Genomic DNA, 57,671 nt, shown 5'->3' on the forward strand with positions numbered 1-57,671 from the left:
ATAAAATATTATGCGATGTATGAATCGAGGAAAGATCGCATAAATGCTATGGAAACAATCTATTTTAACATCTCTTAAGTTGACGCCTATGCGCTTTTTAGCGGGATCTTTGGCTTTTATTTCCCGATGCTCTGCGTCGAAACAAAAAAAAATCTAATTGATACCTCGTCCCCTTGGGTTGAAGTTGTTCATTAAACTCATATTATGAAAATAAATTTACTGTCTTGTGATGCTCCGAGACCCGATAGAAGAGCTATATCCAAATGTCTTATAGAGATTTCCTCAAGCATTGATGAATCCTTATCGAATGAACTTACTGATATACTTTTGGAGGGAGATGCCGTAGCTATCGAGGTGGAAGATAAAGAAGCGGGATCTGTTTTAAGAGCTTTGCGAAAATTGTCCATTGACTACGAAATTATAGAATAAAACAAATTATCACTTCCGAATAATTTAAAAACAGCTGGGAATGATTTATAGACTTATATTATTTTTAATACTAAACTTTGCTTCTGTCGGACTTGGACGTTTCATAGGAGGGGAGGGGCCAAAGTCTGAATGGTATGTTGGGATGAACACGGCGCCTTGGACTCCCCCAGGATTCGTCATTGGCCTATCCTGGACTCTAATACTGATTTGATTTAGTATTTATCTGTCATATTTGTGGCCTACGGTGGAGAATAAAAAACTACTTCTTGGCCTATTAATACTATATTATATATTGAGCCTTGTCTGGAACCCTATCTTCTTTCAATACCAACAGATTTTAGCGGGTTTGTTTCTAATAATTGGGCTTGCTGTAGTTGTTGGTTTCATCATGTTTTATTATTGGACAAATGTGAAGCTTAAATCGCTTTTAGTAGTTCCCTATTTTCTTTGGTTAATCTTTGCCACATCGCTAAATGCTTATATCCTAATAAAAAACTAATCGGATAATTCATTTAAATCACATTAATTTCGATTTCATGAAACCTCATTGATTTATGATTGACACCAGGTTCAATAAATTTAAACTAAAAATTACTTCCTATGATTTCTTTTGATAATTCTAAAGAACTGGTTTTTATCGCAATAGAAATATAGACTTCTGAAGCAATTTTTAAAATTTCTAAACCAAAAATGTAGCATTTTAAAATTCTTTCCTTAGTGGGATAGCGTTAGCTTTAAATTTGGACAATCCGTCCTGAATGACATCTAAGATAGGCTCCACTGCGGTTTTAGTGTCATCTGTATTACATGAATCAAAATTTAACAAACACCAAATTATGCTCCTCCTTAGAACCTAAAGCATATGCTTATTATGTGATCCGTTTTAGCGCGCTATGATATAACATTGATTTAAATTTAATTTCTACCTTTAAAAACATTCTGTAAAGACATGTAGCTCTTGATGCTGAAACGCGAATGAATCTGCAAGATTTAGTGAAAAACATTCATCAAAAGCTGAATACTACTTTTGTGATGGTCACTCATGATATCGACGAAGCCGAAAGATTGTCCACCCGAATCATTCACATGGATGCAGGAAATATTAAGACAACACTTAACGAATTTCCATCGAATTCATAAGAACATTGACAAATCCGAAAATGTAATCGGGAGTGATAGTCGGAATATCCCTGAAAAATGGAATTTCCTTGATATACGTGGAGTCTCCATTCAGTGGGGTTTGAACCATTGATTTTATATCCGTTCGAAAATTCACACAAAAAAACCTACAATTAATTGATTATTAGTGTTTTATTTGACAAAGAGGGGCGACACAAAAAGTTGTGGAGTTTTGAAAAATAAATGAACTATAATATAATATTAAACCTGCTTCAAAGGGTATATAGTTGTTCTAAGAAATCTAATAACCTGTATAGTTATTTTAAGACAGGTCCAATACATAGATACTCCATAGATACTCCATGGATACTCCATGGATACTCCATGGATAGTGTATGGAATGGATAACGTCGAACGGTAAATCCCACAACTTTTTGACTTGATCCCCTTTCAAGCCGAAGGGGCTTGAGTCGTTCTAATAAGTAAAAAACCCACGACTAAAAAAAGTCGTGGGTTCCTTTTGCGGAGAATGAGAAATTAATGCTATTGATCCCAATACTCGTCGCACCTTACAATAAAGCTGAGAATTGCTAAGGCAATTTTTGGACTTTTGTTTTTATCCACTTAAGATAACGGTCTGTTTTCAAGGCTCGTAAAAAAGAAAAGGTCGTCTAAATGGTTTTTAGACGACCTTTTCTTTACAAATATTTCTTAAGGCTTGCTCTGTTTGAGACCCCTCTCAGATAAAAAAACTTATTCTAGTAAACTTAAATCCGCAATGCCGGCAACCTCGGTAGAAAGCTCACCCAACCAGCCCATATTGGCCTGGATTCCAGTTTGGATCTTTATAAAATCAATCCCGCTTAAATGCACTGGGTTTCCTTCTGTATCAATGGCATCTGCAATATTTATTTTATCTCCGCCTGGCGTATTGTCTGCATAGCCATAGTCGAAAGGTGCACTGGTAATCACTGACGGATTGCTCATATCGATACGACTATTTGACAACAATGTTCCAGTAAGCGTATAAGAGTCTTCTGTAATCCATTCTGGATAATAAGCTTGTTTGTGAAATGCGTTTTTTAAGACAAAACCAGTATTTCCTCGATTGTCCTCCCAGGCCACATCGTCTTCTGCCGTTTCAGGTCTGAAATACGTCACTTTATAAGTTCTAAGAGTTCCTTCTTGAGCATGCGCACTTCCATTAATCTCGTACCAAGTGTCGTCAGGCAATCCATTCCCGTTGTCGTCCTGCATCACATACACAACACCAGGCTCAGCAAAAGTTGGCATGGCATTTCCATAAATGATAAGATCATCTTCATCTTCGCGATTAATAACGGTATGATCAAAAGCATAACTTACGGAACCGCCCCAAGCTCCCAAGGTTACTAACCCACGTTTCCCGATAAGTCCTTCTGCACTTTCTAAATTTCCAACACCCTTATTGATAAACTGACCTGGGGCTGGAAGGTATTCCAAAAGTTCAGTTATATAGGCGTTGCTCTCATCTGTTATAGGTCTTATTTTAGCCGCAACCTCAATAGTATAGTCATAATTAAATGTCCCCGTTATATTTGAGGCTTCATAAGATAGGGTATAAGTTCCGGAATTGGTCGGTTCAAAAACATAGGTATCCACAGTGGCAACAATACTGTCACCTAAAGTCCAATGTTCAGTATATTCTGAATTGTTTAGATTGACGGCTGCAAATTTTAAGGTGTCTCCAACCGTAATCTGAAGTTCTTTTTCTAATTTGGACATAGAAATTTCCGGTGCTAAAACCTGTACATCATCGTCATTAGAACATGAGGTGAAAAGTAGGGCAAGGGCAAAAAAGGCAAGAAGTAATTGTTTGTAATTGGTTAACATTGTATTCATTATTTAAGGTTTAAATTATTCGTAATTAAAAGTGATATGTGCCGGAATATCTCCTGTTTGAACGGACCATTTGAGCGCTCCATCAGGTGTAAAACAATAGAGGTTTCCAGGGGTGACATAATCTTTGGCGTCGGTAATCAGTACCTCATCGGTTTCAGGATTGACCGCAATCCCATAGGGCATCTCAATCAGGCTCTTGTCCTTTTCGGAAATATAGGTCTGGTCTAAAATCGTTTCTGTTTTAGTGTCCAACATGAGGTATGATATCTCATAGTCGCCAGTGATAAAGCTGAACTCCGAATTGTACATATAGGCAATATCTTTGTGTATGGTCAAATTGCTGACGCCAATATCAAAACTCTTTTTAACCGTTTCTGTGTTGGTATCAACCACAAACAATTTGGAAGGTATCTCGTAATAATCACCTCTTGAAGTCACGTATAAATCTCCTTCACCATCTATTTTAAGACGATGGAGGTTGATACCTACTTCAATGCGATTGACCTCTATAAAAGTATTGACATCAATTACTGAAACGGTGGACTCGTATTCTGGCGGACTATAGCCTCCGGAATTGGCGACGTAGATTTTGCCGTTGTAGGCCACCAGTTCTTCCGGTTGACGTCCAACCTCCACCCGACGTGTAATGTTCAGACTGGTGGTATCAATTTCGGCCACGATACCGTTGGGAGCCTTCGGATCGCCGATAGTTCCCAAGTAACTGCTCAAATACGCCTTTCCGTTATAAAATGTAAGATATCGGGGATTATCAATATCAATTTGCTTAATGCGTTTGCCCGAATTCACATCGAGCACTTCCACTTTGTTGGAGCCATTCACTACCACATATAACTTTGAACCATAAATTCCTATATCGTTACCAACATCTCCGAGCCCGCCAACAAGATCAGGATTGGCTTGACTGAATACAGTGCGTTTATAGTCGCCCGTTTCATAATCCATATAATCCAATGAGGCTTTATTCATTGACATATTGCCTTCATTTAAAAGATAGAAACCGGCTACGGAAGTTGGATTTTGACCTCCAGGGTTTTGAACATCATCATCTGGGATGGGATCATCGCTTTGGCAAGCGTATAATCCGAAGAAAATTAAAATTAATGCACTAATTTTTTTCATAGTTGTTTGTTTAAAATATTAGAATTGATAATTAAGATTTAGCCGGAAAGACCTTCCGGGCATTGGAAAATTTTTGATAACGGCATAATGTTGATCAAATAGGTTGTTGACTTCTAGGCCAAACTCTAATGGGTTTTCCTCAAAAATGGGAAGCTCATAATTGACCGATATATCGTGGGTATACCAAGGTTGTAGATAATTGGACGCGATGTTTGCTTTTTGGCTATAGCGTTCACCGGTATAGATGAAGCTGTAGTTGAGGGCGATATTTTTATAATCCATCATCAAGGTGGCACTACCACTATGCTTGGGCACATAAGGGATTTGTTGACCAAAACTGTTACCGCCAGGCGTCTTGTCTAAAGACTCTTGGAAAGTATAGGTGAGGCGTGCACTGTAATTAATATCAGCACTGATCTTCCCAGAAGTGGTTACGCTGGTTTCTATCCCCTTGGTTTCCACTTCGCCCAAATTATACATGGTCCATCTAAACAGATTCGTCCCCGGAATGGCAACAATTTTATCCGTAATCCATATATTATAAATATCGCTGGTGACATTTAAAAGGGTAGAACCTAGATTCTTTTGCCAAGAAAAGCCCAGGTTGATCTGTTCTGAATACTCCGGATCCAAAAAAGTATTACCAACAAAAGTGTAATACAGATCATTGAAAGTGGGCATCCTGAACATCTTTTTATAAAATCCGCGAAGCCTAAAATCGGCCGATTTAAAAGGCTGTACGTTAAAAAGAAGACTTGGTGAAAATTCCTGAAAATCATCCGCAGCCTCATAGTACTTTACAGATTCATAAACTCCGGTACTTAAAAGACTTGCTTGGATAGTGAGTCTCTTAAAATTAAAATCGGAGGCCAATACATTGAGTAGGGTGGTTCTTTTTGGATAGGCAAAACGATACATATTGGACTGCATGGCGTTGTGCTGAACGTCGGTGGCCAGACTCAATGTCCAATACGGCTTGACTTTGTACGTGTGCACCAACGACAGGTAATACTCTTGCTGATCGTAGGTGTTTTCCAGAAATCCGGTGGTCGTGACGATTTCGGGATCTAAATACCGCGAATAATCGTCACCATATTTACCGCGGACTTTAATAGCATACGTTTCTCCAAATTGATGTTTATAATCGGCTTGTAGAAAGTTATTCCGATCCCACAAACGTTGCGGTCGTGCAAACCTATTGGCCACAATAGCCCCAGGCAGACCTCGTTCTGAATTGTAATGGTAATATTTTACGTTCCAAATGTCTTTGTTTTTGTGATTACCGTGTATCGAAGCTTCCACGCGATAGGATTTGATGTCTGCATTATTTCGTACCGCCGTGGTATCATAAATACCATTGGAATATTGAAATTTATAGCGACCGTGAGCGTTGACCAGCTCGGTACTGAGCCGGGCTGAAATAGCATCGTTGATTTTATAATTGAGATTCAGAGACGGATTAAAAAGTCCGAAGGACCCTGACCGCACGCCTACAGCTAATTGATAGGTTTCGTCAGGTTCAAATTTTGGCGTTTTAGTTTGCAGATAAATGGTATTGGAAGATGCATAAGCTTTTGCCGATTGTTGCATCTCACTGCGCTGTCCTTGATACAGACTGACCTGCTGCATATTATCGAGCGAGAACTTCCCGAGATCGACCTGCCCATTTTGTGCATTCCCGAGTTGAATCCCGTCAAAAAACACCCCCGTATGTTGTGATCCCATACTACGAACATTAACTGTTTTGATGCCGCCGATGCCCCCGTAATCTTTGAGTTGAATGCCGCTAAAATAGCGTAGTGCATCCGCAACACTTAAACTGTTCAGTTTTTTTAATTGTTCTCCAGAGAGGGATTGCACCGGGGCTGGCGAGGTGTGAGATTCGAATCGGTTTTTATCATGACGCAAGAAAATTTCTGGCAACGCTACCGGTGTCAGCGTATCCTGCGTTTGGGCCCAAAGTGCGGTCGGACAAAAGAGCAGTCCAAAAATAAATATTGTAATACGTTTTAAATAGGTCCTCATAATGACAGTGCGCCAACGAGGACTAACAAGAAAGGTAAGCCGCTTCGTAAGAACCAAAGCGTCTATACAACCATTCCAAGCTTCAATCCCCGAAAGCCTTATAGAATTACATGAAATGGCAGGTATTCTGACTTGCTTTATCCACCCGGCCTTCCCATCTAAACAGACAGTGACCATAATTGGGTTTCATCAAAAAGCTTACAGCTGCGGGACAGTTCTGGAATTACACCAGATTCCCATTTAATGTCTGCCTAAGCAGACAACCGTTTCTTGAAAATTTTTAATAATTGGCAAATATAGATATTCTTTTTGAGGAGGCAACATATATTCGCTGCTTGGATGATTCAGGGTTTTTGGGAGACTATGATATATTTTATTAGCTATGGAGTAGGGGTTATGTAGGGGTCTGAAGCTTTGTTTGCTTAAAATTCTTGATCAAAAGATTGAAGAGTAATGCTGTAATTCTATATGGATTAAAATTGAGGCTTTTAATTTAGGTATCGGATATTAATAGTCCCCATCACAATTTGGGAATAGAGAGCATATTGTGTAGCGTTTTAAAACTAAAAAGTTTAGAAGAATGTTAAATTTTGACTTTGAAAGAAACAGTGCTTGACAAATGAAGTTTTCGATGTTGATAGTGTATGATTGTATCAGGTTACATATCTGAAGATGTAAGAGAGCTTTGTTAATAAAATTGCAAAAGTTCTTGATTGTTGATGCTATGTGAATATCTAAAGTATTAAAGACGAGTTAATTTTCCTATTTTAGAGGCTTCCTAACACTCTATAATAGATTATGCCATTATTTCAAACCTCCGTACTTAAATGATGAGATTGCTATTGTAGAAAATAGTTAGTAATGAAGTTTCAGAGTTTAAACAAACTCATTCTTTTCAAACAATTCAGGTTATGATTGACATAATAGAAATAGAAAATGCTTTGGATAGGATTAATGGGGACATCTTCCAAGAGTTTTGTATTCATTTTTGTATTTGAAACTAAATCCAAATACAATTACTCCGATTGGTAGTGTTATCGGTAAAGAAAAATCAAGAAAGGGTTTTCCGGATTCATATTTCACTAGTGATGATAATAAATTAATTTTTGCCGAATATACTACAAGAAAAAGAATAGAAAAGGGACAAAGTTTTTTCAATAAACTAAAGTCTGATATTGAAGACTGTTTTGATACTTCAAAAACAGGATTAAAAAAAATCTATCTATTTATAAACAAAATCAACAATATTCACATAAAAAAACACCCAATTCAAACATGACTGGGTGTAATTTTGGGTGTCAAACTCATAACCAGCTGATTACCAGATAGATTCTTGGTGAAAGAGGGACTATTAAAAAATGATCCCAATAGATTATCCTGTGCAAGCATAGAAACCCACGCATCGCCAGAAAAAGGCGATGCTGTGTTTTTTATTTAGTTCCACTCCTTTCAAGCCGAAGGGGCTTGAGTGGTTGCACTAAATAAAAAACCCACAACTTTCGTCGTGGGTTTCCTTTTGCGGAGAAAGAGGAACATTTTTTATCTTTTAGATATATTTAAAATCAATTAGTTATAGCTAATTTAATAGATTTACTCACCGAATTACGCACCTACATTGATTTGTTATATTTCATCTAAAAATGCATCAAAATTTTCGAATCATCATACTCACTTAATCTCTTTTACTTGGTAACATTGTTTTTATACAAAAATAAAAAATAGTTTGTGTATCCAAGGTTGTTATTTAAATTTGTATCCTTTTCCTATTCAATTTTTGCAAATGCTTTATAAGTACATTTTTGTGCAAATGGTAAAAAATGTTTTGCCAACTGATTTAATTAGGGGATCCTTATTTTACCTCTGACGTGTTATTACATGTGGTTCGATTGTTGCTAATTTTTAAGTACTAAGATCAACGTGAGTAAGATTTTTACTTAATCTATAGGTCGAAGCTGATAATGGTCAAACTTCAAAATACTTCAATGTTTTTCAAATTTTAAATATGGTAGATGATTTATGTGGAAATATTAGAGATCAAATAAACCTGGTAACCACAAGCTTAATTCAGGAATATAGGTGACCAATAATAATGCAATAATCATCGCTAGGAAAAGAGGCAGCAGGGGCCTGAATACTTTTTCGATGGTGGTATTTGCAATTCCAACGCCCACAAAAAGTACGGAACCAACGGGTGGTGTACATAGCCCGATACATAAATTCAAGATCATCACAATACCAAAATGCACAGGATCCATTCCTAATTTCATGATAATAGGCAAGAAAATGGGGGTAAATATCAATACTGCGGGGGTCATGTCCATAAATATACCGACCAGTAACAATAGGATATTGATGATAAGTAAAATCACAATTGGGTTATCACTCAATCCTAGCAATAAGTTGCTCATGTCTTGAGGGATATTCTCATAGGACATAACCCAGGACATGCTCATAGAGGCACCAATCAACAACATGACGATGGCTGTTGTACCAACAGACTCCAAAAGAATTTGTGGTAATTTTTTGGTTTTGATCTCTTTGTAGTAATACCCTAAAATGAGCGTATAGAGTACTGCGATCGCAGAAGCTTCAGTTGCTGTGAATATACCAGCCACAATGCCCCCAATAACCACAACCAAGAGCATCAAACTTGGAAAAGCTCTTACAAATGTTTTGGCGACTGCTTTCAAGGAACTTCTTTCACCTAATTTATATTTCTTCTTTTTTGCATATAACGATGCCACAATCATTAAAAAAAGACCTGTTAAGATTCCAGGAATATAACCTGCCAAAAATAAAGCGGCAATAGAGACACCGCCACTGGCCAATGAATAAACAATGAGCACATTACTTGGGGGAATAATCAATCCGAGGGTTGATGAAGTCACATTTACTGCCGCACCAAATTCTTTGGAATAGCCTTCTTTTTCCATTTCTGGGCCTAAAATACTGCCCATAGCGGAAGCAGATGCCATCGCTGATCCGGCAATGGCGCCCATCAGCATGGCGGCCACTACGTTAATAAGTGCCAATCCACCTGGCAAGGCACCAACCAGGGTTTTGGCAAAATCAATGAGGCGATGCGCAATGCCGCCTTTGTTCATTAATTGTCCCGAAAGCACAAAAAACGGAATGGCCAATAGTGCAAAACTATCCAATCCGGTAGCGATGCGCTGGGACACAGTGGTCAATGCCGGAAGCATTGAAATACTGGTCATCATGGTCAATAAAGACGAGATGGCAATGCTCCATGCCACTGGAACGCCAATGAGCAATAATCCGATAAAACTAAATATTAGAACGTAGATAGGTAGATACTCCATTAGAATTGTTTAAGATAAATGTCCGATATTTTATAGTAGATAATAAGGATGCCACTGATAGGTATAATTAAATATACCAGAGCTAAAGGAATTTGTAGTGCTGGCGAATGCTGGTCAAGAATATAGGTAATATAGACCAATCTTAAACCGCCGACTACCAAAGCCCCAAAGCAAAAAAGTATGATGATAAAGTTCACAAACTTCTTGAGCTGCACTTGTTTTTCCTTACTCAAACGGTTAGGTAATATATCTATGGCAACGTGCATTCTTTTTCCGGAAATGTAGGCGGCGCCCAGGACCCCAACCCAAATCATGAGGTATCGGGCAAGCTCATCAGTAAACGAACTTGGAGCGCCCATAACAAATCTTGTAAACACCTGCCAAAGAACGTTTATAACCATAATACCCATAATAAGGGCAAGAATATAACCTAAATACAGGTCTATTTTTCTTCGAATTTCCATATTGTTTGATTATCGATTATTAAAAGAATTACTGTTTTATATTATAGGGTTGAAAATTGTTCTAATTGGTCTCTTGAATTCTCTTAATGAGACTGTATATTTCAGTATTGTCCCTATAAGAATCATAGACCGAGGTTACTTTTTCCATAAATGGCGTCTTGTCAGGTCTTGAAATGGTGACACCAGCTTTTTCCACTGCCGCAAGAGCTTCCTCTTCAGCATTAGCCCAAAGTTTTCTTTGATATTGAACTGAAGCGTCAGCCGCCTCTTGCACCCAACCTTGCTCTTCTTTATTAAGTGAATTCCAAAGATGCGTACTCATAATAAGGACGTCAGGAATGGTGGTGTGTTCATCTAACGAGAAATACTTACAAACTTCATATTCCCTGGTCAAGTAAAATGTAGGGGGATTGTTTTCAGCACCGTCCACAACGCCTTGCTGTAACGCCGTATATAACTCTCCAGAAGAAATTGGAGTTGGCGCGCCTCCCATGCTCTTGATCATATTCATGGCGGTGACACTTTCCATGACTCGAATTTTCAATCCTTTCAGATCATCCGGTTTCTCAATAGGTGACTTCACGGTATAAAAACTTCTGCTCCCAGCATCATAATAGCCCAAACCTTTTAACCAATATTTTTCACCACCATCCAAAAGCTCTTTTCCAATCGGGCCATCTAGAACCCTAAAGGTTTGTGCACGATTCTTGAACAAATACGGTAATCCAAACACTTTCATATTTGGTGAAAAGTTTTCCATAACGGCGGCGGACACCTTGGTCATTCCCAAACTTCCAATTTGCAGAAGTTCCAGACATTGACGCTCTGAACCTAATTGTTGATTTGGATACACGTGGATTTTTAAAGTACCTTCAGATTTCTTCTCCAGTTCCTGGCCCATAAATACCATAGCTCTGTGTACAGGATGTGTTTCATCCAGACCGTGAGCCAACTTGATTGTTTTGGCTTCTTCAACCGATTGGCAGGACACGAGTCCAAAAAACAGAGCAATCGCAAAAAACGTATATATATATTCCTTCATATTCAAACAGTAATTAATGTTTTAGGGATTTGATGGTCTCTATTGTCCAACGGACCTGTTCTTCCAGCTTTTTAAAATTCTGTTGATCCACTATGTCCTTAGTAATCAGTTGAGAACCCATGCCAACACATGTCGCTCCGGCATCAAACCATTCCTTAAGATTTTCTTTATTTGGAGATACACCTCCAGTAGGCATGATGTTGGTCCATGGCTGCGGACCTTTGATGTTCTTTATGAATTTTGCACCAAAACTATCGCCAGGGAAAAGCTTGACAATTTCACAGCCCATCTCTTCGGCCTGTGCAATTTCTGTTAACGAACCACATCCAGGAGACCATAAGACTTTGCGTCTATTGCAAACAATAGCAATGTCTTTACGAAATACGGGCGTTACGATAAAGTTGGCGCCCAATGCCATGTATAAAGAGGCAGATGCCGCATCTGTTATGGAACCAACACCCATGACCATTCCTGGTAATTCACTAATGGCATATTTGGTCATTTGGCCAAAGATCTCATGGGCAAAATCCCCGCGTGCCGTAAATTCCAGCAGACGTGCACCACCATCATAACAGGCTTTAAGAATGTGCTTGCTCAATTCTAAATCTTGGCTAAAGAATAAGGGTACCAATCCCGTTTCTTTCATGATGTTCACCACTTCTATTCTTGAAAATTGTGCCATAAACTATTTTTTTACACGGTTTTATATAAATTATCTTGAGACCAAACCTGAGGCATTTCCTTTGACCATCGCTTCTACTTCTTCAAGGGTAGCTAAATTAAAATCGCCCGAAATAGTATGTTTCAGGCAACAGGCTGCAACTGCAAAATTGATTGTGTATTGAGGATCAAAAGGGGTTTTCAACAATCCATAAATAAGGCCTCCCATGAAGGCATCACCACTTCCAACACGATCAACTACAGGAGTGACCTCACTAACGGCAGCGGTATATACTTTCGCTCTATTATAAAAAACACCGCCTATCTGTTGATGGGACGCACTTATGGAATAGCGCATGGTAGTAGCCATATATTTCAAATCGGGATACTGCTCAAAAAACAAATTATAATACTGAGGCAAACTGTCTGTATTTTTATAATCAAGGTTGAGCTTATCCTTTCCGGTCATCATAAATGCCGTGTCAAGATCACCCAAGATGACATGGCTATAATTTAAAAGCTCTGGCATAATGTCTTTCGGTGCCTTACCGTATTGCCAAAGCTTTGATCTATAATTTAAGTCAGTGGTAATTAGAACTCCCATACCTTTGGCAACTTTAACCGCTTCCAAACACACATCAGCTGCATTTTGGGATATAGCCGGTGTAATGCCGCTCCAATGGAAGACACTTGTATCTTGAAAGACCTTTTTCCAATCGATCATACCAACCTCAATATTAGAAATAGCCGAATGATTCCGATCGTAGACCACTTTACTGCCACGTGTTCCTGCACCAGTTTCTAAAAAGTAAATTCCCAAACGTTCGCCACCGTACACAATGTTTTCTGAAGATACATTTTGTTTGCGTATTTCCATCAATGCTGATTGCCCAATATCGTTATAAGGAAGTCTGGTTACGAATTCAGTGGGAACACCATAGTTGGACAGTGAGACAGCGACGTTAAACTCGCCGCCCCCATAATTGGCCATGAAAGAATTGGCTTGGGAAAATCTTAAATGATGCTCCGTAGATAGGCGTAACATGATTTCTCCAAAGGTGACTACTTTTTGCATTTATTGAATATTGTTTAATTAGAACTTGATATAAAGTCTTGCTCTTTTCTTGTTTCTATCCATAACTTTTTTTGGGTGCGGGTCTTTAAGGTTATTGGACAGTTAAGAGCACTAATCTAAAGTAACAGTCATTGGGCTTTTTATTTGTTTTGAAAAGCGGTCCAAATAGGCTTCCCATAATTCCTTTGTTGGATACTGCCCTGATTTTTTCCAAGCAAAACCGGCATAATAGATGACTCTTTCATCTAAAACCTCAAGATGGGCATAAGCATTGCTTAAATCGGTAACTTCGGTGTCATACGTTTCGTAATCGATAAAGTACTTTTTAGGTGCAACAATGGCAGTTCCTATTTCAGTATCCGCAATAGGTTGCCAATAGCTTACCCATCCCTGATCTTTATCGCCACTGACCACACCGTCATTTTCGTGCAGGGTCAATCCAGCCGAAATTTTGTCCACACCTTTAATACTGGTGTCATACTTTGAGAGATTTTGACCCAGGTCCAAACTAATTACTTTGGATTCGGTGATTTCATTTCCCGCAGCATCCCAATTAGCGTATTCCAAATAAAAACTTGTTCTGAGTGGACCAGTAGTAATGGTACGCCATTGGGTAAAGTTTTTTGAAATATAGTATGCTGTATCCACTTTTACGGCAATGCCACCAACGCCACGGCTAGGCCCGACATGAAAGTTGTCAAGACCTTCACCGGTATCTTCATGATAGCTTCCTGTACCGTCTGTAGCTTTTTGGTACCACTTGTTGATAATTGGATACTCGACTCGTTTTAACCAAGCATCAACACCGCTGGATAGAGTGCCACCGGGAATATTCTGCTCAATCATTTGTTGTGCTACAGGGCCATAGACCCTAAAAGCGACTTTGTCATTTTCCCACGCATAATCATCGGTACGTTCCGGTACAAAGCGCGAGTAGCACAATTCCGGTGCTTCAGGGCGCTCTGCCTCGGTAACAGTCACAATTTCAAAAGATTGTTCACTATTGGCTTTGATTTCCGGTTGAAAGATGATGAGGTCTAAAATCCCATCTCCATCAGTGTCAATGGTCTGTGTAACCAACAATGTCTGGGTATCGATATTTTTGATACCCACATTAGAAAGATCATCCACTTTTAAAAAGTCTTTGGTCAATTCAACCGTTTCGAAAGAGCGATCCATGTCCAAACTGTTTTTTACTGTAAATGTTTTCGCTTTTTCTTGATCAGCACATGAAGCCATCAATGCGAATAAAGTAATAAACAAGGCGTATTTACGAAGGTGCAACATCATTTTTTATTTTTCGTTAGAAGGTTTTCCGATGGTCGCCAAAATTCCGCCATCTACATAAACGACATGGCCATTGACAAAATCACTGGCTTGGGAGGCTAAGAATATAGCAGTTCCTTGTAGGTCTTCCGGATTTCCCCAACGCCCGGCAGGAGTTCTCCCAATGATGAAATCATTAAAAGGATGTCCATCAACGCGAATTGGTGCGGTTTGGCTTGTCGCAAAATATCCAGGACCGATGCCGTTGGTTTGGATATTATAGCGCGCCCATTCTGTAGCCATGCTTTTGGTCAGCATTTTTAAGCCACCTTTTGCAGCGGCATAGGCACTTACAGAATCTCTGCCCAACTCACTCATCATTGAGCAAATGTTTATGATTTTTCCGCCACCTCTGTTGATCATACTTTTGGCAACGAATTTTGAAACGATAAATGGGCCCACAAGATCCACTTTTATGACTTCTTCAAAATCGACAGTTTCCATTTCTATAATTGGTGTTCTTTTGATAATCCCGGCATTGTTGACCAAAATGTCAATTGGTCCAACTTCGGTTTCAATTTTCGTGATGGCGGCTTCGACCGCTTCCGTATCCGTCACGTCAAAGACGTAACCATGAGCGTTTAAGCCTGAATTCTTATATTCCTTAACCGCAGCTTCCAAAGAATCTCCAGAATGGTTGTTCACTACAATGGTGGCGCCTGCATTTCCGAGGCCTTTGGCCATAGCCATGCCAAGACCGTGAACAGCACCTGTTACCAATGCTACTTTTCCTGTTAAATCAAATAATTTAGTTGACATAATATAGTGTTTTATGAGTTTATCTTAATTCGTTTATTTTGCAATGGTCCATGTCGCCATAGTCTAAGTTTTCTCCTGCCATCCCCCATATAAAGGTATAGCTGCTGGTTCCGGAGCCAGAGTGAATTGACCAAGGAGGGGAGATGACCGCTTGGTCATTGGCCATCCAAATATGCCTTGTTTCGTGTGGTTGACCCATAAAATGACAGACTGCTTGATCTTCCGGAACTTCAAAGTAGAAATAGACTTCCATGCGTCGGTCATGTACGTGGGCAGGCATCGTGTTCCACGAACTACCTGGTTTTAGTGTAGTCATTCCCATTTGTAATTGGCACACGTCTACCACAGTATTGACTATGTACTTTCTTAGTGTTCTTGCGTTGGCAGTTTCTGGTGCTCCCAATTCAATAACTTCAACATCATCAGTACCTATTTTTTTGGTAGGGAATGCTTTATGGGCAGGAGTGGAGTTCAAATAGAACTTAGCAGGTTTATTGGCAGATGTACTTGAAAAAGTGACATCCTTGTTGCCTTGTCCTATATAGAGGGCTTCTTTATGGTTCAACACATAGTCTGTGCCATCAACCGATACCGTACCTTGCTCGCCAACATTGATAATACCTAATTCTCTTCGTTCCAAGAAGAACTCGGATTTTAGAGCATCAACAGTCTCTAACTTTAAGGGTGTGCTTGTTGGTACTGCACTACCTGCCATGTACCTATCATAATGTGTATAAACAAAATGGATTGTATCTGGCTTCATTAGTGAGTCGATCAAGAATTCATCACGTAATTTCTGGGTGTCGTAGGATTTTACATCATTCGGAGACGCCGCATATCTTACTTCATAGGTCGTTTTCATAACTTCAGTATTATTTATTAATAAAATTTTAGTTGTTCTAATAATTAGAATTGTAAATGTAACAAAATAAAAATACAATCGATTGTATTTTTATACTTATCTTTGCTATAGGAGTTTTATCTTTAGTAAAAGAAGCTTCTGACATTGAAAGCGATCATATAAGTTGAATTTTGATTAATTTAGAATTTTTCAAAACACACTATATTACCTTAAATTTTGTTCCATTTACGCTATGAGCCCCGATAAAATAACCATACACGATATTGCTCGGATTCTAAATGTTGATAGTTCTACCGTTTCACGGGCACTTAACGACAGTCCCAGGGTAACTGAAAAAACTAAAAACAGAATTATTGCCAAGGCCCATGAATTGGGGTATCAGCGGAATGATTTGGCCTCAAACTTGCGCAAAAATAAAACCAATACCCTGGGTGTTATTGTGCCTCGTATTTCAAGGCATTTCTTTTCTTCTGCCATTGCGGGAATTGAAGAGACGTCTTATAATCTTGGGTATAATGTTATTATTTGTCAATCCTTGGAACAATTGGAACGCGAGCATAATAATATCAATACCTTAGTGGCGAATAGGGTAGATGGTGTTTTGGTATCCATATCTATGGAGACGAAAAACTACGAGCATTTTGAAGGCCTAAGAAAGCGAAAGATCCCATTTGTTTTTTTTGACAGGCATCTCGATATACCCGATACGAGCAGTGTCCTTATTGATGATTTCCAAGCTGGTTTTGATGCTACAGAGCATCTTATAATAAAAGGATGTGAAAAAATCGCCCATTTTTCTGGGCCCATGCATTTGGAAATCTATAAAAACCGTTGTGAAGGCTATAAAGCGGCACTTCTAAAACATGATATGGAGTTTAGTGAAGAACTGATTTTTAGTTCCCGCCTAATGGAACAAGACGGTGTGGACAATGTCAATAAAATTATAGAGTTACCTTATAAGGTAGATGGTATCTTTTCAGCAAATGATGTTGCCGCCATTAGTGCCTTGCAACAGCTCAAAAGAAATGGATATAAAATACCTGAGGATATTGCCATTGTAGGTTTTAGTAATGAAGGTATATCTGCCGTGATTGAGCCGTCGTTGACGACTATCAATCAGCCTGGGTTTGATATTGGAAAACGGGCTGCTGAACTTTTAATTTCTCAGATCACTAATTCTAATAAAAACTTCATCAATGAGAAAATTGTTATTCAGGCGAGTCTTGTAGAACGAGATTCTTCCCAGCATAATATGGCCTTTTAAGAAAGGAGACTAAATAGACTTAAAATAAAAAGGCTTACCCGAAATTTCGAGTAAGCCTAATTGAGGGTTTCTATTAATTCAAACTATTTTACAACAAACTTTACGGTTGCTATTTGATTGGTTGTTCTTTCAAATACTTTCAAAAAGTATATTCCAGATGACAATCCTGCAGTATTTATTACTGTTCCTTTTGCTTTTTGGTGACAGGTTCCTAAAATATCGTAAACTTCAAAAACGACATCATCCGAAAATCCTGACAACTTGAAATTTAGATGATCACCTGAATTCACAGGGTTTGGATAGACAAATACAGAGAACTCTGATGGATTGTAATTAACTGGAAGATCTTCCAATCCGAGAGTGGTATTGTTCAAGTTTCCTACATTGAACTCTGACACTTGAATGGTACTTCCTGAGTTAACATCCCATCCGGTAATAACTAATTTAATATAACGATAGCTCACTTCAGGGAAGGATACTTTAACTTCTGGTACATCGGTTGCAATAGGCACATCTTCAACTATTGGGTTGAAGGGGCCATTTTCTGAATTACTACCATAGAAGGATACTGAAGTCGCCCGTAGAATGCTTAAACTATTGTCCGAACGGTGTCTATAGGTAAAGAAGCTAATATTTTGAAGAGCTTGCATGTCTATGGTAAAGGACGGTTCATATTCTGGATCAGCCGTAATTCCTCCAAAGGTCTTTCCTGGCTTTACAAACAAAAAGGCGGTTTGTGTATTGTCATCTATGATATACTCTGGCTCTGAACCTCCCACAACCGTATCCGTAGGCCCTTCTATTGAAGTTTTAATGATCCAGCCTGATTTATCCAACAAAGTTTCTTTGCCTGGGTAAAGAGGCGAGTCTTGGTTAATATTAAATCTTAAGGACTGTCCTAAATGAGGACTGGAAGCGCTATAAGTGATTAATCTTGGCTCTCTAACTTCAGAGGTTACCACACCCAAATTAATCGGAATTGTTTCATTTTGTGGATCTGCAACATAGATGATCGCTTCGGCTTGATCTACATCTTTGGCCAGTACTACACAACCTGCATCTGCTTCTATCGCAAAATCATTATGAACGAATTTCGAGGCTTTATGAAACACCAAGCCGTAACTTTTTTGTGCTTTATGGTAAACGGCTTGTAAAGAATCAGAATTTACCAAGATTTCAATATCTGAAATCATATAAGTATCTACTTCTGCCTCAGAAACTCCTGGAACAATTACGTAGGCGTAGGTGTCTTCCGTAGGATCGACACCATGGTCAAAGGCTAATGTGAAAACGTCTTTTACAACCGTAGGCTCATTTGCATAATTGGTGTTTATACTTGACCATAAACCAGTTTTTTGCTGCGCCGATAGATTGATGTTGCCATGCTCTGGAAAGTAATAGGCTACTTTATCGTGATATACCCAATCTAAGTTGTTGTAATCATAATCGCCTGAGATTATGGAAGATTTTGTACCACCGGAAGACACGGTGATATTCCCCTCAAGAAGGTTCTGATTGACGGTTGTATTTACTTTTAGACCTGAAGTGGATTGAATGCTGTTTCCTAAACAAACAATTTCATTATCAAAAAAGAACCATGCTTTATTCGCAGAAGTATTGATTCCACTGTAAGTGTCGTTATATTGATAGGCGGAAACGGTATTTAAATTATCGGTTACTCCACCAACAAAGTCTGATGTTCCTTTCTGAAGATAACTTGATGCTTGGGGAATAGAAGTGTATTCTGGAGAAGTAACGCCAGGGATTTTAGACCAGTCCCACACTGGGAAAATATTATAATACTCATCGCCATCAACAAAAATTCCAGTAGCACCATCGGACAAAAAGTATTGTTTGATGCCCTCTCCGTTATCGCTTAGGTATTCATTGCGAACCGTTCTATTGGAAACCATGCGTAAATCTACTGTATAGGCTGGTTTGTTGTGTAATGTATAATCGGAATGGTAATAATGAACGCTCGAAGGTGTGATGCCATAGTTTGGATCTTCGGCTCCTGTTAATCGAGAAATTACATTATCGTAAATTGCCGCATTTGCAGGATCAAGACTTTTCATTCGTTCAAAGATACTTGTATCCCCTGTCTTTTTTGTGGCGTTAGGTCGGGTAGAAGCCCGTCCTAAAGGGTTGAAAAGCATATATTCACCTCTAAATATAGTTGCATAGGAATCCTTTACCAAATTACTTAGAATTTGCAATCTATCAGATGGAATGGCATATTCTGTGTCTACAGCATACATGCTTGCCTTGGTAATTCCTGTTAGAAAAACATTTCCATAGGAACCAGTATACAACTGGCGTCCGTGTTGTGTGTAAGAATTATCATATTGTATCCCTTCACTTCCTGTTGTTAGCTCAATAGGCGAATAGATATAGGTCATTGTCTCGTTCAGTAAATCGGAATCTTTGATAAGACAAGCTCTATACATATGGTGCAAAGCCACATCAATGCGGTTGGCGCCAGTTTGAGACGAAGGGTTTCCTCCATTATTGCTTAAGCGTGCAATAGCTGTGTTCAATAAGACTTCCGGAATTCTTTCACTCCCTAAATAATCCATTAGGATAAGATACTGTCCCATTAGTTTTGGTTCTCCAATTTGGTTATAATACCAATTGTTTGAGCTTGGTTGCTCGGTTTGCCAATATTGAAGCATTGTATCCATCTTTGCTTTTAAGGAAGTATCTTCATAGTAGGTGCTTCTCTCATCAGTGTAGGCCAGCCCCATATCCATTAAACGGTCTAAATGCACTAGTGGAGGCCAGTCTGTTCTGGCGGTTGATGAATAATCGACATCCGGAAATGCACCATCTGATTGCAATTGAGCCAAGTAAGAAGCAACATCTGCATCTCTTTGACTAACATCTTTTGATTTCTCTTGTATGAGGTCAGCAACAATACGCTCTTTAAACAAGTCAAATACCAACCTGTCCAAGACCGTTACTTGACAAGTTGCTGTAATCGATGGGTCATTTATGGCTATAGCCGTTATAGTCACGGTACCTAGAGCGAGACCTTTAATTTTATTGTCTGAAGTAATTTCTACGATAGACCCATCACTAGATTCCAACGTAAATTCCTTATTGGCTACAAAAATTGGAGAGAAGTAAACGTTTAAAGTTTCAATATCATTTATCACAAGGTTGTACTCCTCATTTTCGAAGGCTATTGCCGTTGGAGTTACTGCATTGCCTATTGCCATTATTTTGGTGTCAAAATCTACGGGACTTGAGTACTCGCCCTGCATCCAGACGATATCTAAAGGAGCGTTTTCAGGCAGATTTTTTACTCGCCTTGGACGTATGTTCACTTGGCTGGAACTTGTTCCTGAAGTTAAAGTTTCTGCCTCATGCCACGTACTTCCTGAATCTGAGGTGGTATATTTGTAGATCTCGAAAACACCTTGCTCACTTCTTTTAGATAAATAAACTGTTGATAAGTCGTTGGCAGCAAAGTTAAGACCTCCTGAAGAAAAAGAATGTGAAGGAAACCGCGATTGGTTTGCAGAATAGGCAGCAGTATGCAGACCATCACCTGCATCGGCTATTTCTGTGGTTACCCATTGGTTGCTGACACTGTCCCAACGAGCCTGATGGTAAACATGTTCTGTACCATCAGGGTTAAAAGTGTCAAACAACACAACAGGTTGATCATTGGCATCTAATTGAATATCGTAAGCCCAAGCCTTTTTGCCACCCTCTTGTTCATTAAAAATCACATCTGGTGGACTTCCGGCATCAATGGTTGACTTGACTATGAGTGTTCCATCTGCTTTAAACAAGTCAAAACTTAATCCTGTGGTAGGTGTTGAAGTTCCTACCAATTTCATATAATGTATTGAACCTTGGTTATAAGCGTAGAAATTATCTGATTCACCACCACTGGCCAGCTGGGTAAAAACTATATGTATTGCGCCATCACTACCTTGGTAAGCCTTCATGTACGGGATATCTAATTTTACCCTATAATCATTGCCATTTTGGATGGGAAATAATCCTGCACGCCTAGTACCACTGGCTAAATCTGCATTTACAGTTTGATCTGTTGCCGAATTTAATCCTGCTCCATAAGTTATACCAACACTATTTTTTCCACGATATAATACATATATATCGTCTCCCACGGCAAATGGAAGAGTCCCACCGGCACCATATGCTATAGCTGTTTTTGGAACGGACCAATCCGAAATATCTTCAGGATTGGTAGAAACCCAAATGAAATAATGGGCCTCTCCTTCATTTCTCGAAGCAAACAATAGAATTTGACCATTCTCCCTTACTAACAACGCCGGCGAGGCAAAATCGCCCCTATAGCTGGAAGCGACGATAGTCTCTTGATAATCACCTGTTGAATGATCATACGACGCTGCCACTAGGGACTTATTACTGTTTACCCATGAAAAATAAGACTTCCCGTTATGGTAAACGGCACTTGGCTGCGAATTCACAGACCAAGCACCGTCTTCAGTTAAAGGAACTGTAATCTTTTCCTGAGCACTTAAAATGTTGTTTCCTAAAAGGAAAACAACAAGTAATGCAAAGAGTAATTTGTTTTTCATAACAACTATTTAAGAATTAATAAATTTTTGTTGATAAAGCTTGTAATTCAGTTGCTTTAGGTTGGAACAAATTATTATTATATCTTAAGTTACAGTTGTCTTATTTGCTTTAGTATTTGCCGTTTCTGGTTGTATTTTCAAGTATTTATGCCAAGATGTCTACGGGTGTCACTGTTTTATGTAAATCTCCTCGATTTTTAGGATGAAACTTAAAGTTACTCTAAACTGGAGGTTCGTAATCTTTCTTGTTATTGAAGAAACTGCATCTCCGGGATATGCTAAGCGATGGGATTTATATTATGATTTTGCTATTTCAGGAGATAATCTATCAAGAATTATTTGAGTTTCTGTTGTTAATCATTAAAATGGAAGGTTACTTAAAGTAAATATTCTTAAATGTTTTAGCGATGCTTTGGCGAATTGTGATAAAAAAAGGAAGCTTATGCATGATACAAGAGCTTCCTTTTTTATGGGCCTTTATTTAAGATTATCAATATTTTACATGATAATCTTTCTTAAACGCAGCGCCGTTCCAGGCCTTTTGGGAGGTCCATTCTTCTGCAGGATCACTCCAAAAAGGATTGTCGGCTGGGAGGCCTAAAGGTAAAAAACTTAAGGATGCCATGTATAAACTTCCGGTGGAGGTATAATAATCGGCTATTTCCGGAGTGTGTCCCGTAAATCCAAGTTTTAACCAGCCATTTTTATCAAACGCCTCGCCGCCAAGCATATTTTCAGTGACTTTAGTGAGTGCACATCGTACTTGTGCAGGACTGACACCTTCAGGAAGGTTTTCTTCCAATGCTACTTGTGCCAACGCTTGCATTGCACCGGTCCGATAGGTTATTGACCGTCCTATGACGGGAAATGTACCCACTGGCGAGATCATTCGTTCCAACTGATCGGCGTAGCGCACCATGCGTTTTAGCGCAAGATCGTAGTCAGCTTGCGGTTTTATGTTATGTTTGACCAAGATTTCCAAAGTATCCACCAACATGGGGTGAATTACAAACGAGTTGTAATAATCAAGCGCAAAGGTTGGTCCGTCACTGTACCATCCATCACCCACGTACCATTCGTCAAACTTATCGAGTGCTTTATCCACTGCTTTCTTATCCCAATCTTTTTCACCTATTGATAGCAAAAAAGATTCTGTTAACGCGGTGAAAAGTAACCAATTGCTATCGAATGCTTTTCGCGTTCTCAGTGCTTTAAGTTCTGTAATCACTCGTGTTTTAGTTTGTGCATCGAGTGGTTCCCATAATGCTTTTCTTGCTCTAACAAAACCATGGACCATATAAGCGGCATCCACAATGGGTTGATGCTCGTTTCTGAAATTCAAATAATCTGGACTTGATGGGTTCACTCCGTTAGCTATTCCTTTGAGTACATTCGCTCTTAGGGTGGCTCTCAATTTTCCTTCTTCAGAAGAATCATCAGGTAATGCCAACCACGGCGCTATTCCTGCCAAACATCGCCCAACGGCTTCCAAATAGGTGACGTTCTTTCGGCTATCGTAAAAAGGCGATTTTTCCACCAGCATGTTTTTTCGTAAAGTTCCCTTGGCCAGATTGGAAAAAATGGGATCGGCCATTTTATAAATAATATGTACCCATAAATCTCTATCATTCCCTGAAACAGGAAGGGGATGGGACAACTTAGTGTCGCTAGCCACCATTCCAAAGGGTGTGATGGCGGAAAGCATCACGGCTCCAGAAACTGATCCTAAAAATTTTCTTCGTTCCATTTTGTTTTTAAAATATATAAAATTATTAATCTGATTTTACAGATGTTTTATAATTGCTAACAATAATAAAGAAAAACGAGGTGACCAAAAGCTTCGTCACCTCGTCATTCCAGACTAAAACAAATTATTGCGGGGTATTCGCTTTAAAATTCTTTGAATCGACTTCAAAAGCTTTTATCCTTTATAATTGTCTCAATTAAAGCTCTTCATATCCAAGTTTGATGATATTAAAATCGGATATCTGAACCGTATTCCCTGTGGCATGCCACTTGTCATAAGTTAACTTGAAATAACGGTAACTGACCGTTTTAGGTAGATCGACGATGACTTCATTTTCTTCAACATTAATACTTAAGCCTTCAGCCACAGACTCAAAATCTACACCGTTGTTGCTTCCATACACACTTGCTTCCGCTAATCTTAAAAAAGCTGAAGCATTCTTGAGACGATGACGTAAGTAAAAGGCATCAAAATCTTCTTCCTTTTTCATATCAATAATAAAATACACTTCCTCATCGTTTCCAACGGTTATTCCTCCTAATGACTTTCCTGGTTTTACCAAAACCAAACAAGTAGGCTCTCCTTCCATAGTGCCGTAAGCATCTGGGTCATCGATTAAACTTTCTGGAGTCCCAACTACAGTACCATCAGCGAAATACGGGTGAGAGGTTGTGACTTCCCAACCATCGCGATCTAAATTTTGATAGGTTGTGTTTCTAACCTTAATTTTTATGGTTTTTTCTATATTACTGCCATCATCCGATTTAATGGAGATGTTAACATCACCAAGACCCACCGTGGTAAGAACCCCTCTACGGGTTATCGTTGCAACTGAAGTATCATCTGAAGCAAAGATTAGATCCTTGTTGGTAGCGAACTCTGGGTTAATACTAATGATTTCTGATAAATTAATGGATTTATCGATACCCATATAAAAATCTTGATATGCTGGATCTATATCCAAAGATTCAATCAAAAACAATTTACTATTCACTTTAACTGTTATGGAGGTCCATAAATCGGTATTGTTCACTGGATCTATCCTTAATGCCGCTTCACCAACTCCAATAGCGGTAATAACACCATCTTCGTTTACTTTAAAGACCTCTTCATTTGCGCTAGAGTACTCATAGCTGTACGCGTCTTTATCTTCAGCGTCATCTGGCAATAACTTCACATTGACCTTGTATGTATCGGCCACTTCCAATACGACAATGTCATCAGTTATGCCCTCCACTTCTATACGCGTTACTTTTATGACGTTTTCCTGTACGTCGTCATCTGAATTACAGGAAACAGTCATTATGGTAAGGGAAAGTAATACTATCCAAACAAACCCAATACTTTTCACTAATCTCATATTTTTATAGTTTATTCTCATGATTAAAATAACTTTACTAATTACTTATATAGATTGATATTATCATCTTGAATATCCTCCACATTGGCATGGGGCATTTCATAGCCAGCGGCATTGACTTCAGTAATTAGGGCATCTATTTGTTCTTGTGTGATTTTAAACGGTTTATTACCGTAATCGTTTATGGTTTTATCTATAGGAGTAAGGAAGCCCCACTTCTGGAAAAAGTCAATCATATTTAATCCTGAGATTTTACAAACCTGTCGGACAAAATCTAACTGCAATACAGCCTCTGTATTTGCACTAGTATTTAAATTATTGGTGATACGATAGTGCTCATAAAGATCCTTATAGAAATCTTCTTTGCCCAAAGCGTCAACCATATATAGTTTCAGTTGCCAGAAAGGTACAAGTTTTACCATAAATTCATTGGATGCATTGTCCAATGCGTGAGGTGCTCCTGCGTCTATAATTTGAGTCTTCGCCTCAGCATAAGTTCCATCAACAAGTAGTTTCGAAGGCTCTCCAAATTCGGTCTGTACATACATAGACATAATGTTATTGGTAACTTCAGTTGTTCCAGCCCATTTTAATGCTGGCCTAAGTTGATTGACATGGCCTACTTCATGAGCAGGACCCCATAGACGGGCTTCAAAACGATCCGCATTACAAAATATCTCTGCATAACTAGAGGTGTACGCAGTTCGGTAATTTGTAGCATATGGGCTAGCTCCATTGTAGTCTATGTGAAAATACATTCTGTTCTTAAACATTTTGTCATATTTTTCCAATCCAGCAAATTCCGATTCCAAATAGACCAAACGGTCGTATTTTTCAAGAACACTCACAATATCCGTGTTGAATGATCGGAAATTTTCGGTTGTCCAGGTTATATGGGAACGCAAGCCGAGTACATCTATATCTTGATATGATGCGTTGTTGAGTATCGATGACCAGTCCTCACTAGTGTGTTTTGCTAAATCAAAATAGCCGTTGACTTTAGCATTGACAAAATGAATATCTACTGATTTGGCTGTAGCGGCAGCCTTATCTGCTTCGGATTCCAAAATGAGTGGAATGTCATCTGCGGTAAGGTTTTGGACATAGATGAGCCCTCCAGCATCCATATTCAATCGGTTTTCTCCTTCTTGGAGTGGATAGCTTTTGGCGTTGCCAAACCCAACATTTAAATCCTGAACAATTAATGATATGTTCTGCTTGTAAGCCCCTCCAACAATCACGACCAATTCCTCTCCTTCTTCTACATAAATTCCTGTTGGATTATCTCTTAAACTATATGGTGAAGTTTTGTTAATTGCACTTTGAATCGATGGATTTTGATACGGGCGGAAAGATGCCACTCTAAACTCACGATCGTATTCTCCAACAAATAGGTCTAAAGCTAAATTGCGTAACTCATCATCTGGAATGGCTTTCAATTGAGCTTCGGTGACGACATCCTTCAAAACTGAGAAGACATCATCTTCAAAAATGGATGAATAATCGTAGCCTGTGTTGCCATCTTGATAAAACTCCATTTCTGCACAACTGATTCGATTTTGATAGGCTGAATAAATATCAAAACGCACTTTCGCGGCATTTACAATCGGAGTTTCCAATTTCATTATGGTTGGATTATGGTTGCCATCCCCGCGTTCGTATTCGCCCACCTTTGTAAAGGTGTCTGGTGCATCTTTTGTTGATACCCATACTTCATATTCGTTAAACGATCCCCATTTGTTTCCTGAATCCGATCGCGGATAATAAATAATCCTATTTAACGTATGGCCTTCCTCAAGTGTATATTCTATTTGGAAAGGCCATTCCGTAATAGCGCCAAATTTCGAATTGAAATAAGTTTCATAATCGCCATCATATGACTTTTCAAGACCGCGGTCTTCATTTACAGTTTCTTCGGAAGTTGCCTTGCCACTAATAACCTCAATAAGTTGATCACCAACGGCAGCATCTTGACTAATAGGCACCTTACGACTATAATCTCCATAGTCTATAGTTAAAATAGTGTTTCGTGGAGATTCATAATAGTTGGGCATGGTAGTTACATGCAAATAGTTGCCTTCTAAATTAAGTGTACACCAATCCTTTCCATTATCAGAGACCCGGTAGGTAACATCCTGTGGATCGATATCGTTTGTGAGTACTAAATACACATCTTTAGTTCCACCGCTAGCATTAAAATCTAATTCCAGGGGCAAGACCTTTAGCCATCCATCATTTTCGGAGTCTATGACATTATCTTTATCACAAGAATGAACTCCAACGACAAAAATCATAAGTAAGGCATAAATCCAGACTTTTCTTTTATAAATTAGTTTCGTTATCATCTTTTTATCTTATTTGATTATGTTATTTAATTGGCATGATCAATAGGTTCAATATTACTTTCAGAACCAGCATATCCTTCATTTTGATTGATATGACCTTGAACGTTTACACTTATGGCTGACTCAGAGATCGGCCATAGTACATGCCATGGCGCAAGGGTATATTCATTTCCAATTTGATTGGTAACACCTAGATTATAAAAGTTTGTCACCGATGAAATATGATCAAAAAAGAAGTTGTTTTCAGAAAAATTGGTTAAGGAATAACTTTTGCCATTATCGGCTGCGATTCCTGTTTTTGCGTAGATATAAGAAATTCGTGTGAGCTCTGTTTTTCTTGGTTCTTCATAGAACAATTCACGAGCACGCTCATCAATCAATTGGCGCATATTTATTTCTGCAGTAGTCAATGGTCTGGCACCCGCTCTTTCTCTTACCGCATTGATGTCAATCATGGCATTGGATAAATCACCTTTCCAGATATGAGCTTCTGCCCGGAGCAAATAGGTTTCTGCTAAACGGAAAATGTACCAAGCAGCGCTACCACCTCTCCAGTTGGCAGTTTTTTGATCCGGAACATTTGATTTGTAGTTTGGCCAACCTCCCCAACCTCGAATGGTATCCTTACAAATTGCACTCACATCACCACCTACCGATGCCAACGCCTCTTTAATAGGTCTTCCAAACCATTCGCTTTTACCTTCTAAATTTGGACTGTTATAATTGAACTCTTCAACATGCATCCAATTCTTAGATTCACGATCGTGACGTAAATCGGTATTGTCCAATTTCCAGATTAAATCTTGCTGGTAACTAGTGGAGCGTAAGGTGAAAATACCTCGTCCGTACTCAGCCAAATATGGATTTTTAACTTCGTCATTATCCACAAATGCATTTTCTCCATTTGGCGTAGATATCATTCCTGGATAAGAATACCATGGAATGACCTGACGTTTAATTTCCAACCCTGTAGGCGTTGCAGATTCATCTTCATACTCGTCGGTCACAACATATAATGCTTCCCTGTTTTCTGAAGATGTTTTGTTTTTATTTTGATGTAGGTCCCAGGTCACGTTTTTTGTGGGATCATCAGAGCCAACGGCATTACCAAAACGTTGTGTCATTAACGAATGTGATCCTCCGTCAATTACAGCGGAGGCTGATGCGATAGCATCATCAAATTCGGCAAGTGCCAGATTGATTTTAGTAAGCAAATGATAGGCTGCGCCTTGAGTAACCATTCCTATGTGGACGTTTTTTGGCATAAATTCTACGGTCAGGTCGAGATCTTCTTTCATTTGTCTTAAAATCACCTCCCTTTTTGTAGTATAGAAGTCATAACGCGGACCGGTAACTTCTTCCGCAATAAATGGGACATCACCAAACTGGTTTACTAATCTATAATATCGGTAAGCACGATGAAAGTAGGCCAATGCTAAAACTTCTTTCTTTTGATTTTCGTTATCAAATTCTGCAAATTCGGACCGGGAAATTATAGTATTTGCGTCCTTAATACCTTTATACAGTGCTTGCCAATAAAAATGGACTCGTGCTCTATTTCCGCCACTTAGGTTTGCGCTTGGCGTAATTTGACGCACCAAATCCTGAGGAGCACTTGCATCATCCACACGACCGTTTACACCGATATCTGAAAAGAAGGCCTCGGTTAAATAGGCAGGATCTTGTGAAAATCCTGTTGGATAAAACTCTAAATAACGCACATCACGATTCAACATATCCGTTCCGGTTTTCAACCCTTGATAATCTTGAAATGCATTTTCTGGCGTATAAAAGGATAAGGGTTTTGGATCTAACCAATCATCGCTACAGCCTACAGCCATCATTAGAGCTGTAAACAAAACGAAATATCCTACGATTTTATTTATATTTTTCATAATCTTCATTTTTTAAAAGGTTACATTAAATCCTAATAATATACTGATGGGCACGTTACTGCCGGAAAGCTCAGGGTCTTCTCCTGGCCAATTGCTCCAATAGGCGATATTTTTACCGGTTAGGTTTAAATTCATATCTGAAATTTTTAATTGCTTCAAAAGTGAATCAGGGAGTGTGTACCCGATAGATACATTATCCAATCGAATAAAATCCGCCTTTCTCCAAACCGAATAGCCAATACCGCTAGGTGCCTTAGAACTTAATCTTGCATAATCATTGGTTGGGTTATCCTCACTCCAATATTCCGTTATAATTTGGTTGGTGGTGTTTATTAATGCACCATCATTTTTAGCACGGTTGAACGCTTTTTTCTGACCTAAATAAGAATATAGGTTGAACGAGAAGTTGAAGTTTTTATAGGTAAAGGTATTTCGCATGCTCAATCGGGTGGTAGGCACCTTAGATCCTTGAAATTCCTTGTCGTCGTTGTTGTATTTTTGGTTGCCATCTTTGTCCAAGAATTTGAAATCTCCAGGTGATTGGCCATAGACTGCAGCTTCATCTTTTTCGTCTATTTGCCATACGCCCAGAATATTATAATCCCAAATCTCATCAATGGACTTTCCTATGAACCATCCGTTGCCGATGTCGTCTGCTTCTTTTTGCCCGATAACATTTCCATTATCATCTAAAATATTCTGCATCAAGCCGTGCAATGAATTAATTCTGTTTTTGTTATATGAATACCCCAAAAAGGTTTCCCATTTGAAATTATCGTTTCTTATGTTGGTTGAATTTATAGATAGTTCTATTCCTTTGTTTTCTACCTCACCAATATTACCCCATACACTTGAAAAGCCTATGATGTCCGGCAAGTCACGTTGGATAAGCAAGTCGTTGGTTTTCTTTTGGTAGACATCTACACTTCCCGTGATTCTATTATTTATAAAACCAAAATCGAATCCAATATTATATGATTCTGTGCTTTCCCATTTTAAGTTGGAGTTTGCCATTCTATAGGCATAATATGCATTGATGCTGATTGGTTCGCCAGAAGCATCATAGTATAAATATTTCCGAGCGTCAAGGTTCATTAAAGCTTGATACATTCCAATGTCTCTGTTGCCATTTAACCCCCAAGACAATCGGAGTTTTCCATAGTTGAACGCATCGGATTTTGGAAAAAAGGATTCGTTTGTAAATACCCAACCTGCCGCAATGGAAGGGAAGGTCGCTCGAGGTTGGTCCTGACCAAAAGCTGAATACCCATCACGGCGAACTGTCCCTGTCAACATATATCGGTCGTCATAACTGTAATGTAATCGCGCCATAAGTGCGTCACCTGTGCTATAGGTATCATTGCTGGAAATTTTCGGATTGGTTCCCCATTCAATACCGTGTGCTCCTAATATATCACTCGGTTGAAAGCCGCTATTGGTCATGGAATCTGACCATGTTTGTAACTTCTCCAAGTTAGCTAAGAATGTGAAATCGAAATCATGCTTTCCAAACTCTCTTTTCCATTTCAAAGTGTTGTCCAATTGCCAGTTATAGGTTCTGGAATTCGATCGTGATGCTGTATTTGTGGCATCAGCCCATAGTGGGTGTGAGGTTGAATTATGATTTAGATAGTTACGCCACTGGAAACGCGGCGAGAATGTAGACTGCACAGAAAAACCATGTGGTAAACTAATCTTTAAATATATTGCGGAGTTTAAAATACTATAATTGTCCATTCTATCGATATACTCTCTATCTAAAAATGGATTGTAGCCGTTTAAATTGTCATTAGGATAATACTTGTAGGTTTCACCGTCAGTTTCGTAGAGACTTCCGTATGGAGAAAGTGGTTGATACCCCCCGACGCTTATGGCACTTTCATCGCGGTTAATAAATTGGGTGTTGACCCCAAATGTTAAGAAGTCCGTCACCTTCGATTCCAAGTTTAATCGTGCTCGGACTGCAGAATATCCAGATCCTACTTGATTGGCTTCGTTATCAATATAGTTGAACGACGTATAATAGGAGGTGTTCTCCGTTCTGCCAGATAGGCTCAAAGAATAATCCTTGCTAATGGCTGTGCGATAGGTCATATCTTTCCAATTGAGCACCCGGCCCGCCATATAGTTTTCTCTCTCAATGTCTGAAAACCCTAATCTTGTAAACCACACGCCGGTAGGGTCGCCACTTGAGTTTGTCATAGCCATCCAGTCCACCAGATCCCTATTTGATAAATTCTTAGGATTGTCATAATAGCCTTGCTGTCTGCCTTTGTTCTGTGCTTTCATCACTTCTTGTCTGTAAGCAATAAACTCCTCACCTTGGTAAACTTCTGGTAAGGAATTGGTAAACGCGGAGGTCAAAATTGATGAAAAGCGAATGACCGGTTTTCCGGCTTTTCCTTTTTTGGTGGTGATCAAAATGACACCATTCGCGGCCTTGGCACCATAAACAGCAGCCGAACTGGCATCTTTTAAAACATCAACTCGCTCAATATCCTGTGGGTTGATGTCTGTAAGTTCTCCGTCATAGATAACGCCATCCAAAACAAATAATGGAGTAGTACTGCCACGTAAATTGTTTTTACCACGGATAAGAATATTCCCTGCATTTCCTTTCGCGCTATTGGATATTCCCATGGATAATCCAGGAACATTGGTTCGCAATAGATCTTGTACTGTTGCAGGTTGTTCTTTTTTAAGTTGGTCGGCATTAACGGTGCCCAATGCACCCGTTAAATCTCTTTTCTTCATCGTTCCATAACCAACAACTACCACTTCATCAAGCTGGGCAATATCTTCTTGGAGGATGACCGTAATAAAGTCTTGGTTTTCAACCTTAATTTCATTGGTCTGATAACCCATGAAGGAAAATACAAGGACTTCTCCTTCTTTGGCATTAATACTAAAGTTTCCATCGAAATCGGTGATCACACCTCGCGTTGTATTCTTGACAAGAACGTTGGCACCTAAGATGGGTAAGCGATTTTGATCTAAAACTTCTCCTTTTATTTCTTGGGCGTTAACCCATGAAACTGAAAGGAAATAAAAGGCTAACACGGGTAAGATTCTTATAAGTGGTGTTTTTACGAATAAGAATGGTTTCAAAAAATGTTTCATAATGTTGGTCTAATTAATAATTATAATCTCGTGAAAGGTTCACACTCGGCACTGTTACTGTAGTCAATAATGTCAATAAATCTTTTAATTCCATGGTTACATTTGTGTTTTATGCCCTTGTCCCAACGTGTAAGCATTTGTGTATGCCTTAAAAACGAATCCACTTCAAATGGAAACTTAAAGGTGGAACTTGATGGGCATTTTATAGTTTGTAAATTTCACTTCCGGCCAACAAAAAAGCACCCACTCCATAAGGGGCAGTCATGTCTGCGGTCACTTTTTTGGGATCAGCTCCAATTGGTTGCACCCAACCTAACTTTCCTTCCTCCTCTACAATAGACAGTAGTGACTCCCAAGCTTTATCTGTAATTGGACAATAAAATGTCCTATCTAATAATCCGTTATTAATTCCATAAGCAATGGCATAGGTTATTAATGCCGTTGCACTTGTTTCCGGTGCAGGATAGCTATCAGGATCCAGGAGGCTTGCATGCCAAAAACCGGATTCACTCTGTAGCGATGCAAGTCTTGGAATAAACTCCTTAAACAAGTTTTCATAAAAAGGTCGGTATTGGGAGTCTTTTGACAATTGCTTTAATATGCTGACCAATCCAGCTGCCACCCAACCGTTTCCTCTTCCCCAGAACACTTTTTCTCCATTGTTTTCTGTTTTATTGAAATAGCTATCATCCCTGAAAAACAACTTATCATCGGGACTATATAGATGGTTGTATGTGCGTTTAAATTCCGCATCCATAAAAGCCAGATACTTTTCATCATTCTCTATCTCGGCTAAATGCGCATACACCGGAGGTGCCATAAAAAGCGCATCGCACCAGGTCCAAGATTGTTTGTTTCTGTAATTCATGTTCGAGTTCCCTGGATTGCTCAGAACCCAATCCGCACGCTCACGGACCGATGTAAGCATTTCCGGATCGCCGTAGGTGTCATAGGCATTTAAATACAACTGGCCAATACAGAACTCATCAGCATGATAAAGTTGATAGTGTGCATTATTTTTAAAATTACTTGGCATTATCCAAGAGGTTTTTTCACCAATTCCCTTAAGCCACTTTATAAAGGTTGGGTTATTATTATCAGTTTTGGCCCACTCGTTTAAACCCAAATAAAAGGTTGCATTGGTCCATGAGTCAATACCTTGGTCATGTAGGTTTCCAGTTGTACTATAAGAGAAATTATCAATCTGCCAATTGACAATTTTGGTTAATTCCTCTTTTATCTCGTTCTTACTAACACAAGGTTTTTCTGTCTTCTCTATTTCATTAGGTTTGCTATCTTCTTTTTTGTCATTACACCCAAAATTGAGCAGTGAAAAGAGAAGAAATGTGACACACAAGATGTAGTAATTATTTTTTTTCATTAAAAGTGATTTATGGTGATTACAAATGTATTTTCATCAGGCTGTTAAACTCTTGTCCTATTTGGTTTATGTTTTGCTGCTTTTGCTTTTTGTTATATAAATCGATACTTTTTAGCGAATTGAAATTGTATATTCGGACAAAATCATATGGTCACCATTATTATAATCTTCTATTAAAAATGAAGTTGATTTTCAATTTGCTCAAATTTTTATTTTTCTTCTTGATTGGAACGGTCGCTTTATCACAAGAAAAAGGAGACTACCAATTTCAGACCTTTTCTCCCGAAGGCGGTTTTAATTATGACGGGGTCAAAAAAATTCAACAAGATTCAAATGGCTTTATATGGATATTAATGGACAATGACCTGTTTCGTTTTGATGGTTACGAGCATAAGTCTTATCAAAGTCATTTTAATCAAAATGATGTGCAGTTGGAAAAAACCTTTAGAGATATTGTTGCGGACCAAAATGGGCAATTATATGTCTCGGTGACGGATGGGTTATATGCTTATGACATATTGCAGAACACCTTCACCAGAATACGTGAAGATGATTTTCTTTATTTATGGTCCACTGCGGACAAGACTTTATTGACCACCAAATCAAACCACCTGGGTAAATATGATAGGGAAACCGACCAGTTTACTGAACTTTCATATAAAGGAAAACCACTCACTAGGGTTCAGTCTATTGTCCCCGAAGAAAATGGATTCTTTTTTTTGTCCTGGGGTAGAAATATTTTTAGATACAATAATGATACAGAAGAGGTAACACTGTTTTATGCGTTTAAAAATGATAATTCTATAAAAGGCTTTTGCAAGATCAACAATACAATTTGGTGTCTTTCCACGGATAACATATTGAATGCCATTGATATTCCGACAGGAGAATTTATGGATAGTTTCGAATTTATATCAGATGCGGAAAATGTTTATTCTAAAATGATTCTTGCCGATAAGAATGAAAATATTTGGGTTGCTAGTCAAAATGGATTGTATGTGTACAATACAAAAACCAACTCATATCAACATTATGTGCATCATAAAATGGATCCTTTTAGCTTACCGAACAACTCTATTTGGACTATAGAAGAAGATGCACAACGAAATCTCTGGATAGGAACATATTCTGGTGGACTAAGCTATGTCAATCTTGATAAAAAAAATCATTTTGAATCTTATTCCACCATTAATAGTCCCTTAAACCAAAATCTTGTCAGTGGTTTTGCCGAGGACAAAGAAAATTTTTGGATCGCTACCGAAGGTGGTGGTATTAACCAAGTTGATAAAGAAACAAACGCTTATACATTTCATGAGTCTGACGTTAATTCCAATAGTATATCTTCAAACAATGTCAAATCGTTAATAATAGATCATAATGAGAACCTATGGTTTGCTACATTTAGGGGAGGTTTGGGCTTCTACAATACTAAAACCAAAAAGTTTAAAAATTACAGACACAGTTTTAATGACCCCAATTCTATCTTAAATGATGATTTAAGAAAACTAAGCTTAAATTCTGATTCTGGCTTTTGGATAATCTATCAGACCAAAAGTTTGGATTTGTCATACTATAGCATTGAAGAAGGTCTTTTTACCCATTATAAAATAAGCACAGAGGATCCTAATTATTATATTTTTGATATATGCCAAGGTAGTGATGGGTTGGTATGGGTTCTTACCCACAATAAGCTGTATGCTTTAAATAGAGAAACTGGAGAAACAAAAAAAATAAGACTACCTGATTCTTCGTTACTCTACGGACAAACGCTTGCTATGGATGGCAACGAGAATTTATGGATTGGAACGGTTGGAAAGGGCCTTTATAGATATAATACAAAAACCGGGGTTTTTAAAAATTTTGACGAAATTTTAAAATTTGGCGTTTCCACTATTTTCAGTATTATTCTCGATGCTAAAAATGATTTATGGTTAGGAACAGACAATGGGTTGTTCTATTACAATACATCAACAAATGAAATTTTCAGATTTGATAAAGATGATGGCGTTCAAGGACAAGTCTTTTATCCTTTAGCCACATATCGGGATAAATCAGGGAAGTTATATTTTGGCGGAACAGAAGGTTTTACAATTATAAAACCTACCGAAATTGTCCAAGACACTACCAAGGCGAAGGTCAATATTTCCAGTTTTTTTATAGATAATATTCCTACAAACCCACCAGTCGATGATGGTGATAAATTGGGGGATACCATACGTTTCCCAGAAACGATCGAACTGAACCATAAGCAATCGAACTTTGGATTTACGTTCACATCCAACAGTTATTTGACACCAAAAAACAACCGTTTCAAATATCGGTTAAAAGGATATGATAACCGTTGGATTGAGGTAGATGCTTCTAACCGCAATGTTTTCTATTCGAAGGTGCCTCCAGGAACATATACTTTTGAAGTCGTCGCTGCCAATAGCGATGGCGTATGGGGATGGCCATTAGATATAACAATAAAACGAATCCCCGCACCTTGGTTTAGCTGGTGGGCCTATACTATTTATTTCTCGATTGCATCATCGGTGATTTTTGTGCTCGTTCGGTATTATTACAATCAAAAGAAACTAAAAATGCAACTTTATCTTGATAAACTAAATCAAGAAAAAAAAGAAGAAATCCATCAATCTCAGTTAACCTTCTTTACGAGTATCTCTCATGATTTTCGAACGCCACTCTCATTGATTAGCGCCGCTGTTGATAAGTTAAGGGAAGAAGGTTTAAAAGAATATTATTATCGGATTTTAAGTGGGAACACAAAGCGTTTATTGGGGCTTGTTACTGAATTGATGGATTTTAGGAAGATTGAAAGTGATAAAATGCCACTTCAGGTAACGAAATCGGATATCAATAATTTAGTGAACATCTTTGCCTTTGATTTTAAAGATTACGCACTTCAGCATAGTATAAATTTTAAGATTGATCTCGATCCCAAAATACCGAAAGATATATATATCGATAAACACATCTTGGAAAAGGTAATTATGAACCTCTTAAATAATGCATTTAAGTTTACTAAGAATGATGGAACTATTTCGTTAAGCACCCATAGCAACAGAAGTGATTTCTATTCGGACTATTCTAACGCCGTTACCATAGGAGAGTCCAATCTGGAAGAGAATTGTTTTTGCATTGTTATAAGAGATACAGGTATCGGTATTTCTAACGAAGCGCTTCCACTGATTTTTGACTCTTATTATAAGGCAAAAACAGAGGATTTCACATCTGTTTTTGGAACGGGCATCGGATTGTTCATAATAAAAAACCTGGTTTTATTGCATAAAGGTGAAATAACCGTGTTTAGTGAGCAAGGAAAGGGCTCAGATATTATTGTCTGTTTTCCTTTGGATCCCAGTATATATGGTCCCGAAGACTTCCTAAGGATAGAGGCCTTGGAAGAAACCTCCTCTCCTGCGGTTTTGACTGAAGAATCTGCAACTAACGGACTTGAGTCTGAGGGATTTGTTGTTGAAAATTTTATCAAAGACAAAAAACGCATTCTTTTGGCTGAGGACAATGATGATCTACGACAAATGATTGCTGATTATTTATCTTCGGATTTTGAAATTATTGAAGCCGAAAATGGGCTGATAGCTTCAAACATTCTTAAAAAGACCCATGTAGATCTTATTGTTAGCGATATTATGATGCCCATAAAAGATGGGATCACATTTTGTAAAGAAGTAAAGGAGAACATGGAACATTCTCATATTCCATTTATTCTATTGACCGCAAAAGCCGGATTGGATAGTAAGTTGGAAGGCGCCGATTCTGGAGCCGATATCTATTTGGAAAAACCAATCGATTTCAATTTATTGCGATTATCCCTTCGAAATGTGTTTAACCAACAGCAGCAAATGCGCGAATATTATGCAAAGAACTTCTTTGCTGAAACGCATGAACTTACGACCAATAAAAGAGAAAGTGATTTTATGAGGAAGTTCATTGCTATTTTAGATGAAAATCTGGATAAGCCACAGATGGATGTTAATAAAATTGCTTCTGAACTTTCTATGAGTAGGAGTAAGCTCTACAATAAAATAAAGAGTATCACTGGCAATTCAATTATTGAGTTCATAAAAAGTTATCGCTTGCGCAAGGCCGCCAATTTAATTATTGATACTAACTTATCGATGCGGGAAATAATGATTATGATAGGAATCGAGAGTCAATCGTATTTTTCACGATCGTTTAAAAAAGAATTTGGCGAAACACCAACCAGTTTTGGAGCAAAGCACAAAAATTGAATTTAAAATGATGATCGGCTTGTTTCCATAAAATGATGATTATAGTGTTTCATTATTTCGTTAATTTCTTATAAACCTAGTATATATTATAGAAATACTCCTCCTTTTAGCCTAAATGATACCCACTTCAATTATATTAAATGGGTTTTCTTTGTTAAAATGAGTACCTGACCACGAAGGTTAAATTAGTTCTGAATAAATTTAAAGATAGAAAATTGAATAGGGAATATGATGCCATTGTTATCGGCACTGGAATTTCAGGTGGCTGGGCAGCTAAAGAATTGTGTGAGCAAGGACTTAAAACTTTGGTGCTTGAGCGCGGCAGAATGGTGAGCCACGGAGATTACCCCACCGCCACTAAAGACGTCTGGGAATTTGATTATCGTGGTAAGCCAAGTGCCGATTCCAATTCTAAGCAAAAAACTCAAAGTCGGACTGGTTTTGTTACCCAGGAAACAACGGCCCATTGGTTTGTAAACGATATCGAACACCCCTATAACGAAACCAAACGTTTTGATTGGATAAGAGGCTATCATGTTGGCGGCCGGTCACTAACCTGGGGTAGACAGGCATTGAGAATGAGTGACCTCGATTTTGAGGCCAATAAATTGGAAGGGATTGCCGTGGATTGGCCCATTCGTTATAGGGACATAGAACCTTGGTATACAAAAGTGGAGAAATTCATCGGTGTCTGCGGTGAGAATTTAGGATTGCCTCATTTGCCGGATGGTCATTTTTCGCCCGCCATGCCCTTAAATGAGGTGGAAAAGGACTTTCGGTATCAAATTTCCAAACATTATAAAGATAGATATTTAACTATGGGACGATTTGCCAATCTTACTGGTAATACACATCATATAGGGAGGTCAAATTGTGTATACAGAAATAGGTGTATGCGCGGCTGTCCGTTAGGTGCCTATTTTAGCAGCAACTCGTCCACTTTGCCCGCTGCGGAACGTACGGGCAATATGACAATAAGACCTTATTCGATAGTCTCTGAGATTCTATATGACGATACCAGCAAAAAAGCAACCGGAGTCAAAATAATTGATGCCGAAACTTACGAAACTCTGGAGTTTTCTGCTAAAGTCATTTTTTGTTGTGCGTCTACGGTGGGGACAACCAGCATTTTATTGCAATCAAAATCTGATAGATTTCCTAACGGATTGGGTAATGATAGTGGAGAATTGGGTCATAATTTAATGGACCACCATTTTCGAGTTGGGGCGTCTGGCACCACCACAAAATTTAAAAATGTACCCTATTCCAATAATCGTCCAGCAAGTTTTCACATTCCGCGATTTAGAAATTTAAATAGGAGTGAACCCCAATCCAATTTTTTAAGAGGCTATTCCTTTCAGGGTAGTGCCAGCAGAACTGATTGGCGAAGAGCCATCAAAGAACTGAGCTATGGCAAAGACTTTAAGGATGATCTCTTAAAACCTGGACCATGGCGTATAGGACTCACCGGTTTTGGTGAATGTTTGCCATATCATGAGAACAAAATGGCCTTAGATTATGACAAGAAAGACCAATGGGGCTTGCCAACCGTTACTTTTGATGCTGAATTTAAAGATAATGAATTGGAGATGCGAAAAGACATGCAAGAGGAAGCCATTAGAATGTTAAGGCTCGCTGGTTTTGAAGATGTCAAAGGATTTGATACGACGGCCTATTTAGGACATGCCATCCATGAGATGGGAACGGCCAGAATGGGACATGACCCTAAAACTTCGGTGTTGAACAGATTCAACCAAATTCACGCCGTCCCAAACGTATATGTCACTGATGGTTCCTGTATGACCTCTTCAGGAAACCAGAACCCCTCATTGACTTATATGGCTCTCACTGCAAGGGCAGTTGATCATGCGGTGAAACAGTTTAAAGATAACTTATGGTAATTATGGATAGAAGAACAGCCGTCAAAAACATTGCACTTTCATTGGGTTTGGTCGTTTCAGGTTCAACCATTTTAAGTGTTTTTAATGCTTGTACCACTGACAAAACTGTGGTATTGCCAGAATTTTTTAAGAAGTCTGATATATATGGTATTGAGGGATTGGTAGATATAATACTGCCTAAAACGTCAAGTATTGGAGCGAACGATTTAAATACTTCCCAATTTATTGATAAAATGTGCTATCATGTACTGTTGAAAAAGCAACAGGACGAAATTCGAATGGGGATTCAGGAGTTTTCAAAACGATTTGAAGAAATCACAAATAAACTCCCATCAAATGGAAATAGGGAAGATTATCAGCAGATGGTCGCCACGTATTTTGACGTTTCAGAAGAAAGAGAAAATGCTGTTTTTGAAATGTTGGAAAATGGTAGTGATAAGCTCGCAGAAAATGTCAAACCAGATTATTATTTATATGCGTTCCTAACCACTATTCGCGATTTGGGAATGCTCGGTTATTTTACCTCCCAAGTTGTTATGGAAGGTGACATAGAGGTTTAAAAATAGTACGCTGTGGTGTGTAAAATTTCCTTGAGTACAAAATAGCTTTCCAGTACGCCTATATTATCAATTTTTGAGAGTTTTGACCGAATAAATTCGTGATAGGCATCTAAACTTTCAAGGTTGATTTTTAAAAAGAAATCCACTTTCCCAGCCATATGATAACACTCCTGAACTTCTTTCAGTTCTTTGATCTGTTGATCAAATTTATCAATAAAACCTTCATTATGATAACGAAGAGACACCATGCAGATCGCGGTGATTGGTCTGCCTATCAACTTTTTATCAAGAAGTGCCACATTTCTTTTGATGTAGCCCTTTTTTTCCAATCTACGAATACGTTCGTAGACGGGCGACGCTGATAAGTGCAGCGTATCGGCAATTTCTTTTGTTGTTTTTTTGGAATCATGTTGGAGAATTCTCAAAATTTTCAAATCAGTTTCATCAAGCTTTTCCATAAAAGAAGATTTGGTTGTTTTTCAATAGCCTATTGGTTGTAAAAAGTGTTTTTGCCTTTAAATAAAGGTTTGAAAGATAAAATTACTTATTATTTATACAATCTAAGATAATTAAACTGACTTTGTGCAATTTTATATAGATTTGATCTGTTGTTAATTTTATTTGATTATGCATACCGAAAAAATCTTGATTATAGGGGCAAACGGCCAACTGGGAACCGTGCTTACTCAGCGTCTACAAGAAAAGTGGGGTTTAAAAAATGTAATAGCCTCAGATATATATCCAAGTGATCAGCTTAATGGGAAATTCGAAATTCTTGATGCGACAAATTTTGATGGAGTACAAAAGATTGTAAAGCATTATAGGATTACACAAATCTATCATTTAGCGGCAGTTTTATCTGCTAATGGTGAAAAGGATCCTTTAAAAACCTGGAATATAAATATGACAACGCTTTTTAATGTGTTGGAGACTTCAAGATTAAATTCTGTTGGGAAAGTGTTTTTTCCAAGTTCTATTGCTGTATTTGGTGACAATGTACAAAAAGAGCTAACGCCGCAATATAGCATTCTAACACCTTCTACCGTTTATGGAATGAGTAAAGTTGCGGGTGAGAACTGGGTAAGTTATTATCATGAAAAGTATGGCTTAGATGTTCGGTCCATACGTTATCCAGGAGTCATTGGGTATCAATCCTTACCAGGAGGGGGAACTACTGATTATGCGGTGGAGATATATCATAAGGCAATGAACAATGAGCCCTTTGAATGTTTCCTGAAAAACACTGCGACCTTACCAATGATCTACATGGAGGACGCTATTAGGGCAACTATAGAACTTATGGATGCGCCCAAGACAAATATTACCGTAAGATCGTCCTACAATCTTGCAGGAATGAGTTTTAGCCCAATGCAAATTGCAAAAACGATTCAAAAATTATATCCAGATTTTAAAATTGCCTATAAACCAGATTTTAGACAGGAGATTGCCGATTCATGGCCGCAAAGTATTGATGATTCTTGCGCTAGAAAGGATTGGAATTGGATGCCCAATTATAACTTGGAATCAATGACGGAAGACATGATTAGAAATTTAAAGCTAAGGGAAGAATGTTTTGTTTAGTAGGGCATTTGAGAACAAAGTAATGTAACGACCATTGAATCCAATATTCACCCTTAGAAAATCTAAGTCTTGTTGACTGAACAAATCAATAAGATTTTATTTTTGGATTTTACCTTGTATAGATATTCATTGATGGTTATCAAAAATGATGTCAATACAGGAAATGGTTATGTATGGATATCAATGTCCAAAAGTCAAATAGATTGCCATGTTCTAAAATGTCCTTACCATAAGCTTGTAATAATTCAATTAGGTTTTAATGTTATTCACCATTATGCTGAACCTAATTTATTTTACTAAGTCAATATGCGATCGATTATTACTTGATTAATATTGGGCATGACTCGGTGAGTAAATCCATCTAATAATTTACGCACCTAATCCCTCACCGAATATTTGAAATTAACTAAATTTGATTGATTTTGAGAAAAAAGTTAACAACCCGAAAATATAACGGTATTTGGTGTCATTTAATGCAAACGTTGTGGAGTCAACGGGTTCAGAACCATTGATATTATCTCTATTCAGTAATATATACAAAAAAACCCTGCAATCAATTGATTATCAGGGTTTTAGCGGAGAAAGAGGGATTCGAACCCCCGGAGGTATGACCCTCAACAGTTTTCAAGACTGCCGCATTCGACCGCTCTGCCATTTCTCCAGTGTCGCTGCGCTTGCCCGAATAAGCAAATTATGTTTGCTTAGGTGGGTGCAAATATAGAACCCTTTTTTAATTCTTTCAAGTAAAATCACAACTTTTTAAAAAATAAAATCGGCCATAGAATTAATTTATCGAAATGGCTTAAAATTGACGTCGGCAACCCTTATTTTTGCAGCAATCTGAAACCAATACTAATGAGCATTATAGAGAGTTTAAAATGGCGCTATGCCACCAAAAAATTTGATCCCAATAAGGTTCTGACCACAGATAAACTGCATACACTCAAGCAGGCCTTTAATCTGACGGCGACATCGTTCGGGTTGCAGACCATTTCTTTGCTTATCGTTAAAGACGAAGTTTTGAGAAATCAATTGTTGGAAGCGGCCTATAACCAACGCCAAATCGTCGATGCTTCGCATTTATTGGTGCTTTGTGTCAGAAAAACAATCAAGGACGATGATGTGGACGATTTGTTTGATAATGTCAGCCAATTAAGGAACACCCCAGAAACCATTCTTGAGCCATATCGAAACAATCTGAAATCCATTATGGAAAATATGACTTTGGAAGAACAGCAGGAATGGTCCATTAGACAAGTTTATATAGCCATTGGCAACCTAATGACGGTCTGTGCTGTAGAGCGCATCGATTCCTGTCCTATGGAAGGTTTTGACCGTGCACGCTTTGATGAGATTTTAAAACTTGATGAGAAACATCTCACATCGACTTTGTTGCTACCTGTGGGATATCGCGCAGAGGATGATATGTTTTCAGGCTTTAAAAAAGTGAGAAAAGAGTTGAAACATAGTATCATCGAAATGTAAAACACTCACTGAAGATGGTTTTAAACGATGTTCTTAGTCGGGAATTTTATTTCCATTCGCCTGATAATCTTCTCCCATTCCTGAGACATACCCCTTAAAAAGCTGATTTTCAAAATTACCAATAATATCAAACTCAGCCCCCTGAACCAAAAAACCCGCTGAAAGTTTACTGTCCATAATTTTTACATCATAAAGATCAAATGTGCCCACGTCAGAATTGACACGTCCAGAATATGCACCTTCCGTGTTTTTTGTAATTGTCATTGTGGCTGAAACATTGCCTTGTGGTGTATCTTCAATCAACAAGCTCCAAGCACCGATATAAGGATCAACCTTTACGGCACTTTTACTAGAACCACAATTGGTTATGAGTAGAGAAGAAAATAAAACGAATAATACATACGATTTTTTCATGGCAAGAATGGATTTTATAATCTAAATTATTAGTGTCCGGTAAAAATACAAAAGCTAATAAACCCATTTAAAACAAAGGGTTTCACGAGATTTTTAAAATAACACCTTACTTTTTAGAAACTATTTCTATAGAGAATGATTGGACAATTTTAATTAAACACTAGGTATTGGTCAATTAGTTACAATCAAGTCTATATTCTTTATTCTATAAGCGCAGCGGTCTTGATTCATTATCAGACAACAATGAATATAAATATACAAAATCTCAATGTTCCCGATTGATTTTTATGTTTAAATCGCGATTATTAATTCATATCATTCACTTTTTGCTTGAACATATATATTGTAAATTTGAATTCTCAATTTATTAATGAATAGATAATTATGCCAGGATTTGAATTATTTGGAAATGCGGAACGCAAAGAAGTCAATGATGTTTTGGAAAACGGTGTGTTGATGCGTTACGGATTTGACGGAATGCGCAACGGACATTGGAAAGCAAAGGAATTGGAATCCGAATTGCAATCGGCCTTCAAATCAAAACATGTACAATTGGTATCCAGTGGAACCGCAGCAGTATCGGTTGCTTTGGCGGTAGCAGGAATTGGAGCAGGGGATGAGGTCATTATGCCATCGTTTACCTTCGTAGCCAGTTTTGAAGCTATTATGATGATGGGAGCCATCCCCGTTTTGGTGGATATTGATGATACTTTGACTTTGGATCCGAAGGCTGTTGAAAAAGCAATTTCGTCCAAAACCAAAGCTATCATGGTCGTGCACATGTGCGGCAGTATGGGCGATATGGATGCCTTACAAAGTATTTGCGATGCGCATAATCTAGTCCTGATTGAAGATGCCTGTCAGGCTATCGGCGGTACTTATAAAGGAAAACCCTTGGGCAGTGTTGGTGACTTGGGCTGTTTTTCATTCGATTTTGTTAAAACCATTACTTGTGGCGAAGGTGGTGCCGTCATCACCGACAATGAGCAATACTATATTAATGCCGACCATTATTCGGATCATGGCCATGATCATATAGGGAATGATAGAGGTGCTGAAGATCATCCATTTATGGGCTATAACTTTAGAATTTCAGAGCTCCATGCTGCGGTTGGTTTGGCACAGGTAAGACGCTTGCCCGATTTCCTAACTATCCAACAAAAAAACTACACCATAATCAGAGATGCGCTTTCTGAAATTCCCGAAATCACTTTTAGAACGGTTCCAGATGGTGGCGAAGAAAACTATGGCTTTTTGAACTTTTTTCTTCCCGATTTGGAAATTGCACGTAAAGCTTCCAAGAACTTGAAAGAGGCCAGCGTAGACGGTTGTTTCCATTATTATGACAACAATTGGCATTATATCAGAAAATGGGACCATTTAAAGAACCTAAAAACCCTATACCCAATTTCAGAGCAAGTAAAAACAGGTCTCAAATATCTTCAAACAAAAACCTTTGAGCAATCTGATCATTTTATTGGACGGAATATTTCATGTCTGATCAAATTATCTTGGACAGAAAAAGCAGTGAAGACACGTGCAGAAGCCATGGTGAAAGCAATTACTTCAGCTATTGAAAAATAATGACAAACATTTTAGGGTTAAGAAAATATTTTTTAATAAGATAAAGCATCCCGATTAGTTGATAGTGCACCAATATAAACCGCAATGGAATGGAAGTCCATGGTTTTATATTGACAGATTGAAAGTCTGCTTTGTGTAACGGTTGAAGATGTGAAAATATATATTATTCTTTTTTTCGATTGCAATCGGGACATGTTTAAGTTTATCATAGAAACTTCTGTACAGCAAATCCATTGATGTCTCCGACTTAAAACAGGGATTTACTTTGCAAAAGTAAGGACCGATAACGGAGAAGACACTAAAAAGATAGTAAAAGAATAGTCTTATTAGAGCTGTTGTTCTAAATCCTTTTTTTGAATGGTCATTTAAAATATAATTTTAGAATCTTAATTATCTGTCTTCAGTCCGAGATGTAGTTGATGGCATACAGCTTAAATATTATTTGGGCATGTCTTTAAAAAAATGTAAATTGGTAAGAATAAACGACTTATTCATCTTCTAAGTTTACGAAGAGATTTGCACGTTTATTTTTTGACCGCTGTCCCTCATTTAGCAATGACTTAAAAAAATCAAATTCCCTTAGGCATGACGATGCTGTATTTTTTATAATGAAAGTCGTAAAATAGTTTCTACTTATATTTTGGTATTATCATTGACAATTGATTCGATTTTAGATGCTCACATCTATTATTGATTCATTGTATAACTATATGTTAAACCATTCTAAAAACGATAATTATGAAACAATTTTTACTTTTTCCAACATTTATGTTGTGCTTGTTAATGTCCTTCTCTGGATATTCCCAATATAAAATTGATGAGCAACGGATTTACACATGGGAGGATGGTTCTCCCGATTGGGATCATGAAGCGACTCTGGATTATACTTACGAGAATGAAGGCGACAAAGAAACAAGCTTACTCACCTTAGCCATGCCCGGTTCGACGAACATCACGAAATTGGACAAACAATATAATGCCAACAACGATATTATTTCTTCGGTAATGCAATTTTGGGATGACACCAATCTTCAATGGCAAGATATTTCCAAAACGGATTATGAATATGATGGTGCCAATAATTTGATTGTTGAGACTTCTCAGAGCAATAACTTTGGTACAACGCCGTATTCAAATAGTCAAAGAATCCTATATACCTATTCCGATGGGAATGTGAGTTCTGAAATCAGCCAAAATTGGAATTCCGTAACCAGCGCATGGGTTAATAACGAGAGAGATTTATACGAGTATTCAGGTTCTGATATGACCAAGCATACAGAGCAAAAATGGGAGGCTGGCCAATGGGTGAATGAGGAGCAAACAGAAATGGCCTACGAATCTGCAGGAAAACTATCACAAATTATTATCAAGGAGTGGAACTCTGGGATTAATGACTGGGAATTTGACGAAAGGGTGACCTATAATTATAATGGGAACCTAATGACAGAGGCCGTTGGAGATGATTATATTGGAGGGGCATGGGTTTTGGATCACAGAACACAACTGACCTATGAAAATGGATCGCCAACGGTGATCATATATCAAGAAAGAAGAGGTAACGATTGGGAGAATCAAGATCGCCAATTATATACCTACGATGCCAATGGAAATAATACAATCCTTATTGCTGAGGAGTGGGATAATACGGGAATGGAATGGGAACTCGAAAGTAAAATTGAAACTGATTATTCCTTGGTACTTCCTTTTGTCTTGGATTTAGAATCTTTTGATACGGAAAGCTTTAAGGTGTTTCCCAATCCTGCTTCCGATGTGATCCATGTATCTTATTTCCAGCCCATAGAAAAAATGGAACTCTATGATGTTTTAGGGAAAAAAGTAACCTCTTCCTTAAGCATGAGTCAACTAAATGTTGAAAGCATAACAGCAGGAATGTATGTGCTGAAAGTGTATGATAAAAACTCAAGCACAACGAGAAAAATAATGATCAAATAGTATCCAGAAATTACTTCAAAGAAGAAGTATAGGGTCAAATTATATATTTACCCACGAGTTCAAAAAAAAAGGATTTAGAGCTGTTGTTCTAAATCCTTTTTCTATTTGAAATTTATTGGTCGTTGCTATAAATAGATATTAAAGCCATTAAACGCTATGGTTTTTTAGTCTTAATTCTTAATAACTCACATGATCCACGATTTCCAATCCATAGCCAATAATTCCAACACGTTTGGTGTGTTCACTATTGGACATCAGCAATAATTTATGGATGTTGAGGTCGTGCAGAATTTGCGCTCCAATTCCAAAATCCCTGTTATCCATGACAATAGTTGGTGCCTTGATGACATCAGTATGATTCTGTTCTTGTTTTAAGGTTTTAAGGCGGTTGAGCAGATCGGTAGATTGATGCTGCTGATTGATAAACAGGATGGCGCCCTTGCCGTCGTCGTTGATCAACTTGAACATATCATCCAGTTTTTTATCAGCGTTGTTGGTCAGCGTCCCCAAGATATCATTATTGACCAAAGTAGAGTTCACTCTGGTCAAAACTGGTTCATTGATTTCCCAAGCACCTTTGGTCAGGGCAATATGTACTTGATTATTTGTAGTTTGCTGATAGGCTCTTAGTCTAAACTTCCCAAAACGGGTGACAATCTCAAAATCCTCTTTCTTTTCAATCAAAGAGTCGTGCTGCATTCTATAAGCTACCAAATCTTCGATGGATACAATCTTGACGTCAAATTTCTCGGCAACCTTCATAAGCTCAGGCAGTCTAGCCATGGTGCCATCATCATTCATGATTTCAACAATCACACCAGCTGGCTGTAATCCCGCTAAGCGTGCAAAATCTATGGCAGCTTCGGTATGCCCGGTACGTCTTAATACGCCACCTTGCTTAGCAACCAATGGAAAAATATGTCCTGGACGTCCCAATTCAAAAGGTTTGGTCTCCGGATTGATCAAAGCTTGTACTGTTTTTGCTCGGTCACTGGCCGAAATTCCCGTGGTCACACCATTGCCACGCAAATCGACCGAAACTGTAAATGCAGTTTCCATAGGGTCTGTATTATTGTGGACCATAGGGTTTAACTCCAATTCCTTACAGCGTTTTTCTGTAAGTGGTGTGCAAATCAATCCACGACCGTGAGTGGCCATAAAATTGATCATTTCTGGAGTCACCATTTCTGCTGCAGCTACAAAATCGCCTTCATTTTCTCTGTCGGCATCGTCAACAACAATAATGACTTTTCCATTCTTAATATCCTCAATGGCCTCTTCAATGGTATTTAACGTTATAGTTGGCATATAGGTGCTTGTTGTCATTTTTTTTGAAATTATATGCAAAGATATGGCTTATTTTACATTTAGGATACAACTTTTGTCCAAGTCTTCCTTGATCTTGTTCTTGAGAAGAAAGTGGGAAGCACCATAAAAAGGAAAAGCAATTAACATTAATATTGGGTCTAAGCCTTTTGCCTTGAATCCAATGTTTTTGTAGAAAACAGTGGTTTTGACCCAAGTGACAATATAGTAAAGCAGATAGATGATAAAGGAAATAATACTTAAATCTATTGCAGCCGAAGCGAATTCCGGGAATTTATTGTTTTTAAAAACTAAATGTAAAATGAGAAGAACCACCCCGATAATATAGAAAATAAAAGCAAATTTCGAATAGTCAACGGCGTCCTTAGCGTCTTTATTTGAGGTAATATAGGCATCATTTATGAGGACCCCTTGTTTTTGAAGATCTTCAATAGTTTGCTCACGCTTTAACAACTGATTCATAGCGAAAGGCTTGATGCTTTGATCAAAATTGAGATCGTCATGGTTCTTGATGATGTTGATCAGCTTTTCATTGTTATAATCATTTAAGAAGCTATACTGAACGAGTTCGCCATCAATCATGACCGAGTTTTTTGGACGGAGATTGAGGAATTTCTTGATGGGATTGAGATAACTATCAAAATCGAATAGGCCTTTATCGTTGGTGGCACGCGTGGTTAGATAGATGCCCAATGGCAACATGATCAATGTGGAGAGCCAAGTAGCTAAAATCGGATTTAATGTACCATCTTCTGAACTGTTTTTTGCAAAAATTCCTATAAAATGATAAGTAAGGAACAAAAGAATGGCAACGACCAATGGTAAACCAATCCCACCTTTTCTGATCAAGGCTCCTAATGGTGCACCTACAAAAAAGAGAATAAAACAAGCGAAGCCCAAAACGTATTTTTCGTGCAGTGCTATAAGATGCTTGTTCAGATTTTTGTCCGAAATCTCCAGAAACTGTTCCTTTGTAGAGATAATTTGGGTCGTACTGCTAATGGTGTTCAATGACAAATTCACAAGTTGCAATTTGCCTTTGGTCTCAAAAAGGTCGAGGACATTCCCTTTAAAAATACTATCCGTTTCTGGTGTAATATTATTATTTAAAGAGTTTATTGAGGTTCTACTATATAAGGTTTCGGCGAGATTTTTGTATTCATCTGATTTGTTTCTGTAAAGACTGTCAATGGTGTAGTTGAGATCTCCAACATCAAGCATATTATATCTGTCCGTATAGCTTTTTTCGCCTAAATCCACATCATTTAAAGCTTCCAAATCGATATTCATGGTATAGGTGTCAAAATAACTTTTGGCATGTGGCTTCTTCTGAATTTCCTTTGGATTTTTACTGTATATTTCTTCGTAGTAGTTACCGTTGAATAACACCAGTTGAAGAATATTTGAAGTGGTACTGCTTATGAGCTCTCCAGATTCGGCTATAATGACGAGGTGATTGCCAGGACGATTATTTTTACGCTGGTGCATAATCACATTGGAAAGATACTGACCGCGATCGCCACTTTTTTTCTCGACCTTGATATTAAAATCGCCTATTTCATTAAACTGCCCTTCGGCAATGGCCATTTGCGGTTTGAGCTTAGCAATATTTTTTCTCAGATTATAGGCGTTGTATTCCGCCCAGGGAATAACATTATTCGCAAACAAAAATGTAGTGACAGAAAGTAATACGATGAAAACACTCAAGCCTCTCATGGCGCGTTGCAATGAAATACCTGTAGATTTCATAGCCGCAAACTCATAGTTTTCAGCAAAAGTTCCAAAAACCATAATGGAGACCAATAGAATGGTTAGTGGTAAGATTAGTGGAATAAGGGTAGGGGTGATGTAAAGTAAGAATTTGAAGATGGTATCAATATCGAGATCCTTCCCGGCCAACTCGGAAATATACAACCAAACGGCCTGTAAAACAAAAATGAGCATGAGTATAACAAACACGCTCAAAAAAGTTTTTAAGTAGGTCTTAAGTATGTACCTATCCAGTATTTTCATAAAATTGACGCCTTATCTAATCGAGCTTATTGATGTAATAGCCTTTGTATTTATTAGCATCAAAAGTAAATAAGGTTTTTGAAATAGGCTCATTAGTTTTAAAACTATTTACAGTTAAGGTGGTTTGGGTGCCGTTTTTACCTATCTCTATAAGATTGTAAATATGTTTGGTCTGCGCGTCAATACCCAACAGGACTTGCTTGATTTCAGAATTGCTGTCAATTGGTGTCAGTTTTACATACTGAATTTTTCGACCACTGACATTTTGAACGATATCCATGGCATAATTGTAGCCATTTTGGTAAAACGATAACATTTTGCTTGGGGTAATGGTGTTTTCGTCTTCTGTGTTGTTCTTTGAGATGGTCACTTCTTCATCTTCAGGACTAATAGTATAAAGTGTCTTGCCGTCGTAAATACGGGTAACCCCAAGGATGTTTAAAAGGTATTTTTCACCCTCAATGATGACATCACCACGTGTTTCTTGATTAATGTTCTCACTGGTGTTTCTTAAGACATATTTGAAATCAATGCTGATGTTATTATAACCTTTTACTTTAGCATTCACTTCGTTTAACAAGGTCTTTGCTTTCTCTGCATCTTGCGCATAAGTTGAGAATGATAATAAGACAATGGCTAATACAAATAATTTTTTCATTATTAAGTTTTTTGTTAATTCTGTTTATAGAATTGCTGTTTTATCGGCTTCAAATTTAGTTAAAACTATGTACTTTAGAACATCTCATTTTAGTTTCTGAAAATTTCCAAAATGAATCCGTCCCTTAGATTGGTCAATTTGCACTCAACCTTGCTTTGGTACAACTATTATGATATTTCATTTGCTAAAAGTTGATCTAAAGCCACAAGATCAGGCACAAGTACCTGTCTAGCCTTACTGCCTTCAAATTGGCCAACAATACCAGCAGCTTCCAATTGATCAATCAATCGACCAGCTCTATTATAACCAAGCTTTAATTTTCTTTGCAATAGTGAGGCAGATCCTTGTTGTGCGGTGACGATGACTTCAGCAGCTTCTCTAAACAATTTATCTCTGTCGGATATGTCTACATCAAGACTTGTGCCACTTTCCTCACCAACATATTCGGGTAAAAGATAAGCATCTGGATAGGCTTTCTGTCCGCCAATAAATTCGGTTATCACTTCTACTTCAGGAGTATCTACAAAGGCACATTGGATCCTGGTCAATTCATTCCCTTGGGTATAGAGCATATCTCCACGTCCAATTAATTGATCGGCTCCAGAACTGTCCAAAATTGTTCGGGAATCAATCTTGGAAGTCACCCTAAAAGCAATTCTTGCCGGGAAATTGGCCTTGATGATCCCTGTAATAACGTTTACAGAAGGTCTTTGCGTCGCAATGATCAAATGGATGCCAATAGCACGGGCCAATTGCGCCAAACGTGCAATCGGTGTTTCCACTTCTTTGCCAGCAGTCATGATCAAATCTGCAAACTCATCCACCACCAAGACAATATAGGGTAAGAACTGATGCCCTTCGTTAGGATTTAGTTTACGAGCCTTAAACTTGTCGTTGTATTCTTTAATGTTACGACAAAGCGCATTTTTCAACATTTCATAACGGTTGTCCATCTCAATACACAAGGAATTTAAGGTATTGATGACCTTGGTGTTGTCCGTAATGATCGCTTCCTCGCTATCCGGTAATTTGGCTAAGTAATGGCGTTCTATCTTATTGAATAAGGTCAGTTCCACTTTTTTGGGATCCACCAGAACAAACTTCACTTCTGCAGGATGTTTTTTGTAAAGCAACGATGTCAAAACAGCATTTAACCCGACCGATTTTCCTTGACCGGTCGCACCCGCCATTAATAGATGGGGCATTTTCGCCAAATCGACAACAAAGGTTTCATTGCTGATGGTTTTGCCAAAAGCAATTGGCAATTCCATTTCTGATTTTTGGAATTTCTGAGAGGCAATTACCGAACGCATCGATACAATCGTTGAGTTCTTGTTGGGCACCTCAATACCAATCGTTCCCTTTCCAGGAATAGGCGCAATAATACGGATGCCCAAAGCTGCCAAAGAGAGGGCGATATCATCTTCTAAGTTTTTAATTTTAGAAATACGAACTCCAGCGTTAGGAACAATTTCATACAAGGTTACTGTAGGACCGATGGTTGCCTTGATATTGCTGATGCCAATATTGTAATTGTTTAAGGTCTCAACAATTCGGTTTTTGTTTTCTTCAAGCTCATCTTGATCAATGGTGATGCCTTCAGAATCATATTTTTTCAATAGGTCCAATGGCGGGAATTGGTATTTGCTCAACTCTAATGTCGGATCAAATTGGCCAAAATCGGCCACCAATTTATTTGAGAGATTATCACTTTCAGAAACCTCTTCAACAACATGTTCAACTTCCATGGCCAATTCTTCTTCCTCAATTATTGGAGGAACTTCAATGTTAAGACTTGGACTTTTAGCAGGTTCAGCTTTGGCTTTTTTAATTGGCGGAACGTCCTGCTTGGAAGGCTTCAAATTAAAAGCAGCCTTGATATCTTCGGCTTCAGCAGTTAAGTCATTATCTAAAGTAGCGTAAGATTCTGAAGGTTCCACTGTGCTTTTAAAATCTTCTTTAATATCTTTTTTGGCCGATTTGAAAAAGCTGACAATAGAGTCACCAGTTACCCTAAATCTGATGGCAGCATAAATGATCATTCCAAAAAAGAGCAGGAGGGCGGTACCAATAATTCCAATATAATCCTGAAAAAAGGAATTCATTTCAAATCCGATCGTACCACCAAGAGCATCATATTTATGGGTGAAAAATCCAAAGAAAACAGATAGCCATATGGCAATCAGTGTTCCCCATATCCAGTGGCTTCTGAGTTTGGCTTTGTTGATATTTAAGGTAACATAGATTCCAGACAGAAATATTAATCCAGCAAAAATAAAAGAGGAGACACCAAAACCTTTCATAATGAAAAAGTCGCTCACCCAAGCACCAAGTTTATTAAGCCAATTTTCAGCAACCACTTCTCTGGTACCTATTTCAGTAAGCGTACTCTGATCTGCTTTTCCAGTAAAAAAGAAGGAAAGAAAGGCAATAAATAATAAAACACCAAGAATCATCAACAAGCTTCCAAAAATGAGTTTTTGTTGACTTGATAGTTTGAGATTTGGTTTTTTTATTTTTTTTGTGGTACTGCTTTTAGCTTTGATTTTCTTCTTCGCCATTGTTAACTTTCCGTGACCACGGAAATCTGTTGATTTTTAATTGGATTACTAAAATACGTTAGAATTATTTGCTTTTATAAAGAAACAAAAATACAAATTACTAACGTTAAACCTATCGGAATTAGTATTAAAAAAGCTTGGGATAATAAATGATTGCAGCCACAATGACGGCTGATATTGCTGCTATAAATACGGCACCTGCAGCAACATCTTTGATTCGTCCAATACTAGAATGGCGTTCTGGGTGAATAAAGTCTGCTATGTACTCAATAGAGGTGTTGAGGCCTTCAATACTCATGACCAAGCCAATCATAGCTACCTGAAATAGCCATTCAGTAGTGGAGATTTCAAAGTAGAACCCAGCAATAGTAACCACAATGGCGATTACAAACTGAATTTTGATACTAGCTTCCGTTCGAAGTAAAATCAGCGCACCTTTGAATGCCCACCCTACACTTTTTAAGCGATTGACCAGGAACGAATCTTTTTTTTTGGACATAAAAAAGTTATGAAATCGATTTTAATGCTGCTTCGTAATCAGGTTCATCAGTTATTTCAGAAACTTGCTCAGTGTAGATGACTTCAGCTTTGTCGTTTAGCACTACAACACATCTTGAATGCAAACCTTCCATTGGACCGTCAACAAAGGTCAGGCCGTAGTTCTTGCCAAAATTACCATCTCTAAAGTCAGATAAGCTCTCTACATTGTCTATACCTTCCGCCGCACAGAAACGTGCGAAAGCAAATGGTAAATCTTTAGAAATACAAAGTACTTTGGTGTTGTCAAGTTGTGACGCTTTTTCGTTAAAAGTTCTAACAGATTGTGCACAAACACCAGTGTCCACGCTAGGGAAAATGTTTAATACAACATTATGACCCAAATAATTATTAAGCGATTTTGAAGAGAGATCAGTTGCGGTTAATCTGAAGTTTGGAGCATCAGCTCCTATTTTTGGAAGTTCACCAAATGTTGTTACTGGATTACCTTTAAATGTTACAGTTGCCATAATATATGATGTTTATTGTGAGATGTTAAAATTAAGAATTATTTAGTGCTTTGTCTATTAATAAGAACATAATATTTTTTGAACATTCAGTTAATGAAATCGACTGTTCAAAGTCGTATATTGTTTAGAATCATCTAAAAAACATCAACTCATATTTTCCACTAAAAATAATTCAAAACTATTTTATTTAATTAGTATTCAAATAGATAGTCTTGAATATAATCAAAACTTGAATGAATAACGAATAATTGATGACTGAAATTGATTCCCGCGAATGGATTTTAATTAGTGAAACTCACTTTTTTAAAAATAGCGAAGCCAATGCATTCAGAATTGATAGTTATCCCGATAGTATCGGGATAATCGGCTTTTCAGGGGAATCTTCGGGTTTAATTCCCCGAGGTTCTTGATTTTAGACGCTTTAAGTCCTATCGCAATTCCGCACCGAGTTGCTCTTCAAAATTGGATTTCAGTTTTTGCATGATCTTATCCACCTGCTTATCTGTAAGTGTGCTATGTTCGTCTTGGAATTTAAAACTTACTGCATAACTTTTTTTGCCTTTTGGTAGTTTTTCTCCCTGATAAACATCAAACAGATCGACGTCCTTTAGCAATCGTTTTTCTGTTTTATTGGCGATGGTGTCAATGGCTTCAAAAGTTACCTTGTCATCTATCAAGAGTGCAAAATCACGTCTGGTTGACGGGTATTTGGGCAACTCCTTAAAGTTTATATTATTATGTTTTGCCATATCGATCACATGGTCCCAATTAAAATCAGCATACAGTACATCTTGCGAGATGTCAAAATGCTTCATGATCTTTTTGTTGACCAATCCAAAATCTACTAAAGTCTTTTTTCCCATCCGTAAACTGATGCCTTCACTGAAAACATCATTTTCAATAGGAGAAACAGAAATTCGGTTCAGGCCTAATCGCTCTAAAACAGCAGTGATAACTCCTTTTAAATAAAAGAAATTGCTCGGTTGTTGATTGGTATTCCAGCGTTCAGCATCTTTGTTGCCAGTTACAAAAAGTGCTAAATGTTTATTTTCAATATACTTATCGCCGTGGCTATGGTAAGTTTTTCCAAATTCAAACAGTTTTATGTCCGAACGCCTTCTATTGATATTTCTATTTATGGCTTCAAGTCCTGAGAACAACAAACTCTGGCGCATCACACTTAAGTCATGGCTCAATGGGTTTAACATGATCACATTGTGCTCTTCTTTTAAATCAACGCTCAACTTCGCATAAGCAGGAGTAGTCAAGGAATTTGATAAAATCTCATAAAAACCTTGTGCGGCCAATTGGTTGCCCGTCACATTCTGAAGTTTAAAATCTTCAAAACGGGACGTTGGAGAGATGGAAGCATTCAGTTTTTCGGTAAAATTGATATTGTTGTAGCCATAGATTCGTAAGACCTCCTCAATGACATCGGCCTCACGAACCACGTCATTTCTATAGGCTGGTACCATTAATCCCAAGCCGGTTTCAGTAACATTGTTGACTTTGATATCCAAAGACATCAAGATGCTCTTGATAATGTCTTTTGGGATTTCTTCGCCAATTAGTTTTTCTGCATTGGCAAAGCTGAAGTGCACTGGAGAATCTTCGATTTTTTTAGGATAGAAGTCCACGAGATTATTGGTGACATAACCTCCAGCTATTTCTTGTATCAATAAAGCAGCACGTTTTAAGGCGTATTCTGTAATATTCGGATCAACGCCACGTTCAAATCTAAATGAGGCATCGGTATTTAGTCCATGTCTTTTGGCAGATTTCCGAACGGTTATCGGATTGAAATACGCACTTTCCAGGAAAATGCTCGTAGTGTGTTCCGTAACCCCTGAGTTTTCGCCACCAAAAACACCTGCAATACACATAGGTTTTACGGCATCACAAATCATTAGATCTTCTTCATGTAATTCACGTTCAACACCATCTAAGGTTGTGAATTTCGTTCCTTTTGGTAGTGTTTTTACAATAATTTTTTTGCCTTCAATTTTATTGGCATCAAAAGCATGCAAAGGCTGTCCAAGCTCATGAAGAACGTAATTGGTGATGTCAACAATATTGTTTTTTGGAGCGATTCCAATCGCTTTAAGTCTGTTTTGCAACCAAGTTGGTGAGGTGTCAACTTTCACATCTGAAATGGTGACGCCACAATAGCGAGGTGATAATTCTTTGTTTAGGACCTCAACACCAATTTTCAAAGTTCCTTGATCGACTCTAAATGCACTCACTGAAGGTGTGATCAATTCCACGTGCATGTTTTTTTGTAAAAGTCCAGCTTTGAGATCTCTTGCAGTCCCGAAATGGCTCATGGCATCGGCTCTGTTTGGGGTCAGTCCAATTTCAAAAACATGATCATTTTCAACTTCATAAATATCGGCTACTAAAGTGCCAACAGATAGGTCATTGTCAAGCACCAAAATCCCGTCGTGAGATGCACCAAGACCTAATTCATCTTCGGCACAGATCATTCCATGGCTTTCTTCGCCTCTTATCTTTCCCTTTTTAATGGTCCAGGCTTCTCCTTCTGCAGTGTATAGCGTTGTTCCAATGGTTGCCACAGGTACCT

38 protein-coding genes, 1 tRNA gene, 2 pseudogenes and 1 riboswitch (1 of these 42 running past the window's edge) are annotated in these 57,671 nt (G+C 38.1%); of the genes and pseudogenes, 13 read left to right on the plus strand and 28 right to left on the minus strand.

All coding sequences use genetic code 11. The annotated features are described in order from the left end of the window. The first annotated feature begins 204 nt into the window (after positions 1–204). The 3 genes and pseudogenes from J4051_RS13575 to J4051_RS13590 all read left to right on the plus strand — a co-directional run bounded on the left by J4051_RS13575 (position 205) and on the right by J4051_RS13590 (position 1,569). Positions 205–429: a hypothetical protein gene (locus J4051_RS13575; protein ID WP_208234425.1), complete on the plus strand. Its 225-nt coding sequence runs from the start codon at positions 205–207 to the stop codon at positions 427–429. 40 nt (positions 430–469) lie between these two features. Next, positions 470–928: pseudogene (locus J4051_RS19270) on the plus strand (TspO/MBR family protein). Positions 929–1,404: 476 nt separating this feature from the next. Beyond that, positions 1,405–1,569 (plus strand): hypothetical protein, encoded by a 165-nt coding sequence (locus tag J4051_RS13590; RefSeq protein WP_208234428.1) that lies wholly within the window; start codon positions 1,405–1,407, stop codon positions 1,567–1,569. Between the two features lie 732 nt (positions 1,570–2,301). Here J4051_RS13590 and J4051_RS13595 read toward each other — a convergent pair. Genes J4051_RS13595 through J4051_RS13605 form a run of 3 tightly spaced genes read right to left on the minus strand, consistent with a single transcriptional unit; the run spans position 2,302 to position 6,594 of the window. Then, on the minus strand, positions 2,302–3,429 hold the full coding sequence (locus J4051_RS13595) for a hypothetical protein (protein WP_208234429.1): 1,128 nt from the start codon (positions 3,427–3,429) through the stop codon (positions 2,302–2,304). 15 nt (positions 3,430–3,444) lie between these two features. Then, a complete protein-coding gene (locus J4051_RS13600; protein ID WP_208234430.1) occupies positions 3,445–4,569 on the minus strand; it encodes a YncE family protein in 1,125 nt (374 codons plus the stop codon). An 18-nt stretch (positions 4,570–4,587) separates the two neighbouring features. Further along, positions 4,588–6,594, minus strand: a complete 2,007-nt coding sequence (locus tag J4051_RS13605) for a TonB-dependent receptor plug domain-containing protein (protein ID WP_208234431.1) — start codon at positions 6,592–6,594, stop codon at positions 4,588–4,590. A gap of 100 nt (positions 6,595–6,694) precedes the next feature. Further along, positions 6,695–6,877, minus strand: a riboswitch (cobalamin riboswitch). 711 nt (positions 6,878–7,588) lie between these two features. Here J4051_RS13605 and J4051_RS13610 point away from each other — a divergent pair. Next, positions 7,589–7,873 carry a hypothetical protein gene (locus tag J4051_RS13610; protein ID WP_208234432.1) on the plus strand — a complete coding sequence of 95 codons (285 nt, stop codon included), beginning with the start codon at positions 7,589–7,591 and terminating at the stop codon, positions 7,871–7,873. Positions 7,874–8,621: 748 nt separating this feature from the next. Here the strand turns inward: J4051_RS13610 and J4051_RS13615 are convergent. The 8 genes from J4051_RS13615 to kduI form a co-directional block, all read right to left on the minus strand. Then, positions 8,622–9,917 carry a TRAP transporter large permease gene (locus J4051_RS13615; protein ID WP_208234433.1) on the minus strand — a complete coding sequence of 432 codons (1,296 nt, stop codon included), beginning with the start codon at positions 9,915–9,917 and terminating at the stop codon, positions 8,622–8,624. Further along, positions 9,917–10,381: a TRAP transporter small permease gene (locus J4051_RS13620; protein WP_208234434.1), complete on the minus strand. Its 465-nt coding sequence runs from the start codon at positions 10,379–10,381 to the stop codon at positions 9,917–9,919. Before J4051_RS13620 ends, J4051_RS13615 begins: the two co-directional genes overlap by 1 nt. 61 nt (positions 10,382–10,442) lie before the next feature. Beyond that, positions 10,443–11,423 carry a TRAP transporter substrate-binding protein gene (locus J4051_RS13625; RefSeq protein ID WP_208234435.1) on the minus strand — a complete coding sequence of 327 codons (981 nt, stop codon included), beginning with the start codon at positions 11,421–11,423 and terminating at the stop codon, positions 10,443–10,445. 13 nt (positions 11,424–11,436) lie between these two features. Next, positions 11,437–12,105: a bifunctional 4-hydroxy-2-oxoglutarate aldolase/2-dehydro-3-deoxy-phosphogluconate aldolase gene (locus J4051_RS13630; protein ID WP_208234436.1), complete on the minus strand. Its 669-nt coding sequence runs from the start codon at positions 12,103–12,105 to the stop codon at positions 11,437–11,439. 30 nt (positions 12,106–12,135) lie between these two features. Beyond that, a complete protein-coding gene (locus J4051_RS13635; RefSeq protein WP_208234437.1) occupies positions 12,136–13,158 on the minus strand; it encodes a sugar kinase in 1,023 nt (340 codons plus the stop codon). 111 nt (positions 13,159–13,269) lie between these two features. Then, the gene (locus tag J4051_RS13640) at positions 13,270–14,448 is read right to left on the minus strand and encodes a DUF4861 family protein (protein ID WP_236027445.1); all 1,179 of its coding nucleotides are present in this window, start codon (positions 14,446–14,448) and stop codon (positions 13,270–13,272) included. A gap of 3 nt (positions 14,449–14,451) precedes the next feature. After that, positions 14,452–15,243, minus strand: a complete 792-nt coding sequence (locus tag J4051_RS13645) for a gluconate 5-dehydrogenase (protein WP_163517492.1) — start codon at positions 15,241–15,243, stop codon at positions 14,452–14,454. 19 nt (positions 15,244–15,262) lie between these two features. Then, on the minus strand, positions 15,263–16,105 hold the full coding sequence (kduI, locus tag J4051_RS13650) for a 5-dehydro-4-deoxy-D-glucuronate isomerase (RefSeq protein ID WP_163517491.1): 843 nt from the start codon (positions 16,103–16,105) through the stop codon (positions 15,263–15,265). 232 nt (positions 16,106–16,337) lie between these two features. On the opposite strand from kduI, the gene J4051_RS13655 reads away from it, so the two are divergent. Further along, positions 16,338–17,369 carry a LacI family DNA-binding transcriptional regulator gene (locus tag J4051_RS13655; RefSeq protein WP_208234438.1) on the plus strand — a complete coding sequence of 344 codons (1,032 nt, stop codon included), beginning with the start codon at positions 16,338–16,340 and terminating at the stop codon, positions 17,367–17,369. An 83-nt stretch (positions 17,370–17,452) separates the two neighbouring features. On the opposite strand, the gene J4051_RS13660 is transcribed toward J4051_RS13655, so the two are convergent. The 7 genes from J4051_RS13660 to J4051_RS13690 form a co-directional block, all read right to left on the minus strand. Further along, positions 17,453–21,943, minus strand: coding sequence for a polysaccharide lyase family 8 super-sandwich domain-containing protein (locus tag J4051_RS13660; RefSeq protein ID WP_208234439.1), 4,491 nt, complete (start codon positions 21,941–21,943; stop codon positions 17,453–17,455). A gap of 490 nt (positions 21,944–22,433) precedes the next feature. Continuing rightward, the gene (locus tag J4051_RS13665; RefSeq protein ID WP_236027447.1) at positions 22,434–23,690 is read right to left on the minus strand and encodes a DUF2264 domain-containing protein; all 1,257 of its coding nucleotides are present in this window, start codon (positions 23,688–23,690) and stop codon (positions 22,434–22,436) included. A 196-nt stretch (positions 23,691–23,886) separates the two neighbouring features. Then, positions 23,887–25,050, minus strand: a complete 1,164-nt coding sequence (locus J4051_RS13670; RefSeq protein ID WP_208234440.1) for a discoidin domain-containing protein — start codon at positions 25,048–25,050, stop codon at positions 23,887–23,889. Between the two features lie 41 nt (positions 25,051–25,091). Beyond that, positions 25,092–27,395 (minus strand): M60 family metallopeptidase, encoded by a 2,304-nt coding sequence (locus J4051_RS13675; RefSeq protein ID WP_208234441.1) that lies wholly within the window; start codon positions 27,393–27,395, stop codon positions 25,092–25,094. A 26-nt stretch (positions 27,396–27,421) separates the two neighbouring features. Further along, the gene (locus J4051_RS13680; protein WP_208234442.1) at positions 27,422–29,290 is read right to left on the minus strand and encodes a RagB/SusD family nutrient uptake outer membrane protein; all 1,869 of its coding nucleotides are present in this window, start codon (positions 29,288–29,290) and stop codon (positions 27,422–27,424) included. Between the two features lie 12 nt (positions 29,291–29,302). After that, entirely contained in the window at positions 29,303–32,410 is a 3,108-nt protein-coding gene (locus J4051_RS13685) for a SusC/RagA family TonB-linked outer membrane protein (protein ID WP_208234443.1), read from the minus strand. A gap of 202 nt (positions 32,411–32,612) precedes the next feature. Then, positions 32,613–33,791 carry a glycoside hydrolase family 88/105 protein gene (locus J4051_RS13690; protein ID WP_208234444.1) on the minus strand — a complete coding sequence of 393 codons (1,179 nt, stop codon included), beginning with the start codon at positions 33,789–33,791 and terminating at the stop codon, positions 32,613–32,615. Positions 33,792–33,970: 179 nt separating this feature from the next. Here J4051_RS13690 and J4051_RS13695 point away from each other — a divergent pair, with 179 nt between their 5' ends. The 3 genes from J4051_RS13695 to J4051_RS13705 all read left to right on the plus strand — a co-directional run bounded on the left by J4051_RS13695 (position 33,971) and on the right by J4051_RS13705 (position 40,508). Beyond that, a complete protein-coding gene (locus J4051_RS13695; RefSeq protein ID WP_208234445.1) occupies positions 33,971–38,047 on the plus strand; it encodes a hybrid sensor histidine kinase/response regulator transcription factor in 4,077 nt (1,358 codons plus the stop codon). Between the two features lie 215 nt (positions 38,048–38,262). Next, positions 38,263–39,948 (plus strand): GMC oxidoreductase, encoded by a 1,686-nt coding sequence (locus tag J4051_RS13700; RefSeq protein ID WP_208234446.1) that lies wholly within the window; start codon positions 38,263–38,265, stop codon positions 39,946–39,948. 2 nt (positions 39,949–39,950) lie between these two features. Further along, positions 39,951–40,508 (plus strand): gluconate 2-dehydrogenase subunit 3 family protein, encoded by a 558-nt coding sequence (locus tag J4051_RS13705; RefSeq protein WP_208234447.1) that lies wholly within the window; start codon positions 39,951–39,953, stop codon positions 40,506–40,508. Here J4051_RS13705 and J4051_RS13710 read toward each other — a convergent pair. Beyond that, complete coding sequence (locus tag J4051_RS13710; protein WP_208234448.1) at positions 40,505–40,966, minus strand: Lrp/AsnC family transcriptional regulator; 462 nt, start codon at positions 40,964–40,966, stop codon at positions 40,505–40,507. The two genes, J4051_RS13705 and J4051_RS13710, sit on opposite strands and share 4 nt — an antisense overlap. 169 nt (positions 40,967–41,135) lie before the next feature. Here J4051_RS13710 and J4051_RS13715 point away from each other — a divergent pair, with 169 nt between their 5' ends. Continuing rightward, positions 41,136–42,089 (plus strand): NAD-dependent epimerase/dehydratase family protein, encoded by a 954-nt coding sequence (locus tag J4051_RS13715; RefSeq protein WP_208234449.1) that lies wholly within the window; start codon positions 41,136–41,138, stop codon positions 42,087–42,089. Between the two features lie 576 nt (positions 42,090–42,665). Here the strand turns inward: J4051_RS13715 and J4051_RS13720 are convergent. After that, positions 42,666–42,750, minus strand: a tRNA-Ser gene (locus J4051_RS13720). Positions 42,751–42,944: 194 nt separating this feature from the next. Between J4051_RS13720 and J4051_RS13725 the strand changes: the two genes are divergently transcribed. Further along, positions 42,945–43,574, plus strand: coding sequence for an NAD(P)H-dependent oxidoreductase (locus J4051_RS13725; RefSeq protein ID WP_208234450.1), 630 nt, complete (start codon positions 42,945–42,947; stop codon positions 43,572–43,574). Between the two features lie 33 nt (positions 43,575–43,607). Here J4051_RS13725 and J4051_RS13730 read toward each other — a convergent pair whose 3' ends face one another. Continuing rightward, positions 43,608–43,988 (minus strand): hypothetical protein, encoded by a 381-nt coding sequence (locus J4051_RS13730; protein ID WP_208234451.1) that lies wholly within the window; start codon positions 43,986–43,988, stop codon positions 43,608–43,610. A 384-nt stretch (positions 43,989–44,372) separates the two neighbouring features. Between J4051_RS13730 and J4051_RS13735 the strand changes: the two genes are divergently transcribed. The 3 genes and pseudogenes from J4051_RS13735 (at position 44,373) to J4051_RS13745 (ending at position 47,525) form a co-directional block, all read left to right on the plus strand. Beyond that, the gene (locus J4051_RS13735; protein ID WP_208234452.1) at positions 44,373–45,572 is read left to right on the plus strand and encodes a DegT/DnrJ/EryC1/StrS family aminotransferase; all 1,200 of its coding nucleotides are present in this window, start codon (positions 44,373–44,375) and stop codon (positions 45,570–45,572) included. A gap of 252 nt (positions 45,573–45,824) precedes the next feature. Continuing rightward, a pseudogene (locus tag J4051_RS19275) lies at positions 45,825–45,893 on the plus strand (T9SS type A sorting domain-containing protein); the annotation flags it as partial. A 417-nt stretch (positions 45,894–46,310) separates the two neighbouring features. After that, positions 46,311–47,525 (plus strand): T9SS type A sorting domain-containing protein, encoded by a 1,215-nt coding sequence (locus J4051_RS13745; protein WP_208234453.1) that lies wholly within the window; start codon positions 46,311–46,313, stop codon positions 47,523–47,525. A gap of 177 nt (positions 47,526–47,702) precedes the next feature. Here J4051_RS13745 and ribB read toward each other — a convergent pair whose 3' ends face one another. From ribB to pheT, 7 genes are all read right to left on the minus strand, one after another. Then, the gene (gene ribB, locus J4051_RS13750; protein ID WP_208234454.1) at positions 47,703–48,851 is read right to left on the minus strand and encodes a 3,4-dihydroxy-2-butanone-4-phosphate synthase; all 1,149 of its coding nucleotides are present in this window, start codon (positions 48,849–48,851) and stop codon (positions 47,703–47,705) included. A gap of 30 nt (positions 48,852–48,881) precedes the next feature. Next, the gene (locus tag J4051_RS13755) at positions 48,882–50,864 is read right to left on the minus strand and encodes an LptF/LptG family permease (RefSeq protein ID WP_208234455.1); all 1,983 of its coding nucleotides are present in this window, start codon (positions 50,862–50,864) and stop codon (positions 48,882–48,884) included. A gap of 16 nt (positions 50,865–50,880) precedes the next feature. Then, positions 50,881–51,522 (minus strand): LolA family protein, encoded by a 642-nt coding sequence (locus J4051_RS13760; protein ID WP_208234456.1) that lies wholly within the window; start codon positions 51,520–51,522, stop codon positions 50,881–50,883. 167 nt (positions 51,523–51,689) lie between these two features. Then, a complete protein-coding gene (locus tag J4051_RS13765) occupies positions 51,690–54,083 on the minus strand; it encodes a DNA translocase FtsK (protein WP_208234457.1) in 2,394 nt (797 codons plus the stop codon). A gap of 127 nt (positions 54,084–54,210) precedes the next feature. Next, entirely contained in the window at positions 54,211–54,582 is a 372-nt protein-coding gene (locus tag J4051_RS13770; RefSeq protein WP_208234458.1) for a diacylglycerol kinase, read from the minus strand. Between the two features lie 7 nt (positions 54,583–54,589). After that, positions 54,590–55,090 (minus strand): thiol peroxidase, encoded by a 501-nt coding sequence (gene tpx / locus J4051_RS13775; protein WP_208234459.1) that lies wholly within the window; start codon positions 55,088–55,090, stop codon positions 54,590–54,592. Positions 55,091–55,518: 428 nt separating this feature from the next. Continuing rightward, on the minus strand, positions 55,519–57,671 hold the 3' portion of the coding sequence (gene pheT / locus J4051_RS13780) for a phenylalanine--tRNA ligase subunit beta (RefSeq protein ID WP_208234460.1). It continues 274 nt past the right edge of the window; 2,153 of the gene's 2,427 nt are visible here — the last part of the coding sequence; its start codon lies off the right edge, out of view — the gene reads right to left on this strand; the stop codon is at positions 55,519–55,521.

Source organism: Gelidibacter pelagius (assembly GCF_017581925.1).
Taxonomy (GTDB): domain Bacteria; phylum Bacteroidota; class Bacteroidia; order Flavobacteriales; family Flavobacteriaceae; genus Gelidibacter; species Gelidibacter pelagius.

Coding starts and splice junctions, on each gene's coding strand:
- J4051_RS13575 (WP_208234425.1), top strand. CDS start 205: ATGAAAATAAATTTACTGTCTTGTGATGCTCCGAGACCCGATAGAAGA.
- J4051_RS13590 (WP_208234428.1), top strand. CDS start 1,405: ATGAATCTGCAAGATTTAGTGAAAAACATTCATCAAAAGCTGAATACT.
- J4051_RS13595 (WP_208234429.1), bottom strand. CDS start 3,429: ATGAATACAATGTTAACCAATTACAAACAATTACTTCTTGCCTTTTTT.
- J4051_RS13600 (WP_208234430.1), bottom strand. CDS start 4,569: ATGAAAAAAATTAGTGCATTAATTTTAATTTTCTTCGGATTATACGCT.
- J4051_RS13605 (WP_208234431.1), bottom strand. CDS start 6,594: ATGAGGACCTATTTAAAACGTATTACAATATTTATTTTTGGACTGCTC.
- J4051_RS13615 (WP_208234433.1), bottom strand. CDS start 9,917: ATGGAGTATCTACCTATCTACGTTCTAATATTTAGTTTTATCGGATTA.
- J4051_RS13620 (WP_208234434.1), bottom strand. CDS start 10,381: ATGGAAATTCGAAGAAAAATAGACCTGTATTTAGGTTATATTCTTGCC.
- J4051_RS13625 (WP_208234435.1), bottom strand. CDS start 11,423: ATGAAGGAATATATATATACGTTTTTTGCGATTGCTCTGTTTTTTGGA.
- J4051_RS13630 (WP_208234436.1), bottom strand. CDS start 12,105: ATGGCACAATTTTCAAGAATAGAAGTGGTGAACATCATGAAAGAAACG.
- J4051_RS13635 (WP_208234437.1), bottom strand. CDS start 13,158: ATGCAAAAAGTAGTCACCTTTGGAGAAATCATGTTACGCCTATCTACG.
- J4051_RS13640 (WP_236027445.1), bottom strand. CDS start 14,448: ATGATGTTGCACCTTCGTAAATACGCCTTGTTTATTACTTTATTCGCA.
- J4051_RS13645 (WP_163517492.1), bottom strand. CDS start 15,243: ATGTCAACTAAATTATTTGATTTAACAGGAAAAGTAGCATTGGTAACA.
- kduI (WP_163517491.1), bottom strand. CDS start 16,105: ATGAAAACGACCTATGAAGTAAGATATGCGGCGTCTCCGAATGATGTA.
- J4051_RS13655 (WP_208234438.1), top strand. CDS start 16,338: ATGAGCCCCGATAAAATAACCATACACGATATTGCTCGGATTCTAAAT.
- J4051_RS13660 (WP_208234439.1), bottom strand. CDS start 21,943: ATGAAAAACAAATTACTCTTTGCATTACTTGTTGTTTTCCTTTTAGGA.
- J4051_RS13665 (WP_236027447.1), bottom strand. CDS start 23,690: ATGGAACGAAGAAAATTTTTAGGATCAGTTTCTGGAGCCGTGATGCTT.
- J4051_RS13670 (WP_208234440.1), bottom strand. CDS start 25,050: ATGAGATTAGTGAAAAGTATTGGGTTTGTTTGGATAGTATTACTTTCC.
- J4051_RS13675 (WP_208234441.1), bottom strand. CDS start 27,395: ATGATAACGAAACTAATTTATAAAAGAAAAGTCTGGATTTATGCCTTA.
- J4051_RS13680 (WP_208234442.1), bottom strand. CDS start 29,290: ATGAAAAATATAAATAAAATCGTAGGATATTTCGTTTTGTTTACAGCT.
- J4051_RS13685 (WP_208234443.1), bottom strand. CDS start 32,410: ATGAAACATTTTTTGAAACCATTCTTATTCGTAAAAACACCACTTATA.
- J4051_RS13690 (WP_208234444.1), bottom strand. CDS start 33,791: ATGAAAAAAAATAATTACTACATCTTGTGTGTCACATTTCTTCTCTTT.
- J4051_RS13695 (WP_208234445.1), top strand. CDS start 33,971: ATGAAGTTGATTTTCAATTTGCTCAAATTTTTATTTTTCTTCTTGATT.
- J4051_RS13705 (WP_208234447.1), top strand. CDS start 39,951: ATGGATAGAAGAACAGCCGTCAAAAACATTGCACTTTCATTGGGTTTG.
- J4051_RS13710 (WP_208234448.1), bottom strand. CDS start 40,966: ATGGAAAAGCTTGATGAAACTGATTTGAAAATTTTGAGAATTCTCCAA.
- J4051_RS13715 (WP_208234449.1), top strand. CDS start 41,136: ATGCATACCGAAAAAATCTTGATTATAGGGGCAAACGGCCAACTGGGA.
- J4051_RS13725 (WP_208234450.1), top strand. CDS start 42,945: ATGAGCATTATAGAGAGTTTAAAATGGCGCTATGCCACCAAAAAATTT.
- J4051_RS13730 (WP_208234451.1), bottom strand. CDS start 43,988: ATGAAAAAATCGTATGTATTATTCGTTTTATTTTCTTCTCTACTCATA.
- J4051_RS13735 (WP_208234452.1), top strand. CDS start 44,373: ATGCCAGGATTTGAATTATTTGGAAATGCGGAACGCAAAGAAGTCAAT.
- J4051_RS13745 (WP_208234453.1), top strand. CDS start 46,311: ATGAAACAATTTTTACTTTTTCCAACATTTATGTTGTGCTTGTTAATG.
- ribB (WP_208234454.1), bottom strand. CDS start 48,851: ATGACAACAAGCACCTATATGCCAACTATAACGTTAAATACCATTGAA.
- J4051_RS13755 (WP_208234455.1), bottom strand. CDS start 50,864: ATGAAAATACTGGATAGGTACATACTTAAGACCTACTTAAAAACTTTT.
- J4051_RS13760 (WP_208234456.1), bottom strand. CDS start 51,522: ATGAAAAAATTATTTGTATTAGCCATTGTCTTATTATCATTCTCAACT.
- J4051_RS13765 (WP_208234457.1), bottom strand. CDS start 54,083: ATGGCGAAGAAGAAAATCAAAGCTAAAAGCAGTACCACAAAAAAAATA.
- J4051_RS13770 (WP_208234458.1), bottom strand. CDS start 54,582: ATGTCCAAAAAAAAAGATTCGTTCCTGGTCAATCGCTTAAAAAGTGTA.
- tpx (WP_208234459.1), bottom strand. CDS start 55,090: ATGGCAACTGTAACATTTAAAGGTAATCCAGTAACAACATTTGGTGAA.